The following is a 54,869-nucleotide window of genomic DNA, read 5'->3' as shown; positions in this document are numbered from 1 at the left end:
GTGAGATCATTTCGGAAGAAACCTTCAACTATCATCATGGCAAGCATCACAATGCCTATGTGGTGAAAGCAAATGAACTCATCCCACAGGCAGGGTTGGAAGGCGCCAAGCTCTCGCAAGCCATCAAAGCCAGCAAGGAAATGGGCAAAACCGGCCTGTTCAATCAGGTTGGGCAGATCTGGAATCACAGCTTCTACTGGCTTTGCCTCAGCCCCGAAAAGCAGCAGCCTTCGGGCAAGCTGCTCGACATGATCCAGCGGTCCTTCGGCAGCCTGAATGATATGCTGAACCAATTCAAGACCGAGGCGGTAGGGCATTTTGGCAGCGGCTGGGCTTGGCTGGTGCTGAATAAGGGAGAGCTGGAGATCGCCTCACTGCACGATGCCGACACTCCGGTAGCCTATGAGGGCATGAAGCCGCTGCTGACAATCGATGTGTGGGAGCATGCTTATTATATCGATTACAGGAATGCGCGGCCGGACTATGTGGATGCGTTACTTAGGAACTCCATAAATTGGGAGTTTGTGGCCCAGAACCTCGATGGTGAGGGTGTGAGGAGGGCCGACCAGCCGGGCTGATTCATGATCGAGGTTATGCTTTTATTCGTCGTTCCCGCCGAGGCGGGACCCATCTCCCAAGATCAGATCCCGTCACCCTCCACCAAGCAGTTGTTACCCTTGCGGCGGAGTGGTCTCGCCAATTTCCTCGCTGTCGATCTTTTGCCCCACATTCAGACCATTGCGCATCAGCATGGGGATGTTCGCCAACGCAAAGAGGAAGGAGAAGCCAGTGACGGCCCAGACTTTCAGCGTCAGCCAGGCGTCGAAAGTCAGGAACATTCGCATGGTTTCATTGAGCAGGGCCATGAAGACGAAGAATAAGGCCCAATTGCGGGAAAGTTTGAGCCACCCCTCTTCCGACAGGCCGTCATAAGCCGCCTGAAGCAGGTATTTGAGCAGCGGCTTACCCTTGAACAGGCCGCCAAACAGCATCAGCGCGAAGAAGGCGTAGATGACCGTTGGTTTGATCTGAATGAAGCGTTGATCATGAAAGTAGATGGTGAGGCTGCCAAATCCCACGACCAATATGGCCGATAGCCAGAGCATCGGTGACACCTTGCCAAGCTTTACCTTGGATATGACGACCGCCATGATGATCGCCAGCATGAAGGCGGCCGTTCCAGCGATGATGCCGCCGGCGAACTTGTAAACCAGGAAGAAGACCAGCAGCGGACCGAAGTCCAGCAACAGGCCCAAATTCCCGGGGTGCTTGGCGGGCGCTTGTTTTGTGTCAGTCATAGGCCGTTCCCGCTATCGCCGTCGCCAGTTCCCTTGCATCGAACGGGCGGAGGTCGTTTATTGTTTCCCCAACGCCGATGGCATGGATCGGCAGCTTATATTTCTCTGCTGCAGCGACCAGTACGCCGCCCCGGGCCGTGCCGTCGAGCTTCGTCATGACCAGGCCGGTTACCCCAGCCAGTTCCTGAAACACTTCGATCTGGGACAGCGCATTTTGTCCAGTGGTGGCGTCGAGCACCAGGACGACATCATGGGGTGCGGCGGGATTGAGGCGACCCAGAACACGGCGGATCTTCGCCAGCTCGTCCATCAATTCGCGCTTGTTCTGCAGGCGTCCGGCGGTGTCGACGATAAGGACATCAATGCCGGTGGCGGTAGCCTGCTTCACCGCCTCAAAAACAATGCCGGCAGCGTCGCCGCCTTCCTTCCCAGTGATGATCGGAACACCCAGCCGTTCGGCCCAGACCTTCAACTGGCCAATGGCTGCGGCGCGGAAAGTGTCGCCAGCGGCCAGCATCACGCCATAATCCTGTTCCTGGAACAGATGGGCGAGCTTGGCAATTGTGGTGGTCTTGCCCGAACCGTTGACGCCGATCACCAGAATCACCTGAGGACGGGGGAATGCCTCGATCTCCAGTGGGTGAGCCACGGGTTTCAAAACCTTGGTGACTTCGTCGGAAACGATTTCGCGCAGATAATCCTCAGTCAATTCCTTGTTGAACCGTCCTTCGGCCAACCGATCCCGAATACGTGCCGCCATGGCAGGGCCGAGGTCGGAGAGGATGAGCGCTTCCTCAATCTCATCCAACGTCTGATCGTCCAGCGCCGCTTTGGTAAAGAGGCCGGTGAGATTATCGCTCAGACGGTCGGAAGTGCGACGGAAGCCGCCAAACAGGCGGTCGTGCCAGCTTTTTTCGGTCATGGGGCCTCTTGGGCGATCAGGCGATTCTTCTCAAGCCCGATGATGGTGGCCTCGACGATTTCCCCTGCATTCACCGGCGAGGGCAAACGCACAGGCGCAAAGTTTCCGGCATGGCCCGATAGGCGGTCGCGTTCGATCAGGACCTTTTGCTGTGTACCGATAAGCGACCGCAGCCACTTGTGCTGCCTTGCTTCGCAGGCGGCGCGCAGTCTGGCGGCGCGGTCGCGGATCGTTGCGGGGGGCTGTTGTGGCATACGGGCCGCGGGCGTGCCCGCGCGGGGTGAATAGGGGAAGATATGTCCGTAAACCACGTCGCATTCCCCTACCAGGCGCAGGCTGTTGACGAACATCTCTTCGGTCTCGGTCGGGAAGCCCGCGATGATATCAGCGCCGATAGCGATTTCCGGCCGAGCGAGCTTGATGCGTTCCACAAGGGCAATGGCCTGCTCGCGGCTGTGGCGGCGCTTCATGCGCTTGAGGATCATATTGTCGCCTGCCTGCAGCGATAGGTGCAGATGCGGCATCACCCGTTCGTTCTCGGTAATCAGCGCAAACATGCGTTCGTCGATCTCGACCGAGTCCAGGGATGACAGCCGCAGGCGGGGCAGGCCGGGCACTTTGTCGAGTATGCGCTCGATAAGCAGGCCGAGAGTTGGGCTGCCGGGCAGGTCAGGACCGTAACTGGTCACATCCACGCCGGTCAGGACGACCTCCCTGTAGCCTGCGTCCACCAAAGTCTTCACCTTGTCGATCACCGCGCCGGCCGGAACCGATCGGCTATTTCCCCGGCCATATGGGATGATGCAAAATGTGCAGCGATGGTCGCAGCCGTTTTGCACCTCGACAAAGGCGCGGGCGTGATCGGCAAAGCCACTGATGAGATGCGGCGCGGTGTCCCGGACGGCCATGATGTCGGAGACATTGACTTTCGCTTCGCTACCAAGGCCGTTCGTGTCGAGCGAAGTCGAAATAGGCTGCGCAATGCTCACCTCAAGTCGCTCGACTTCGCTCGGGACGAACGGAAGAAAGCTATCGGCCTCGAACTTCTCCCGATTGCCGATGACCCGGTCCACTTCCGGCATGGCGGCGAACATTGCCGGGTCCGTCTGCGCCGCGCAGCCTGTTACCAGAATGCGAGCCTCAGGCCGGTCACGGCGGGCGCGGCGGATGGCCTGGCGGGTTTGCCGCACGGCTTCGTGGGTAACGGCGCAACTATTGACAATGACCAGATTATCCTGCTCACCGGCCATCGTCCGCATGGTTTCGCTTTCCGCGATATTGAGACGGCAGCCAAGTGTGATGATTTCAGGGCCGCTCATCCAAAGCGGCTCCAGTCGGCCTCACCTTCGAACACGGACGCAGCTGGTCCTGACATGCGGATATGTTCGCCCGGCGTCCAGGCGATGATCAGGTCGCCGCCCGGCAGGCTGACCGTGACGGGACCGGTCACGAGCTTGCGTCTGATGGCGGCGATGGCCGTGGCGCAGGCGCCGGTGCCGCAGGCCTGCGTGAGGCCAGCACCTCGTTCCCAGACAATCAGGCGGAGATGGTTTTCACCCACCACCTGCGCGAAATTGACGTTCACCCGCTTTGGAAAGATCGGATCATTCTCAATCATGGAACCCAGGCGGGCGCAGTCGACTGAAGCCAGATCCCGGCAAAAGAAGATTACATGCGGATTGCCCACATTGACCGCGGCCGGAGCGGGCAGGTCCTCCCAGCTTACCGGCATTTCCAGGGTGTCCATGGCGTAGGCGAGGGGAATTTCGTCCCAGCCCAAGCGCGGCGATCCCATGTCGACGCTTGCCCCGCCATCGTGAAGCTCCGCTTCCAGCAGGCCCGCATTGGTTTCAATCCGGCAGTCCCGGCCGAGGAACAAAGGAATGCAGCGGGTCGCATTTCCGCATGCGTCAACCTCGCTACCGTCCGCGTTGAAGATACGCATCCGGACATCGGCCTTCGTCGAAGGTTCGATCAAAATCAATTGGTCGCAGCCAATACCCAAATGCCGGTCCGCAATCGCGCGCGCCCGCGTCGGATTGATTTCCAGCGCTTGGTCGCGGGCGTCAATGACAACAAAGTCGTTGCCAAGGCCATGCATCTTTCTGAACCGTCCGGTCATGTCGCTCATTTAGGCGCGACGCAGGGAATAGTCCACCATGCGGGGAATGACCGATGAAGACAGCGGCCAAAGGTCAGACGGCTCTTCAAGCAGCCCTATTCCAATTTGGATCAAACCACCTTGCGCTCGTCGAAGAACTGCGCCCCGACCGCTTCGTCCTGATCCCGAGGCGGAAGGAGGTTCTGTTCGGCCAGCATCTTGCGAGCCTGTTCCACAGACATGGGCTTTCCGAAATGCCAGCCCTGACCCTTGGTGCAACCAAGGCGGCGCAGTTGGCGCTCGATCTGTTTGTCCTCGATCCCCTCAGCCGTCACAGGTAGGCCCAGGCTGTCGCCCAAGCGTGCAATGGCGCTCACGATCGCGGCGCTTTCGCTGTTCTTGTTGATCGATGAAACAAAGCTGCGATCGATCTTGATTCGGTCGAAGGGCAGCGCCCGCAAATGCGCAAGCGAGCTGTAACCGGTGCCAAAATCGTCAAGCGCGATGCGAATGCCCTGGTTCTTGAGCGATCCAACGATGGATTGCGCAAGGCTCAGATTTTCGAACAATGAGCTTTCCGTGATTTCCACTTCCAACCGATTGGCCGGAAAGCCGGTTTCTACCAGCAGTTTGAGTATCTTCTGGCTGAGCCACGGATCCTTGAGCTGCGCGGGGGATATATTGACTGAGAGGGAAAGTGAGGAGTCCCAGTTTTTTGCCTCGTCAAATGCCTTGCGCATCACCGCCAGCGACAGTTCTGCGATCAGCCCCGTTTCCTCGGCAATGGGAATGAAGATGTCGGGCGAAATCAGGCCTTCGGTCGGGTGTTCCCAACGCGCCAGCATTTCAAAGCCGTTCAGGCGTCCCGTGGAAAGGTCGACCTGCTGCTCATAATAAGGCACGAACTCACCGCGCGGAATACCCTCCCGCATGCCCGCTTCCAGGCTGTTGCGCGTGTTCAATTCGCGCTCCATGGATGCGTCGAACCAGGCAAAGCGGTTACGCCCCTGATTTTTCGCGCTGTACATGGCGATGTCCGCACGGCGCATCAGCGATTCCACGCTGTTGCAGTCATGGTCCGACCGAGCGATGCCGATTGAGGTGGTGATCGCCAGGTGCATTCCCTCCTGGTTAATCGGGCTGGTCATCGCGGAAACTAGTTCTTCCGCGATCCGGTCGACGATCTCGGGCGAATTGGGATCGAAAATGAAAGCGCAGGCGAATTCGTCGCCGCCAAGACGAGCGGTGAGAGCAGAAGGCGGCATCAGCGCTTCGATCCGCTGTGCGGCGGTGGTCAGAACGAGGTCGCCCGCTGCGTGGCCATGTACGTCATTGACGGTCTTGAAATTGTCCAGATCCAGCATCAGCAGCGCTACGCATTTCTGCTTGCGCTGCGCCCGGCCGAGCAAGGCCGCACCCTCCTCGGCAATCGAGCGGCGATTGAGGAAACCCGTCAGGTCGTCCGTTGCCGCCAGGAAACGGGCGCGTTCCTCCGCCTCCTTGCGCTGCTGGACCTCTACCTGCAGGTCGCGATATCGCCGCCAACCGAACAGGATCAGCGCGATGTTGAGCAGCAGGGCCGTCATCAAGATTTGTTCGACGCCCGCGCCGACGCCGGCAAGGTAACGGACCGCCTTCGACATGGCCGAGCCGCCCGTCCAAATGAACATGACGATGGAGGCAACCACAATGCTGCCAGTGATCATGTCACGTTGGGCAGATTGCATGTCGGGATTATTGGTTTGACCGGTCATCTTTGTATTTGCTGCCCCGAACCCCGCGGTTGACCCGCTCAATTTCTATCAATGTGCTCGAAAAGGATGCACAATTGGTTAACTCTAGGCAATCCCGCCGCTGCTTGCAAATCCTTTGAAGCTCGTATATTGGCCGTTTCCAATCGGGTCCTGCGGGTCCGGTAAGCTGAAATGGCATGGTCGATTGACTGTCCACGGATAGACGCTGGTCGGCGAGGCTTCGCCCACCGGCGTGTTTTGCGTTTCGGTGTGCCGCATCAGGATTCGCGAGGCAATGCGGGGCTGCATGTCCCGGGAAGGATGGGCAATGTTCGACTCTCTTAGCGAACGTCTTGGCGGCGTCTTTGACAAGCTGCGCGGCCGGGGTGCGCTGAACGAATCCGACGTTCGGGCCGCCATGCGCGAGGTTCGCATCGCGCTGCTGGAGGCCGACGTCGCCCTGCCGGTTGTCCGCGATTTCATCGACAAGGTTACTGAGAAGGCGGTGGGACAGAATGTTCTGAAGTCCGTCACGCCAGGCCAGCAAGTGGTGAAGATCGTCAATGACGCGCTCACCGAAATATTGGGTTCGGAAACGTCGGAACTGCTGATCGACGTGACCCCGCCTGCCATTGTGATGATGGTCGGCCTTCAGGGTTCGGGTAAGACCACGACCACAGCCAAGATCGCCAAGCGGCTGAAGGAAAAGGACCGCAAGAAAGTTTTGATGGCGTCGCTCGACGTCAACAGGCCGGCCGCGCAGGAGCAGTTGGCGACGCTTGGCACGCAGGCTGATGTAGCGACGCTTCCCATTGTTTCGGGGCAGCAGCCGGTGGACATCGCCCGGCGCGCGATGCAGGCAGCCAAGCTGCAGGGCTATGACGTGCTGATGCTCGACACGGCAGGACGTCTGCACGTCGATCAGGCGCTGATGGACGAGATGCAGGCGGTGGCGCAGGTCTCAAACCCGCAGGAAATCTTGCTGGTGGTGGACTCCCTGACCGGCCAGGATGCCGTCAATGTCGCAAAGAGCTTCACTGAGCAGGTACCGCTGACGGGCGTAGTGCTGACCAGGATGGATGGCGATGCGCGTGGCGGTGCGGCGCTGTCTATGCGAGCCGTCACTGGACAACCGATCAAGTTTGCGGGCGTGGGCGAAAAACTTGACGCTATCGAGCCTTTTCACCCTGGGCGTGTCGCCAGCCGCATTCTGGGGATGGGCGATGTCGTCAGTCTGGTCGAAAAGGCCGCGGAAACGATCCAGGCCGATGAGGCTGAAGCCTTGGCCAAGAAGATGGCCAAAGGTCAGTTCGACATGAATGACCTTCGTGCCCAGCTGAATCAGATGCGTCGCATGGGGGGTCTTGGCGCGCTTGCCGGTATGATGCCGGGATTGAAAAAGGCGCAAGCGGCGATGGCGAATAGCGGGGTGGGCGACAAGACGCTGGTCCATATGGATGCCATCATCGGATCGATGACCCCCAAGGAACGGGAAAAACCGGCGCTACTCAACGCAAAGCGCAAGATCCGCGTCGCGAAGGGATCCGGCACTACGGTGCAGGAAGTGAACCGTGTCCTGAAAATGCATCAGGAGATGGAAGGCGCGATGAAGAAGATCCGCAAGATGGGCGGGTTGAAGGGGCTGGGCGCTATGTTCGCCAAGGGTGGCATGAGCGGCTTGGGAGGCATGCTGGGCGGTGGCGCAGGGGGGATGCCCTCTGGTAGTCTGCCTGGCCTTCCATCGGGCGGAGACATGCCCAAGCTGCCGCCGGGTTTCGATAAGTTTTTGAAGAAGTGATTTGACCAGTAGATTTGTTTTTAGAAAGGTAAGTTAATGGCAACTGCAATTCGTTTGTCGCGCGGCGGCTCCAAAAAGCGTCCTTATTACAAGATCGTCGTTACGGACAGCCGTTCGCCCCGTGACGGCCGTTTTATTGAGCGTATCGGCAGCTACAATCCGTTGCTGGGTAAGGAAGACGAGAAGCGCGTCGTGCTCGATACAGAGCGCGCAAAGCACTGGATTTCCGTTGGTGCGCAGCCGACTGACCGCGTCGCCCGCTTCCTTGATGCGGCTGGCGTGAAGGAACGGGCCGTCCGAAACAACCCGAAGAAGGCTGAGCCCGGCGACAAGGCCAAGGAGCGCGCTGAAGACAAGGCTGCGAAGCTGGCCGAGGCTGAGGAAGCGAAGAAAGCCGCCGAGGAAGCCGCCAAGGCACCTGCGCCCGAGCCTGAAGTCGTGGCTGAAGAAGCTCCCGCCGCTGAGCAGGCACCAGCTGAAGCTGCTTCTGAAGAGCAGACTGAAAGCTGAGCGTGGCTCTCCCCTTTCAGGGGAGGGGCCGGGGGTGGGGCCTGTGCGTTGCAACATGGCTCCATCTCGCTCCCACCCCAACCGCTCCCCTGAAGGGGAGGGGCTAAATGTCTGACCGCACCGTCACCCTGGCCGTCATTATCGGCGCGCATGGCGTCACGGGTGAGGTGCGCCTGAAGCTGTTCAGCGACGATCCGGCGAACCTGAAGCGCTATTCCGCCTTCGCCGCCGCCGGTCGCACGCTTACGCTGAAGAATATCCGCCCCGGCAAGAACGGCGCTATCGCCCGCTTCACCGAGGTGACTGACCGCAACGCGGCCGAAGCGCTGCGGGGGGTGGAGCTCTCCGTCCCCCGCTCATCCCTGCCATCGCTAGGGGAAGGCGAATATTATCATGCCGACCTGATCGGCCTTCCCTGCATTTCTACCACGGGTGAGGAACTGGGCAGCGTTGTCGCGGTCGAGAATTTCGGTGCAGGCGACATCCTGGAAATAGAACGCCCCACCGGCAAACGCTTCATGGTCCCCATGCGGCCAGCAGCCGTGCCCAACTGGGGCGAGCGTGTGGTCGTTGACGCTGCGTTCGTGGAATAGTATATACATTATGTATATACGGAGGCCGTGATGGGCAGGGAATATAAGGTAAAAAGCTTCAAGTCCGGCAATAGCGTCGCCCTGCGCATGCCTGCGGCCCTCGGCCTTGAGCCTGGTCGCGAGTGGCGCGTGGTCGAGGAGGAGGGAAAGCTCGTTATTGAGCAGGTTTCAGAGCAACCCAGGAAAATCGATCTGACCGGCATCTGGGGCTCAATACCGGATCTCAAACTGCTTTCCCCCGAGGACCGGTTGATGGAGCCTCGTGATCTGGACTGGGAAGGGAAGCTGCTCAAGCGTGGCTGACCCAGTTTATTTGCTAGACTCCAATATCTGCATTTATGTGCTGGAAGGTGGGGGTAGTTCTCTCCGGGACCAAATCGAGCGCTGCACCCCAGGTGAAATCGTCATATCCAGCATCAGCTATGCCGAGGTCATGCGAGGCATTCCGGCTTTAGAGGCCGATAAGATTGAAAAAGCCGAGCGCTTCTTCGATTTTTTTGGCGTTCAGGAATTTAGCAGGGCTGCGGCGCTTTGCTATCGCGACATTCCATTCAAGCGGGGCAGTTTTGATCGCCTGATCGCTGCCCATGCGCTCTCGCTTGGTTTGGTGGTGGTGACGAACAACGAAGACGATTTTGCCGATGTGCCGGGGCTCAAGGTAGAGAACTGGACAAACTGATGGATCTTTTTCCGGTGGTTTTGGTGCTGGCGATGGGGCTTGCACCCATGGTGATAGCGTCCTTGGGATGGCGGTCTTCATGACCTTCACCGCCCAGATCCTCACCCTCTACCCGGAAATGTTCCCCGGTCCGCTCGGCCAATCCCTCGCCGGGCGTGCCCTCGCAGAGGGGACGTGGTCCTGCGATCCCATCCAAATTCGCGACTTCGCGACCGACAAGCACCGTTCCGTCGATGACACCCCCGCAGGCGGCGGGGCAGGCATGGTGATGCGCGCGGACGTGCTTGCTGCCGCCGTGGATCATGCCATAGCACGCCAGCCGCAAGCCCCCGTTCTTGCTATGACGCCGCGTGGCGCCCCCCTAACGCAGGAGCGCGTCCGGCAGCTCGCATCCGGTCCCGGCCTCACCATCCTGTGCGGCCGTTTCGAAGGTATCGACGAGCGGCTTTTCGAGGCTCGCGCCATCGAGCCCGTTTCCATCGGCGACTATATTCTTTCAGGCGGAGAAACCGCGGCAATCGTGCTGATTGACGCTTGCATTCGCTTGCTCCCCGGGGTAATGGGCGCGGCTTCTAGTGGGGATGAAGAGAGCTTCGAAGCGGGGCTTCTCGAATATCCGCATTATACCCGTCCTCAATTGTGGGAGGGGCGCGCGATCCCTGAAGTGTTGCGATCGGGGGATCACGCGAAAATCGCCGCCTGGCGGAAACAAAGGGCGGAGGATGATACACGGTTACGGCGGCCGGACCTTTGGGAGCGCTATGTCAGTGCTCGGGACCAGTCGCCCTCTGGCGCGCGACGAAAAAAGAAGGAAGATGGGTCATGAACCTCATCCAGACACTTGAGGCCGAGGCCATCGAGGCATTCAAGTCCAGCAAGTCCATTCCGGACTTCCGCGCGGGTGATACCCTGCGCGTCGGCGTGCGCGTCGTCGAAGGCGAGCGTACCCGCGTACAGAATTATGAAGGCGTCTGCATCGCTCGCTCCAACAAGGGCATGGGCAGCAATTTCACCGTTCGCAAGATCAGCTTTGGTGAAGGCGTAGAGCGCGTCTTTCCACTTTATTCGCCCAATATCGATTCGATTACCGTCGTCCGTCGCGGTGTCGTGCGGCGGGCGAAACTTTACTACCTCCGTGGCCGCACCGGTAAAAGTGCGCGTATTGCGGAGCGCAGGGACAACCGGCCGAAGGAAACCGGGGAATAAGGCGGAGATAGCTCCACCAAACCCCAAAACAGGTTTTAGAAAACAGCCGGTGCCCAGCAGGGAGCCGGCTGTTTTTTATATCAAATCAAGGCCATTAACCCGTCATTCCCGCGAAGGCGGGAACTCACTTCCGGAACCGGCCGCTTGGCGGAACGTCGGGAGATGGGGCCCGGCTTTCGCGGGGATGACATAAAGGGGTGTGGCGCTGTTGAACAATCGAAGGGAACACAGGAAATGGGTTATCGCGTAGTCGTCGTAGGCGCCACGGGCAATGTGGGCCGCGAAATGCTGAACATCCTTGCTGAGCGCGAATTTCCGGCTGACGAAATCGCCGCCGTGGCTTCGCCGCGCTCGACTGGCATGGAAATCGAATATGGCGAAACCGGCCGCAAGCTGAAGGTCAGGAATATCGAGCATTTCGATTTTGCAGGTTGGGACATGGCGCTTTTCGCCGCCGGTTCCGGGCCGACCAAAATCTATGCGCCCAAGGCGGCTGCGGCGGGTTGCGTCGTCATCGACAACAGCTCGCTTTACCGCATGGATCCGGACATTCCCCTCATCGTACCGGAAGTGAACCCCGAGGCTATTGACGATTATAAGAAGCGCAACATCATCGCCAATCCGAACTGCTCAACCGCACAGATGGTCGTGGCGCTTAAGCCGCTGCATGACTATGCGAAGATCAAGCGCGTCGTCGTATCGACTTATCAGTCCGTTTCCGGCGCGGGCAAGGCCGGCATGGACGAATTGTTCGAACAATCACGCAACATCTTCGTCGGCGACCCGGCGGAAGCAAAGAAGTTCACCAAGCAGATTGCCTTCAATGTCATTCCTCATATCGACGTTTTCCTGGACGACGGTTCGACCAAGGAAGAATGGAAAATGGTGGTCGAGACTAAGAAGATCCTCGACCCGGCGATCAAGCTGAACGCCACCTGCGTGCGCGTGCCGGTGTTCGTCGGTCATTCCGAAGCGATCAATATCGAATTTGAAAACGAGATTTCAGCGGCCAAGGCGCAGTCCATCCTGCGTGAGGCCCCTGGCATCATGCTTGTCGACAAGCGCGAGGACGGCGGCTATGTGACGCCCGTCGAATGCGTCGGCGACAGCGCCACTTATATCAGCCGCGTTCGCGAGGATCCCACGGTGGAAAACGGCCTGGCCCTCTGGTGCGTGTCGGACAATCTTCGCAAGGGCGCGGCGCTCAATGCCGTGCAGATTGCAGAGCTGCTTGGCCGACGGCATCTTAAAAAGGCTTGAAAGCTGAATGGAGGGCCGGTGCATTAGCATCGGCCTTCTTCGCTATTCCATGGCGAAATGCAGATCTTCCTCCTCTCCGCCTTGCTTCGGCTTGGGCGCGCGCAGCAGGAGGATGAGCGGAATAGCCGCAATGGAGGCCCACATCATGAACGAGAAATCATCCAAATAAGCGATCATTGCAGCTTGGCGGCCAATCTCCAGATCGATCATGGTCATCAACGCGTCCCCCGATTCCCCGCCGCGCAGAGCCATATTTGGATCGACCGGCAAGTTGAACTGGGTGACGTGGCTAGCAAGATCGGAATGGCTGATCTGCAAATTTCGGGCTAACAATGCGGTGACGATGGAGATGCCGATCGACGAGCCCATGTTTCGAGTGAGATTAAGCAGGCCCGCCGCCTCGGTCCTATATTGCGACGGAAGCGTCGCAAAGGCCATCACATTGATCGGCACGAAGAGAAAGCCCAAGCCGAGCCCCTGAATAATGCCGCTCGTCACAATCGGTTTCCAGTCCATGTTCAGCGACCAACCCGTCATTGAATAAAGCGAAACCGCCAGCAAAAGGAAGCCAATGAGCGCGAGTAGGCGTGTGTCCACTTTTCCAAGGACTCGCCCTGCGATCGCCATGGTGACGAAAACACCCAATCCCCGTGTCGCCAGCAACAGGCCCGTGTCCAGGACCGGGTAGTTGTAAATTCCCTGCAACATCGGGGGCAACAGCGCCATGCTCGCTAGCGCCACGAGACCAATGATAAACAAAAACAACGTTCCGGTTAAAAGATTACGATCGGCCAACATCGCTGGGCGGAAGATTGGATTACGCCCCGTCGCCAGGTGGATGATGAACATCCAAAAGGCTGCTGCGGCTATACCTGCCTCGATCCATACTTCCGTCGAATCGAACCAGCTTAGATGAACGCCGCGATCGAGCATGAGCTGAAGAGCGCCTAACGCCACGGCCAGCAAAGCAAAGCCAAACAGGTCGAAGCTTCGCTTGGTCACAGGCCGAGCGGGAAGAAGCGCCCAGAGCAGGATCAGACAAAGCAGACCCACCGGCAGGTTAACGTAGAAAACCCAGCGCCAGGAAAAATTTTCCGTCAGCCAGCCGCCCAATATCGGGCCCATGACGGGACCGATCATGATCCCCATGCCATAGATAGACATTGCCTTGCCGTGCTGCTCCGGCGGGTTGATGTCCAACATGATGGTTTGCGCCAGCGGAGCGATAAAGGCGCCAGCGATGCCTTGGAACAGGCGAAAGATCACCATCTCAGTTAGGCTGGTGGATATGCCGCATAGCATGGAGGCGACAACGAAAAGGCCGACTGAAAACAGAAATAGCCGCCGCAATCCGACGCGGTCGGCAAGCCAACCTGTAATGGGGATGGCCACTGCCGAGGCGATGATATAGCTGGTTAGCACCCAAGTAATGGTTTCCTGAGTGGCTCCCAATGAAGCCTGCATATGTGGTAGGGCGACGTTGGCTATGGTGGTGTCGAGGATCTGCATCACCGTACCGGCCATCACGGCCAGCGTGAGCAAACCCCTATGCCGGACCACGAGTGTGGCCTTGCCGCCTCCCCCAGTCTTTTCCTCAGTCCCCGTCGTTGCGGACATCGATTTTCACCTCGGCGCTCATGCCCGCAACCAGCCGGCGGCTGGCCTTGTCGTCAATAGCTACACGCACCGGAATGCGTTGGGTCACCTTAACCCAGTTGCCGTTGGCATTCTGCGCCGGGAGCACCGAGAACTCTGACCCAGTGCCGGCACCGATGCTTTGCACATGGCCTTTGAGCTTAAGCCCCGGATAAGCGTCCAGCTTTACCTCCGCAGGCTGGCCCGGCCGCATCTTGTCGAGCTGGGTTTCCTTGAAATTGGCTTCAACCCAACTGCGGTCGTCGGCTACGATGCTGACGGCAGGCAGAGCCGTTACCATCATCTGGCCAACCTGCAGCCGGTCCGCCTGACTGATGCGGCCGGAGACTGGCGCGCGCACTATGGTTCGTGAAAGATCCAGGGCGGCCTTGTCTCGCTGTGCCCGCGCTGCGGCGATGGCGGGATTCTCACCGGGAACCGCGGCGCCGGTGGCAAGCGCCGCACTGGCCTTGCTTGCTTCGGCTTGAGCGGTGCGCCATTCCTCGCGCGCCTGTTGTAGCGCATGTTCCGCATCCTGAAGACGGGCGCGTGTCGTAAAGCCTTGCGCCATCAGGGCCCGTTGCCGGGCAAATTCCTCCTGCGCATAGGCGATATCTTCTCGTGCACCGGAGATATCGACGCTCGTGGCGCTGAAATCGCTATGCAGCTTCTTCAGCTCAACCTGCGCTGAAGCAATGGCGGCATTGGCCTGTGCCAGGGCGACTTGATAGGGTTCTGGATCGATGCGGAACAATATATCGCCCGCCCTGATCTGCTGGTTTTCCTTCACATAGACGTTGACGATCCGCCCTGATACATCGCTGCTGATCGCCACCTTGTCCTGTTGAACATAGGCGTTGTCCGTGCTGACATAGCGGCCTGAAGTCAGCCAGAAATATCCTCCGACTAATACCAGAAGCAACGGCACTGAAAGGATCATAATCCGCGCGCGCCAGGGCGATGTCGCCGGCTTTTCCTCGACCATTTTGGGCGCAGGCAACGCTTCGGAGCGGCGAACACCGATCTGCCGATCCGCTTCAGCCATGGTTTGCCTCTCGTCTGTCGGTTGTGGAGGACAGATTGCTCCGGATGATCTGGAGATGAGCGTTCAAGGCATCAATGCTTTTCTGGTCAAGACCTTCCAGGGCACGCGCCTCAAGCTGATTGCCCCGTTCCTTTAGCCGATCAACCAGGGGAATCGCATTTTCGGTGAGAAAGAGTTGCCACGCTCGCCGGTCCTTGGGATCCGAACGCCGTTCCACCAACCCTGCCTGTTCAAGTCGATCAACCATACGGCAAGTGGTAATGGGTTCGACCTCAAGATGTTCCGCAAGCGCGCCTTGATTCACCCCGGGATTTCGGCCGACCGTTAACAAGACCCGCCACTGTGCGCTGGTCACTCCAAGATCACGCGACATCTCATCAAAACGGCGACGCATGAGCCGCCCGATGTCGCCGAACAAATATCCAAATCCTTCCTTCATACTCGGCATATAATAACTATACTCATTATATGCAATGGAAAAGGGCTTTCTTGAATTTCGGTATTATAAGGATGATTCTGGACTTCCGGCAGCGGAGTCGAGGAGGCGGTTATGGCCAAGAAAATGATGGGCGGGTGCCAATGCGGCCGCGTACGCTATGTTGCGGAGGTAGAGCATGAAGAGGCCTATCTTTGTCATTGCCGAATGTGTCAGCAGGCGACCGGCGCTGTCTCCATAGCGTTCAAGAATGTACCGCGATCCGCCGTCACATGGGAAGGCGAGGGGCCCGATTGGTATCAAAGCTCCCCCATCGCGCGGCGACCCTTTTGTTCACATTGCGGCACCCCGCTGGGCTTTGCTTTTCTGGAAGGACCCAATGTCGATCTGACAGTGGGCAGCTTCGATGAGCCGGGCTATTTCCGTCCGGTGCATCATTTCGGGGCTGAAAGTATGCATGAGGCATGGCTCGACACGACCAACCTCCCGCGCTACCGGTGTGATGAAAATGAGGCCCTTGTCGAACGGTGGATGAAGAGTGTCGGTAAACTTCCCGATTGAACCGCATAGTTATTCGTTCCGCTCCTTTGATGGAACGCAACTGCGCGTGCACGAAATGGGGAAGGGGCGTACGTTGCTTCTGCTGCATGGGTTGTTCTCCAGCGCCTATGTGAACTGGATCAAATATGGCACAGCCCACCATGTAGCCTCAGCTGGATTTCGGGTCATCATGCCCGATCTCCGTGCACATGGCGAAAGCGCGGCACCCCATGAAGCCGCGGCCTATCCGCAGGATGTGCTGATCAAGGACGTCAGGGCGCTGATCGCTTCTCTGAAGCTTGAAGATTTTGATATTGGCGGGTTCTCCCTTGGCGCTCGGACTACGGCAAAGCTTCTGTCGCAGGGTCTGCAACCTGGGCGGGCGATCTTGTCCGGAATGGGACTGGAGGGGCTTTCCGGCTGGGCCCAGCGCCGGGATTTCTTTTTGACCGCAATTGAGAGGCGCGCAAGTGTCGAACGCGGCGATCCGTACTGGATGGCGGTGCAGTTCATGAAGACGATGAAGATCGATCCCGTTGCGGCGGCGCTGCTGCTGGACACGTTCGGCGACGTGCAGCCTGTGGAAATAGCAAAGATCAAGACTGAGACGCTTGTGCTTTGTGGGCGCGAGGACAGGGACAATGGTTCTCCGGTGGCGCTGGCCGACTTGTTGCCTCATGGTCAGCTTAAGGAAATTCCCGGCAACCATATGAATTGCGTCACAATGCCGGAAATGGGCCAGGCAATAGTGGATTTCCTAGCCGCTTAACTGTCATTTCTGCCAAAGCGGCGAGCCCTTATGCTCGCTTGACCGCCTTGGCTGCGTTTGACACTAATCCTTCATGAACAATTCGGCTGAAAAGGACCGATAATCATGCAGTTCGTTGTTTCTTTGGCCGCCCTTGCCGCTGCTCTCCTTTCCGCACCCGTTGTGGCCGCTCCCGCGCCCGCCAAGCCCACAGCCGCTGAGGCCGAGGCCTTCGTCGCGACGGCGGAAAAGGCGCTGTTCGACTATTCGGTGGATGCTTCCCGAATGAGTTGGATCAACGCCACCTATATCACCGATGACACCGATGCGCTGGCGGCAAAATTTGGTGCGCAAGGAACCGAAATGGCGGTGCGCTTCGCTCTTGAGGCGGCGAAATATGAAAAGGTGGCGGGACTGTCCCCCGATGTGAAGCGAAAGCTGGACATTCTGCGCGGCGGGCTTGTCCTGCCGGCGCCCACGACTTCGGGCGCAGCGGCGGAACTGAATAAGATCGCTACCAAGCTGCAATCCTTCTATGGCAAGGGCAAAGGCACGCTTAATGGCAAGCCCATCAACGGCAGCGATATCGAAGCCGAAATGGGTACGAACCGCAATCCGGCGCAGCTTCAGGAAATGTGGGTAAGCTGGCACGACAATGTCGGCGCGCCGATGAAACAGGATTATGCGCGCCTGGTGGAGATCGCCAATAAGGGCGCTGTGGAACTTGGCTATAAAGATGTGGGCGCAATGTGGCGGTCGCAATATGACATGCCTGCCGATGAGTTCGCGGCGCTGACCGATAAGCTCTGGAAACAGGTCAAGCCGCTTTATGACGAATTGCACTGCTACACCCGCAGCAAGTTGAATGAAAAATATGGCGCGAAGGTGCAACCTGACACAGGACCCATCCGTGCAGACCTGCTCGGCAATATGTGGGCGCAGGAGTGGGGCAATGTCTATGACATCGTTGCCCCCAAGGGTGCAGGCGATCTGGGCTTCGATACCACGCAATTGCTGGTGGCCAAGGGCTATGATCCGGTCAGGATGGTGAAAACCGGAGAGGGCTTTTTCTCTTCGCTCGGCTTTGCTCCGTTGCCGGAGACCTTCTGGCAACGATCAATGATTGCGAAGCCTCAGGACCGCGAGGTTGTGTGTCACGCCAGCGCCTGGGATATCGATAATAAGGACGATCTGCGGATCAAGATGTGCACCAAGGTCAATGGTGACGACTTTGTCACCATTCATCACGAACTTGGACATAATTATTACCAGCGGGCCTATAATAAAAAGCCCTTCCTGTACCTCAACGGCGCGAACGACGGTTTTCATGAAGCGATCGGCGACATGGTCGCCTTGTCGATTACGCCCGATTATCTGGTGCAGATCGGCTTGCTGGATCGGGCGAAGGTTCCCAGTGAGGACAAGGATATCGGCCTTCTTTTGCGGCAGGCGATGGACAAGATCGCATTCCTGCCCTTCGGCTTGCTGGTCGATAAATGGCGCTGGGGCGTGTTCAGCGGTGCAATCAAGCCGCAAGGCTATAATGACGCATGGACTTCGCTTCGTCTTCAATATCAAGGAATCAAGCCGCCGGTGGATCGCCCGGAGTCGGCATTTGACCCCGGCGGGAAATATCACATTCCCGGCAATACGCCCTACACACGCTATTTCCTCGCCAGGCTGCTCCAGTTCCAATTCTACAAGGCCGCCTGCGATGCGGCGGGATGGAAGGGACCGCTCCACCGCTGCTCCTTCTATGGCAACAAGCAGGTCGGAAACCGGCTGAACGCAATGCTGGAAATGGGAGCCTCCAAACCCTGGCCAGATGCGCTGGAGGCATTTACGGGCAGCCGGGAAATGTCGGGGGAGGCCATGATAGAATATTTCGCGCCGCTGCAGGCTTGGTTGACGCAGCAGAACAAGGGGAAGCAGTGCGGCTGGTAAAGTTCCCCTCAACTATATCCGATCTGGAGAAAACGACGCAATTACAGCTATTTGGTTACTGATCCTTAACTGTTATGAACCGGTCAAAGATAAGGCGTCCGGTCGCAACAGTAATTTCGTTTTCAAACAGGGGATCATATATGAAGAAACTGCTTTTTGCGGCGGCCATGGCTGTGTCGGCGACGGTCGTATCGGCGCCCGCACATGCTGCGGCCGTTATTTCCTTCGACGGTACGACAGGCACGTTCGAGCATTTCAGCATTGCCGGCGGAGCGTTTAGCGATACGCTGAAATTCACCGTGCCTGGAATGGGCTCGGTCGGCGCCACGATTTCGTCCATTGCAGTCAGCTTTCTCAACGATGTGGACTTCACATCGGTTAAACTGAACGGCCAGGATTTTGACATCGCCAGCTTGGGATTGCTTGAATTCCGCTCTCTCAAGGTTCCGGTCTCAGCCGGAGAACAGACATTGGTGATCAACGGCACGTCGGGTGGCAACGGCTCTTATTCAGGGACCCTGGCGTTTGCAGTGCCGGAGCCGGAAAGCTGGGCCATGATGATCGCCGGCTTTGGATTGGCGGGCGTTGCGATCCGGACGCGCAAAAAGCGGGTACGGGTAAAGTTGCTGGCCGCCTAAGCGAATCCGCTCAATTGACTCCGCCGCATTTGCCGATGTGGCGGAGCACTTGCATTGAGAATGAATATCAATTACCATTTAATATTGCTGTACTGATCGCTTTAATCGATCAGTCATATTTAGAAATCCTTTTAGCGCTACCCTACCCGCTGGTCTAATCTTCCATGGCTTCGAAGGTCCGTCTCCTTTGGCGGCGCTTTCAAGTTCAAGGAGAAAAGCCATGGAACTTAATGGTTCAAAGACCGAGGATAATCTGAAGGCTGCCTTTGCAGGTGAAAGCCAAGCAAATCGCCGCTATCTTTATTTCGCGCAGCAGGCCGATATCGAAGGCTATAACGACGTCGCGGCCGTATTCCGTTCCACGGCCGAGGGCGAAACCGGCCACGCGCATGGCCATCTGGAATTCCTCCAATCCGGTGGCGGCGATCCGGCCACCAACATGCCGATCGGAGATACCTCATCCAATCTGAAATCGGCTATCGCGGGCGAGACCCACGAGTATACCGACATGTATCCCGGTATGGCCCGTACCGCTCGCGAGGAGGGCTTTGACGAAATTGCCGACTGGTTCGAAACGCTCGCCAAGGCGGAAAAGAGCCACGCCGGCAAATTCCAGAAAACCTTGGAAGGACTGGAAGCGCTCGCCTGATTTTCTTCCTTTTCCCTTGAGGGGAGAAGAGCAACGGAAGCTGAACCGGGTGAGGGGTGTCGCAATCGGGGCGAAGCTTTTTTGCATCCCTCCCTGACCTCTTGCCCAAAAGGAGAGAGGAGAAAAGGTCACGTCCATGAAAGAAGGCAGCCTTGAAGCGCCGACCCGTCACCCTATCGCGTGGCAGGATGAGGGTTTCTACGATGAAGATGCGCTGGACGCGGAACTGCGCCGCATCTTCGATATCTGCCATGGTTGCCGCCGGTGCTTCAACTTGTGCGACAGCTTTCCGACGCTCTTCGATCTGGTTGACGAAAGCCCCCATGAAGATGTCGAGCATCTGGACAGCAAGGAGTTCAAGAAGGTCGTAGACAACTGCACGCTGTGCGACATGTGCTTCATGGTGAAGTGTCCATATGTGCCACCGCATGAGTGGAATGTCGATTTTCCGCACCTCATGCTGCGCTATCGTGCGGTCGAGCACAAGAAGGGCATGACGGGCTTTGCGGATCGGGAGCTGGCAAAGACCGATCGCAACGGCAAGCTCGGCACTCTTTTCGACGGCCTGGCTAATATGGCGACCAAGGAAGACGGTCCTGCGCGCGGCGTCCTGCAAAAAATGCTGGGTGTCGATAAACGTGCCCATTTGCCCGCTTTCGCCGACACGCCATTTACGAAAAAGGCGGCGCCCCGCATTCCGGCGCCCAATGCTGACGCCCCCGGTTTTGGCAAAAGGGTGGTGCTTTATGCGACCTGCTACGGTAATTTCAACGACCAGACTCCCGGCGAGGCCGCCATGAAGGTACTGGCGCATAATGGCGTGGAGGTCCGGATAGAGCATCCCCAATGCTGCGGCATGCCGAAATTTGAAAATGGCGATCTCGCGGCAGTTTCCGGCGCGGCGGAGCGTATCGCAGAGCATTTCACGCCCTTTATCGAGCAAGGCTTTGACATAGTGCCGCTAACGACGAGCTGCTCGCTGATGCTGAAATTCGAATGGCCACTGCTCAACCCTGGCAATGAAGTCATCAGGAAACTCAGCGCCCACACCTACGACCTCAGCCAGTATATGGTCCTGTTGTCCAGGGAATGCGGCCTTGCTCCGATTGATGAAATGCCTGCCAGCATTGCGGTCCATTTCGCCTGCCATAGCCGGGCGCAGAATATGGGACCCAAGGCCTTGGAGATGCTGAGGCTGATCCCCGGCGCAAAGCCGTTGCTGACGGATCGTTGTTCCGGGCATGGCGGCAAATGGGGCATTTTTTCGAAGAATTTTGACAAGGCCGTAAAGATCGGCCGTCCCGCGGTGCGCAATATGGAAAAGAGCGCCCCCAATTACATGGTCAGTGAATGCCCGCTCGCTGGACAGCATCTGCGCCAGGTCATGGAACTGTCGGGCATGCCAAATGTGCCGGAGCGGATCGGCCATCCCATCGAAGTGATGGCGCGGGCCTATGGACTATAATTGGAGCTAAGAGATGCCCCGGAATCAGCGCATCATCACTGCCGAAGACATTATGGACCTTGGCGCCTATGAAACGATCCGCGCCGAAAAGCGGCAGGAAAATCTGGTCCGGAAACGTTTCCGGCGGCTTTCGGTCGGTCCCTATGTGACAGTGCATTTTGAAAATTGGGATACGATGTGGTGGCAGATCCATGAAATGCTGCGCATCGAAAAAGGCGGCGAGGAGCAGCTAAAGGACGAAATGGCCGCTTACAACCCGATGATCCCGAACGGCCGCGACCTGACTTGCACATTGATGTTCGAAATCGACGATCCGAAAATGCGCGCTCGTGTGCTGGGCCGGCTTGGCGGTATCGAAGATCATATTTATCTCAGCATCGATGGCGAGCGCGTAAACGCTCTGCCCGAGGGTGATGTCGAACGCAGCAACGTGGAAGGAAAGGCGTCGAGCGTACATTTCCTGCACTTCCCCTTCACCGACGCACAAATCGCGGCCTGGAAAAGCGAAAAGGGGCAGGCAATGTTCCACATCGATCATTCGAATTACGGGCATATCGCTATCATCGGACCGGAAATGCGCAGCGAATTGGCTCGGGATTTCTGAGGGAATCGTTGAACATCTCCCTCTTTCCCGTTCGGGTCGAGCGAATTCTGAAGGTTGCAGCCTGTTGAGTAATTGATAACTTTGTCAGACTAGGTCATGGTGGTCTTTGTATTGCGCTGCAATGCAAAGTCTTTTTGTATATGAGGAGCCTCTTGGGGGAGCAGGTCCGATGAATCAGATTGCATCCAGATCGCAGCTTCGCATGTCCTATCTGCGCTGGACTCTGTTCACCGTGCCATTGGTCCTGTTGCTGGGCATCGCTTTTGGCCGAATGTCGGGAAGCGGATATTTGAACCGTTGGTTCGCCGCGCTGGAAAAGCCGGATCTCATGCCTGCAGCCTGGGTTTTTGGCGTTGTTTGGCCGCTATTGTACCTGTTGCTTGGTCTTGCCCTGGCGATGCTGCTCCATGCCAGGGGCGCACGTTTTCGCTGGGGCGCAGTGGCTTCGTTCCTGCTTTTGCTGGCTCTCCTTTTCTCCTGGTCGCCCATATTCTTCGCCGCGCATCAAATTACTGCGGCACTATATTTGATCATCGCGATCTTCGGCCTTGGCATCGTGACAAGCCTGATCGTTCTTCGCGTCCGCCCTGCGGCGGCGGCGCTTATGGTGCCATTTCTTCTGTGGGTCGCCTTTGCCACCTACCTCAATTATGAGATTTGGCGGCTTAATCCTGATGCTGAAAGGCTTGTTGCACCGGCTGTGCATACCCAGATATAGGGCGCTTAGTTTCTCCAGCGCTTTGAGGCCGGACATGCAGACTGAAAATCGTTTTCTTGATGATCTTGCCAAGCTGATCAACGGCGCTGCCGGCACCTTGGCTGGAATGACCCGTGAGGCGGAAACGGCGGCGCGCGAGCGTGCGAAAGAGTGGATTGGCGGTCTCGATTTTGTGAGCCGCGACGAATTTGAAGCCGTCAAGGAAATGGCTGCCAAGGCAAGGGAAGAGGCGGATGCGCTGAAGGCGCGCCTTGACGCCCTTGAGGCGAAGGGCGGCCAGAAAAAATCTCCGTAAAAATAAGACTTAATAAACGCATCGCAGCAATGCCGCGTGAATGGCGGGACAAGTTGTCCACAGTCTTTCCACAGTTTCATTCACAGATCGCAGGGCTTGATCTGTGCACAGCCCCCCAAGACTGTTAATGTCGCCGATGGCGGGCAGGAAGAAAGATATGATGGAAGGCGATGAATTTGAGAGTGGGCGGGACGAAGCCGCACCGATTGACATGCTCGCCGCCTATTTCGAAGCCCATGGCTGGGCCTTCGAGCATGTAGGTGACGAAGAGATCGTCGCAACGACTCAAGGCAGTTGGGCGCAATATGAACTGCGGGCGATCTGGCGAGAACAGGATCAGGTGTTGCAGTTGCTCGCATTGCCCGACATTCGGGTGCCGGAAGAAAAGCGCGCAGCCATCTACGAAACGCTGGGTCTGATCAATGAGCAGCTTTGGCTGGGTCATTTCGAACTGTGGTCGAATAGCGGCCTGGTGCTGTTTCGCAATGGCGCGTTGCTCGGTTCCGGCGAAACGTTAAGCCTGGATCAGGCGCAAACGCTGGTGGAAACTGCTTTGGACGAGTGTGAGCGCTTCTATCCTGTGTTCCAATTTGTCCTTTGGGGCGGCAAGTCGCCACGCGACGCAATTTCGGCGTCTCTCATCGAAACCCGCGGCGAGGCCTGAACGGTTTGATGGCGGCGCAGATTTTTCCCGAAAGCCTGTTTCTTGTCGGCTGCGGCAACATGACGGGACAAATGCTTGCCCGATGGCTGGAATGCGGGCTCAATCCTGCCGACGTCGCGGTCTATCGGCCAAGCGGTCGAGCAGTGCCGGGAGGCGTCAGCGTAACGGACCGTTGGCCCGAAAAACTGCGCGATGGCACTGTGGTCTTACTGGGGATGAAGCCGTATCAGTTGGGCGAGGTGGCGTCCAAAATGGCCGCTATTGCTGGTAAAGATCTGCGACTGGTTTCCATCTTGGCTGGGGTCAAAACCAGCAGCCTGCGCAGCCATTTTTCCGCCTTTGCCGACGTGGTTCGGCTGATGCCCAACACGCCGGTGGGAGTGGGGCAGGGCGTTTGCGCCCTTTACGCCGACAGCCGCACCGGCCCGGCCGTCCGGAACCAGATCGAAGCGCTGATGCAGCCGCTGGGTTTGGCGGAGTGGATTGCCGATGAGGCGCAATTCAATCTGGTGACTGCGCTCACCGGCTGCGGCCCCGCTTATCTATTTCGTTTCATTGACGCTCTGGCGACGGCTGCCGCGCGGCTGGGTCTTTCCTCCGATCAGGCGGAGCGTCTGGCTTTGGCGACCGTCCGGGGCGGTGCCACACTCGCGGTTCAGGCCCACGAGACGCCTGCCATATTGGCGGACCGGGTGGCGAGCCCCGGCGGCATGACCCGTGAAGGCATGAACGTGCTGGACAGGGACGAACGGCTTTTGGCGTTGCTCACCGAAACGCTACGTGCAGCCCGCGACAGGGGTGAGGAGATGGCACGGGAGGCCGATGCCCGATAGGCGGCTTCCCCGCCTTCGCAGGAGCCCCGTTGTCCCTCAGCCTCCATCGGTATCTAGTGCATACCCCGCCGAACGCACCGTCCGGATAATGTCCCGCGCACCATCGACATTGATCGCTTTGCGCAGCCGCCGGATATGCACGTCCACCGTCCGCAGTTCGATATCGCTGTCCCGGCCCCAGACACTGTCCAGCAGCCGCTCGCGTGAGAATACCCAGCCGGGATGCTCCAGAAAATGCTTCAGCAGCCTGAATTCGGTGGGTCCGAGCGGAACCATGCTGCCGCCCCGGCGGACCTTATGCCCAACCGTATCCATTTCCAGGTCCGCAAAGCTTAACGTCTCACCCGCGAGCGCCGGGCGCACACGGCGCAGGACGGCCCCAACCCGCGCGACGAGTTCGCGCGGGGAGAAGGGCTTGGTGACATAATCGTCAGCGCCTGTTTCCAGGCCCCGGACCCGGTCCTCTTCCTCGCCGCGTGCCGTCAGCATGATGATGGGCACATTCGCCGTATCGTTCATCCGGCGCAGGCGGCGGCAAACCTCCAGGCCTGACAAGCTTTCCACCATCCAGTCGAGCAGCACGATATCCGGCGTGCTCTCTTGCGCCAGCAACAGGGCTTCTTCACCATCGACGGTATGGACGACCTCGAAGTCTTCCCTTTTGAAGTGCCATATCAACAGTTCCGCCAGCGCGGCGTCATCCTCGACCAGCAGCATTTTGGCCCGCGCCATATCGCTTATTCCTCGTGCGGTTCCGTTGGATGCTCGCCACGCTCGCGCTCTGGCAAATGCTGGCCGGTGGCGGCGAAATATACCATTTCGGCAATGTTTGTGGCGTGATCGCCTATGCGTTCGATATTCTTGGCGATGAAGAGGAGATGCGCGGATTGCGTGATGTGCCGCGGATTTTCCATCATATAGGTGACGAGTGTTCGGAAGATGCTGTTGTAAAAGTCATCGACCACCTTGTCCCGGCCGCAGACCGCCTCCGCCAAGCTGGCGTCGCGCGCGGCAAAGGCGTTCAGTACATCGTGCACCATCTCTCCTGCCACCTGCGCCATGGCAGGCAGCAATGTGCTGGGCTTGATGCTGCTGCTCTCGGCGATCAGCGGAACGCGCTTGGCGATGTTCTTGGCGTAGTCGCCGATCCGTTCGATCACGCCCACGATCTTCAGTGCGGCGACGACTTCGCGCAGATCGTCCGCCATCGGCGCGCGCAACGCGATCGTCTGCACCACCAGCTTCTCGATCTCGGCTTCCAGCTCGTCGATCTTATGATCATTTGCCACTACATGGGCGGCGAGTCCCAAATCCTTGCGGGTGAGCGCCGTTATCGACTCAGTGATCGCCGCCTCCGCCCTTCCGCCCATTTCGGAGATAAGGCCGCGAAGCCGATCGATATCTTCGTCAAAAGCCTTGAGCGTATGTTCGCTTCCAAGAGCCATGTGTCTTCCTCCTGTTAGCCTTAACCGTAACGGCCGGTGATATAATCCTTCGTCCGTTCCTGACGGGGATTGGTAAAAATGTCGGAGGTAACGCCATATTCCACCAGGGTTCCCAGGTGGAAGAAGGCGGTGCGCTGCGACACGCGGGCGGCCTGCTGCATATTGTGGGTCACGATCACGATGGCGTAGTTGCCCCGCAATTCGTGGATCAGCTCTTCGATTTTCGCCGTGGCGATGGGGTCGAGCGCCGAGCAGGGTTCGTCCATTAGAATGACTTCCGGCTCGACCGCGATGGCCCGGCCGATGCACAGCCGCTGCTGCTGGCCGCCGGAAAGTGCGGTGCCGCTGTCGTGCAGCCGGTCCTTCACCTCTTCCCACAGGCCCGCCCGGCGCAGCGAGCGTTCCACGATCACGTCCAGATCGGCCTTCGATCCCGCAAGTCCGTGAATACGCGGCCCGTAGGCTATATTCTCGTAGATCGATTTGGGGAAGGGATTGGGCTTTTGGAACACCATGCCGACGCGGGCGCGCAACTGTACCACGTCCATGCTGGAAGCGTAGATGTTCTCGCCGTCCAGAGTGATTTCGCCCTCCACCCGCGCATTGGCGACGGTGTCGTTCATGCGGTTGAGCGTCCGCAGGAAAGTCGACTTTCCGCAGCCCGACGGTCCGATGAAAGCGGTTACATTTTCCATGTCCACGTCAATGGACACGTTGTTGATCGCCTGTTTGTCGCCGTAAAAGACGTTTACGTCGCGGGCGGCCATTTTGGATGTCTGAAGCGTGGGCGCTTCCTTGGTTTGGATCATTGTGGTCATAGTTACCAGCGCTTCTCAAACTTGTTGCGGAGATAGATGGCGAGGCCGTTCATGGCGAGCAGGAAGGCCAGAAGGACGATGATGGCGGCCGATGTCTTTTCAACGAAACCTTTGCTGACCTCGTCCGACCAAAGGAAGATTTGGACCGGCAGGACCGTTGCCGGATCAGTTATTCCGCCCGGCGGAGTGGCGATGAAGGCGCGCATGCCGATCATCAAAAGCGGCGCGGTTTCGCCAAGCGCCCGGGCCATGCCGATAATCGTGCCGGTGAGAATGCCGGGCAGCGCCAGAGGCAGGACGTGGTGAAAGACCACCTGGACAGGCGAAGCGCCAATGCCTAGCGCCGCGTCGCGAATGGATGGCGGCACCGCCTTGATGGCATTGCGGCCAGCGATCACAATCACCGGCATGGTCATCAGCGCCAGCGTCAACCCGCCGACCAGCGCGGCAGAGCGCGGCAGGTGCATGATGTTGAGGAAAATGGCGAGGCCGAGCAAGCCAAAGATGATCGATGGCACCGCAGCCAGATTGTTGATCGACACTTCGATCAGATCGGTCCATCGGTTTCGCGGCGCATATTCTTCCAGATAAAGCGCCGACAGCACCCCGATCGGAAAGCTCAACACCAAGGTTACCACCATCGTCAACAAGGAGCCCTTAAATGCTCCCCATATGCCGACCTGCGTCGGATCGGTGGCATCGCTCTCTGTAAGAAAGCCGCCGTTGAAGCCCGTGGACACAAGTCCCTTGGCTTTCAGTTGGGCATAGGCGGCTTCAGCCTCTGAACTGGCTTCGCCCTTTGCGGCGAGATCGATCTGGGTGGATGCTGGGACGGAGATAGCGGTTTCCTGGGTCAATAAGGTCGGATCTGCCTTGATCGCGTCACGCAAAGTCAGCCAGCTATTGGGAGAAATGAGGTTTTCGCCGTCGGGACCCAGCGCTGCTTTCGCGGCCTCCGCGACCACGGCGGGAAGATTGGCGTTGGACAATATCATGTCCGCATTGCCGTCTTTCAGCATGGCGGGATCCACCATGACCGGCGCGGAGCGGAAATCGATTGGAAGGTCGACTGTCGTCTGCGTGAAGCCACGTGCGCCATTGCCGATCATGGTAATGAGCAGGAAAGCCAGGAAGCCTGCCGAGATCAAAATAGCCAGCAGGCCCAACAACTTGAACCGACGCTCCGCAGCATAGCGCTTGCCGATGCGCTGCTGCATCTGCTGCGTTTTCCAGTCGGTGGGAACGCGAGACGTCCCAACCAGGCCCAGGGAGGCGCGCTCCAATGCCATATCAGTCATAGGCCTCCCGGTATTTCTTGACGACGCGCAGAGCGACGATGTTGAGAAGCAAGGTGACGATGAACAGCACCAGGCCAAGCGCAAAGGCGGCGAGCGTCTTGGGGCTGTCGAATTCCTGATCGCCCGTCAGCAACTGCACGATCTGGGTCGTGACGGTGGTTACGCTGGCGAATGGGTTGGCGGTCATGTTGGCAGCAAGTCCTGCGGCCATGACCACGATCATGGTCTCTCCGATTGCACGGCTGACGGCCAGAAGCACGCCGCCAACGACGCCTGGAAGCGCGGCAGGAATCAGGACGCGTTTTATCGTCTCGCTGGTTGTCGCGCCCATGGCAAGGCTACCATCGCGCATCGATTGCGGTACAGCCGCGATACTGTCATCGGCCATGGAGCTGACGAAAGGAATGATCATCACGCCCATCACCAGGCCGGCAGCAAGCGCCGATTCCGACGAGGCGTTGCTGATGCCGATGGCGACGGCGAAGTCCCGTAGCGCTGGAGCCACGGTAAGAGCGGCGAAATAGCCGTAGACAACCGTAGGCACGCCGGCGAGTGTTTCGAGGATGGGCTTCATCCATTTTCGCACGGCAGGCTGGGCATATTGGGTGAGGTAAATGGCGCTCATCAGGCCCAGCGGAATGGCCACCAGCATCGCGATGATCGCGCCGATGAATATTGTGCCCCAGAAAAGCGGTATCGCTCCAAAGGCGTTCTCATGGCCAAAGCCTAGGGCAGCCGATTGCGGGCTCCAATTGGTGCCAAACAGAAAATTGAAAGGCGAAACCATGCTGAAGAAACGAGCGGATTCGAACAGCAGCGATGCGACAATGCCAACGGTCGTCACAATAGCAATCAGCGAAGCGAACAGCAGGGCCATCATGATCAGCCGCTCGACGCGGGTGCGTGCGCGGAAATCAGGGCGGATGCGCGTAAAGGAATAAGCTCCTCCCGCAAAAGCCAGTATCAGCGCCAAAAAAAGCCCTGCGGAATTATATCGAGTCTGGGTTTCGGCATAAAGCGGCACGAATTTCTGCGCGAGCGGATTGAAAGCAGCAGCCTGGCGGTTGTTGGCGATGTTGCGCGCTTCCGACAGGATTGCTCCCCTGGCGAAAGCATCTTCTGGTAGTTCAGCAGCAGTGGGACTGCTCAGCACTGCCTGCGTCACCAGGCCCGGCGACACATTGCTCCAGACGGCCAGAAACAGTAGAGCGGGCAGCGCGGTCCAAAGCGCCACATACCAGCCATGATAATTGGGTAAGCTGTGCAGTCTTTGGTTTCCGCCCGCGCGCAAGCGTGATGCCTTTGCGCGCGCGCTAAGCCAGGCGATGCCGCCAAGACCTACAATCAAGAACAAGATGGCAAGGCCATTCACGCCGCTTTACCCCTAGGCAAATACAAAACTCACTCTCGGTGCGCCTGCCCCTATGGGTGGGCAGGCGCACCGCGGGCGGATATTACTTCAGGTCCGCCCCTTCAAGGGTGGTCAGGTTTTTCGCAATTTCTGCATTAGCGCTCCGCACCGCGTCCGGCGCTGCAATAAGGCCGCGTTTCACCAGATAGCCGTCGGGCGCCCAGGCTTTGGCGAATTCTGCCATATATTCCTTTAGGCCTGGTATGGCAGTCACATGCGCTTTCTTCACATAGATATAAAGCGGCCGCGCACCCGGATATTTGCCGTCAGCGATGTTCTGGTAATTTGGCTCTATGTCGTTGAGCGGAATGCCGCGCACATTGTCGAGATTTTCTTCAAGGAAGCTGTAACCGAAGATGCCGACGGCATTGGGGTTCGCGCCAAGCTTCTGGACTATCAGATTGTCATTCTCACCCGAATCGACATATTTGCCGTCTTCGCGCACCTTGGTGCAGGTTTCCTTGTACTTGTCCTCATCGCTTTCCTTCAGTTTTTCCATGGCGGGGTCGCTCTTGCAGCCCTTTTCCATGATGAGCTCGGCAAAGGCGTCGCGGGTGCCGGAAGTGGAAGGGGGACCGAAGACCGAAATCGCGATCGCGGGCAGGGAGGGATCGACGTCGGACCATTTTTCGGCCTTCTGCTCCTTGCCATAGGGGGCGGCAGCCAGCGCTTCATAGATCTGCTTGGGCGTCAGTTTGAACTTGGGCCCTTTGGTGGCCTCCGCAAAGGCAAGCCCGTCAATTCCAACCTGAACCTCAATGATGTCCTTGACGCCGTTCTTCTGGCACATCTCGAACTCGGATGCCTTCATCCGGCGCGACGCATTTTCAATATCGGGATTACCCGCGCCGACGCCTGCGCAAAACAGCTTCATGCCTGCGCCCGTGCCGGTTGATTCGATGATCGGCGATTTCATGCCGGGATTATTGTTGACGAACTGTTCGGCAACCGCCGTCGCGAATGGAAAGACGGTCGACGAGCCTACGGCGCGGATCTGGTCGCGCGCCCCGCCGCCATTTCCCCCGCCTGCCTGATCCTGACAAGCCGCGAGCGCGAGCGCTGATACGGCCAGGAATGCGATGTTCTTGATCAATTATGCCTCCATGAAATCGGGCACCGCCCTTTATTTCGACGCCCGCTTCCCTGTGTAACGAACTTCAGATTCGGGTCACTAGTGGCGATTCATTGGGGCAATGTGACAATTGCGTTTCAGTTTGATGACAGTGCGCCGGTTTTAACGGCGCCGGCTGTTGGATCGGCCAGCGGCAAATGAATTGTTATGGTCGTTCCCTTGCCGAGCGTGCTGCTGATATCCATACGGCCGCGGTGGCGCTCAACGATGTGCTTGACGATAGCAAGGCCAAGGCCAGTGCCACCCAAGGCCCGGCTGCGCCCCGAATCCACGCGATAGAAACGCTCGGTAAGGCGCGGGATATGGTCCGGTTGAATGCCCTCGCCTTCATCGGTGACGGCCAAGGTGACCATAGCACCAGAGCCCCGGGCAAGAGCGATAATGATGGGCGTTTGTGGCCGGCCATATTTGGTCGAGTTGCTCACCAGATTGTGCAGCAATTGGGCAAGCTGCGCGCGATCGCCATTGATCAGTGGCAAACCGGACTCGATCTGGCTCTTTACATTCTGCCCGCGTTCGCCGCGATGTTCGTGGAAGAAGTTCTCCACCTCCTTGATGAGGCCCGCGAGGTCAACCGGGCTATCTGGCAGTTCATATTTTTCCGCTTCGATCCGGGACAGCGACATCAGGTCGTCGACCAGCCGTTGCATCCGTCTTGCCTCGTCGAACATGATCTTTAAAAAACGGTCTCTCGTTTCTTGATCGTTCCCGGCGTTGGGATCGCCTAAGGTCTCGATAAAACCCAATATCGTGGCCAGCGGCGTGCGCAGTTCATGGCTGGCGTTGGCGACGAAATCGACGCGCATGCGTTCGGCCGCGTGGCTGCCCGTCCGGTCGATAAGGTGCACCATGATCCGCCGTTTGGACAGGGGTACTGTGCGCATCTCCCAGCGCTGCTCCCGCTGACCCAGGCCCATCAGGCTTATTGGGCCGCCCGCAGCCGCGGCTTCGGCGTTGGTCAGCCGCTCGGCCGCCGCCGGATGTCGGATGGCGATACGCACGTCTTCACCCACGATATGCGAGCCCAGCAGCCGGAGCGCCGCCCGATTGGCCCTCGCAACCCTTTCGTTCGCCACAATCAACACCGGTTCTACAATGCCTTCTAGCGCTTCATCGAAGTCCGGATTGTTGAGCAGGTCGGTCGAACGCTCCGGTGGGGTGGGCGAAGGCACTGAGGCGTGTGGCTGTCGATCGATGACGATTGTCAGCGCGAAAATGCCGGCGACGACGGCGATCAACGCAGTCTGCCAGCTTCCCCCGAAGAGCAGCGATCCTGTCGCACCGATCAGGATGATGAACAGCGCAGCGGTGAATTGCAGGGTGGAAGTCCGATTCATGGTGCGGATTTAGAGGATTTCCGTTTCATCTGCGACATTTCTTGTTCAGCAATTTACCCTTCTGAAAGGCAAATCACGGAAAAGGCTTGCATGAAGGACATGGAAGCAAACCAATCTGAGCCGGAAAAGGCGTTTGAATTGGCCGCGCCTTCCCGTCGGCAGATGCTTGCCATGGGAGCTGTGGCGACTTCCGCGATCGTGTCGATCCGCCCGGCTCTTGCACAGACGGCCGCTTCAGTCATGAATTGCGAAATTCCAGTGCCTGACCTTGGACGGTCGGGGCAATATGTCGCGGCAGACGGCCAGCCTGTGTCTCCCGATACACCCGGCGCCTTTCCACCGGCAGGCCGCGCGTTCAAGGGTGAGGAGGTGAAGGCCGCGATGAATGGCGGCGCGCTTCCCGGCACCACCTATGAACAGAACCAGGCTTACATGAATTATATCCGCAGGCTGCAGACGGGGAATAGTGGTTTTACCTGCTATGCTTCTCTGCAGATGCCGCGCTGAACGCGCATGTCATGGAACATATCCGTTACAGGGCGAAAGATGCTGCGGACCTTGTCATCCGACCGCTCGATGAGCTGAGCCTTATTTATCATCGGCCGTCCGGCATCACGCATATAGTGGCTTCTCCCGTGCCTGAGATACTCGGCGCGATGAAGGATGATGACTTGGATCCGGGCGAACTGCTGGAGCGGCTATCGCAGCTTTATGAATTTGGAATGCACTCCGACCTCCCCGCAGTCATTCACGCAAGGCTGGAAGAATTGGCCAGCCTTGGGCTGATAGAGCGTTTGTGATGCATGGCTTTGCGATCCGCATCGGCCCGGCTTCCTTTCGCATCGGCTCTGAATGGAAACAGCCCATTGACCAGTTGCGCCAGCTTTATGCGGCTTATCCGCAGCCCGAGGACGGAATTGCTGATTTCACCGTTCGCCTTGAAGCGGCAAAGCTATGGCGTCGCTGGTTGCGGCCTGCAGTCAATATAGCAGGTGACTTCATGCTGCCCGATGCAGCGCCGCTGCCATTGGAGCAGGGGTTGTTGGCCGCTGAAATGGGAATGAACCTGCAGATGGCGCTGGGCTGGCGGCGGCATGTGCTGTTGCATGCCTCCTGCGCGGAGCGGGACGGACGGGCGCTGGTAATGACGGGCGCCTCGGGCTCGGGAAAATCGACATTGGCGGCAATGCTCGGCGAGCATGGCTGGCGGTTGATGGGCGATGAATTCGCGTTGCTCGATCTTGCAAGCGGCGAGATGTTCGCCTTCCCTCGATTGATCTCGCTGAAGAACGGCGCAATCCAGGTGATGCAGCAGATGGTGGTAGAGGAGCGCTTCGGCCCGCTTATGGCCGGTACGCCAAAGGGTGACATTCGGCATCTAAAGCCTCGTTCTGAGGCAGTCGAGCGGATGGGGGAGGGGACTGTTCCGGCCATGCTGCTCTTCCCGCGCTTTGGCCACGTTGCCGCGATCCGGCCAATGGCGAAAAGCGAAAGCTTCGTCCGTCTGACGCAGGCGTCGACCAACTATGTGGCGCTGGGTGAAGCTGGATTTGTTGCGCTGTCCCGCTTCGTCGACATGGTGCCCGCACATGCCATCGATTTTGCGTCGGGCAGCGACGCGCTGGATTTGGTGGAGCGGCTATGGACGGAAATCGCTTGAGCGCGCTTCTCCTTGTCCGCGCGCTTCGCGATCCGGCGTCTGTCCTTAGCCTTTCCGCTGGCGAGTGGAACGCAGTCATCGCTATAGCCAGAGCGGAACAGCTGATCGGGACGCTTGCCCATAGGCTTCAGGGGTTGGCGATGCCGCAGCCAGTCCAGCATATCATGGCCGATGCGCGGGAGCAGGCCGCATTGGGGAGGCGGCAAGCCCTGTGGGAAGCGGACCGTGCGCGCGTGGCGCTTGCCGGGCTGGACATACCCGTCATCTTGCTCAAAGGAACCGCCTATGTCGCCGCGGGGTTGGGAGCCGGTGTCGGACGTTCGATTGGCGATCTCGACATATTAGTACCCCGCGCGGCGCTTGGTGCGGTGGAAGAGGCGCTGCTGACCGCAGGCTGGGAGTGGGTGAAATCAAACACCTATGATCAGCAATATTATCGCCGATGGATGCACGAGCTTCCGCCCTTGATACACCGCGAACGCGACCGAATGATCGACGTGCATCACACGATTTTACCGATGACGGCGCGGCAGCGGCCCGATTTCATTGCGATGATAGCGGATCGGGTGGAATTGAATGATGGTCTTTGCGTCCTTTCGCCCGAAGATCGCGTGTTGCACTGCGTGGCCCATCTGCTCGCCGACGGAGATTTGGCGGGAGGCTTGAGAAACCTCTGGGACCTGCATTGTCTGCTTGAGGATTATGACGGCGATCAAGGCCGGCTGGGGACGAGAGCACAGTTGCATGGTCTTTCAGATCACCTTGCGCGCGGCCAGCGGCTGGTGAAGTTCCTGTTCGGTTCCGGCGCGCGGTTGGGATTTGCCGACCGCCTTTATGTTCGACGCCTGCTGGCGCGCGATGGCTGGGGACGGCAGAAACGCCCGCTGACCCTGCTTGCCTTCTATATTCGCTCTCACTGGTTGCGCATGCCGCCAATGATGCTGGCGCGTCATTTGTGGATCAAGTCTACCGCCGGGGCGTTGACCGGCCAGAGGAGATCGCGCGATGGCCATAAAGGATTCGGACCGAAGGAAGAAGCAGCGGCCTCAAAATAGGGAGGTCGAGAACGAAAATATGCGCAGGCCTGACAAGGAAGGGGAGCCTCCGCGGCCATCCACCGAACCTGCAGGCGCCAAAGAGTCGGCCCGCTCCGACGATTTGCTGAACGATGCAGGCTCCGGCGAACCGCTCCGTTAGTCTAATTGGGCAAATTACAGAGCTTTCATCACCACTTGCGCGCTCGCCATTCCGTTGGCGAGCGCGCCGGGTTTTTCGACCTGGACCTCGACCTCCAGCACCGGCGGATGATCGAGGCAGGCGAGGGCCAGGCGCTGTGCGAATGTCTCGATCAGGTCGATACGCTGCGTAGCAAGGGCTGAGGCATGCGCCACAATCACATTATAGTCTATCGTGTCTGCCAGCCGATCCGATTTCTGAGCCAGCACCTGCAGTGCCACATGGACGGTCAGCGCCTGCAGCCGGCCTATCTCATGGGCATAGACGCCGATATCCGCGGCAAGACGGATGTCCCGCACGATGATCTTTTGCGTCATTTCAATCCGCCGCGGCTCGACCGCTGCCGCTGGGCGGCGGTCGGCTGCTGCCTTCAATTGCAGGGGCAAGGCGGCTTAGTCCTTGAACACGACCGTGGTGCTGCCGTTCAGCAGCACCCGGTCCTGGGTGTGGAAATGAACGGCGGTGGCCAGTACGCGGCGTTCAATATCGCGGCCTTTCCTCACCAGATCGTCAGGGGAGTCGGCATGGCTGATTGGCTCCACATCCTGATGGATGATTGGGCCCTCGTCGAGATCACCCGTCACATAGTGCGCCGTGGCGCCAATCATCTTCACGCCCCGCGCATGCGCCTGATGATAGGGTTTTGCGCCCTTGAAGCCCGGCAGGAAGCTGTGGTGAATGTTGATGCATCGGCCTGACAGGAATGCGGCCAGGTCATCTGACAGGATTTGCATGTAGCGGGCAAGGATCACCAAATCCGCATCCGTCTCGTTCACCAACGCCTTGATCTGAGCTTCCTGCTGCGCCTTGGTTTCCTTGGTGATTGGCAGATAATGGTAAGGAATGTCGCCCATCAGTGACACGCTTAAGACCTCGCGCGGGTGATTGGATGCGATGCCGACGACGTCCATCTTCAATTCCCCGATCCGCACGCGGTAGAGCAGATCGCCCAAGCAGTGGTCGAATTTCGAAACCATCAGCAACACCTTCATGCGTTCATCAGTGCCCCGCATCTTCCACGTCATGTCGGCAGCATCTGCAATGGACGCAAACCGGTCCTTCAACGCCTCAAGATCCATGTCCGGCGCGATGACCTCAAATTGAATACGCATGAAGAACTTGTTGGTGTGGATGTCGTCGAATTGCTGCGAGTCCAGAATGTTGCATCCGTTTCGGGCCAGGAATCCTGCCACCTCCGCAACCAGACCGGGACGGTCCTCGCACGACAAAGTCAAAATGTGAGTTCTACGCATAGGGTGACCCCTTTCTTCCGTCATCTACCCAAAAAAAAGCGCGCGCTGATTCGGCGGCCCATATTTCGTTTGCCTAACATACAAATATCAGTATGCTTTGCATACACATTTTGCGCCGACCAGATTCGGCGCGGGTTCGTAACGTTCAAGTTTAAAATTGAAATGAGGTCGTATGGCAAATTCCAATCTAGAGCAGGTAATTGAAGCGGCGGGCAATCCTGTGGACATGCTGCGTAATTCGCAAATCGGAGCCTATGTATATCCGGTTGTCGCTCCGGAATTTCATAATTGGCGTTCTGAGCAGTGGGCATGGCAGCATAGCGCGGTCTTGTTCGATCAGTCGCACCATATGGTCGACCTCTATATTCGGGGTAAGGACGCGCTCAAGCTCATCTCTGACACTGCCATCAATTCGATGAAGGGCTTTGCGGTCAACAAGGCGAAGCAATATGTGCCGACCACACCCTACGGACATGTGATTGGTGATGGAATTCTATTTTACCTGGCAGAGCAGGAGTTCGTCTATGTCGGCCGCGCCCCGGCCGCGAATTGGCTGATGTTCCATGCCGAAACCGGCGGCTATGACGTGGAGATCGTCAAGGACGATCGTTCGCCCTCCCGCCCGATGGGCAAGCCAGTGCAGCGTATCAGCTGGCGCTTTCAAATTCAGGGGCCCAACGCTTGGGCGATCATTGAAAAGCTGAACGGCGGTCCGGTCGAACAGCTTAAATTCTTCAACATGGGCGAAATGAACATCGCTGGTCGTAAGGTCCGCACGTTGCGGCATGGCATGTCAGGCGCGCCTGGCCTTGAGATTTGGGGACCCTATGAGGAGCAGGATGAAATTCGTGCTGCCATCCTGGACGCCGGCAAGGAATTCGGCATCGTGCCTTGCGGCAGCCGGGCCTATCCTTCCAATACGCTGGAGTCCGGCTGGATACCTTCGCCATTGCCTGCGATTTACACCGGCGAAAAGCTGAAGAGCTACCGCGAATGGTTGGGTGCCGACAGCTATGAAGCGACGGGAGCTATTGGCGGCAGCTTCGTTTCCGGCAATATCGAGGACTATTATCTCAATCCTTGGGAATTGGGTTATGGACCGTTTGTCAAATTCGACCATGATTTTCACGGTCGCGATGTTCTGGAAGCCCTGAAGCCCGAAGAGCAGCGCAAGAAGGTGACGCTCGCCTGGAACGGTGAGGATATGGCGAAGATCTACGCATCTCTGTTCGATCCGGATGGCGAGAATTACAAGTTCTTCGACCTGCCGCTAGCGAACTATGCGTCCTCCAATTATGACAAGGTGGTGGATGCTGGCGGTCGCACCGTCGGCCTCTCGATGTTCACAGGCTACAGCTATAATGAAAAGACAGCGCTTTCGCTTGCCACGATAGACCATGAAATTCCGGTCGGCACCGAGTTGCGCGTTGTCTGGGGCGAACCTGATGGCGGTACCAGGAAGACCACCGTCGAACCGCATAAGCAGCTTGAGGTTCGCGCGGTGGTGAGCTCCGTGCCCTATTCCCGGGTTGCCCGCGAAACCTACCAACAAGGCTGGCGTACCGAACGCGCCGCCTGACCCAATGGAACCGGGCGCGCCGATGCTCGCCCGGTTCGGATCATGCTCGTCTAAACGAAAATCAATCTTGCGTGAAATGGACGGAGGAGCGCTAACGCAGCGCTTCTTCCGCTCCCTGCTGGGTGGAGGTAATTGTGAGCACATCTGTAGTGACGATCGTACCGGAAAATGCCTCCGCGATGCGGCTGATGGATGATTACTCCATCGAAATTACGGTCAAGGATGGGTCGGAGCTTGCAAAGGCCGCGCCGCTGATGGCGCCGAATACGCGCATTTCGGTGACCTTCCTCCCGAAGGAGGATTATCAGAAGCGCTTGGCGGCCGTGGCTGAGGTGCTGCGCCTTGGCCTGCGTCCTGTACCGCACATTTCGGCCCGGCGGATCAAATCGGAAGTCGAGCTGGAAACATATCTCTCTGAACTCGCCAAATTGGGAGCTAGTGAGGAACTCTTCATCGTGGCCGGTGATCCCGATGTACCGGACGGCCCTTTTGAGGACGCGCTCACGGTTATCCGCAGCGGCCTGTTACAGAAATACGGAGTCCGCCGGATTGGCATTGGCGGTTATCCCGAAGGTCATAGCAAGATCGGTGACGATCAGTTGTGGCAGGCGCTTCGCGACAAACATGCCGCGCTGACGGAGCAGGGCATTGGGGTTTCCATCCTGACGCAATTCGGTTTTAACACCGAACCGGTTTTCGCATGGCTGAAGCAGTTGCGCTCCGAAGGTATCGACGCCCCGGTCCGGCTTGGCGTGCCTGGTCCTGCAAGCGCGACCACCTTGCTGCGTTTCGCCGCCCGCTGTGGGGTTTCCGCCTCTAGCTCGGTATTGTCAAAATATGGTCTGTCGCTGACGAAGCTGATGCAACCGACCGGCCCCGACAAATATGTTCTGGCGTTGGCCAAAGGCATGCGCAGCGACATCTACGGCGATGTCGGCCTGCATTTTTATCCGTTCGGCGGCCTGATCGCGACTGCCGCCTGGATCAGAGCGTTTTCGGCCATCGGAGAGCTCTGATCAATCTCCATGATTGAGGGGCGAGATAATGGATCTCGCCATTGGCCTTCAGCTGAAAACCGGCGATAGCTTGCCGCGCCGGACGCGCTTTGCCTTGCCATTTGAGTTTGCGGCGCTGACCAGTGGTTTGCCGGCGGCTTCGGAAGGGGGTTTGATTGCCGCGGGTTTCCGCGTGGCTGTCGGTTTTTGGCTGTCGGCTGCTGATCTTTGTGCGGGTGCCGCAGACTTCGGTTTCGCGATTTTGGTTGCGTCCATGGGCTTGGACTTTGCCTTGCCGCGGCCGGGGGCGGATGCCTTAGACTTGGCGGCGGCGAGAGCCTGAATTTCGGGCCGCACCGGAACAGCGGTTTCAGGCATCTCGGCTTTGGCGGGCGCAGAACCGTTCCTGCGGCCCAGACCCATATTGTGGGCCACGTTGCGCCGGGTTTGCGAATAGGAAGGCGCGACCAGCGGATAATCGCCAGGAAGATTAAAGCGTTGGCGATACTCAGCCTCGGAAAGACCATGGGCCCGCAAGTGGCGTTTCAACGTCTTGAACTTCTGGCCGGTAATAAGCGAAAGGATGAAATCCGGATCGCGAATGGACTCCTCAATGCCGATCGCCGCCATCGGAACCAAGGGAGGCGGGGGCGCAAGCTCGACCGACAAGGCTTGGATCGTTTTTGCTGAGACCGGCGCTGGCACTTGGCTCGTGAGAGGCGCTGCGGGAGTGAGATCTGCTGCAAGCCCATTCTTTGCGCCGAAGCCGGAAACGGCGTTAAATACCTCTGTGAGCAGCGTCGGCAGTTCAGCTGCGGTGAGCTGGTGATTGTTCACAAAGGCTGTGACGAGTTCCATGGCAGCTCGCCGGGCGTCGAATTGTTCCATCCAGGTCGTTCCTTATGTTCCCTGCAGAATTGGAATGGGATGATCGAGCTGAATATTTCCCGCTCTACATGGCACCACCGATAACTAACAATTTCAATCATGAGTCAAGATGTGGCTCTTTCGGAGTCAGCAAGATTCGTAATTAAGTGCAGGGCGCCACAGGATCAGGGTGAATGCGCTGGCTCCTGGATATCTGGAAAAGGAACTCGACAGCTATTTTCTGGCGGAGTGATGCAGACAAGGCCATGATGCAGCGAATATCGCAGAGGCGGTTTGGATTTGACGGCGAAAGCTGGACTAAGCCGGGCGTTTGGGCGCGGGAAGACAGTTTGGTGTTGTCTCCCATCCCAGGGGTGAATAGCTCGGGAATAGGTTGCCCCAAATCATCATGTTATGGACGTGACTCAACTCGGGCCACTGCAGACCAAAGTCGACAATCCGTCGCAGATTATCCCATGAACTTTGCTGTTCCGCCATCTGCTATGCTTGGTAAATTCAGGCCGCGGTGGTCAAATCCTTGTAGCTGGCTTCGGTCTTTGCCTGGACTTCCTCGGCCGTCACGCCTGGCGCGAGATCGATTAGGCAAAAAGGCGACTGCCGGTTCTCGCGCTGGAAAATGGCCAAGTCGGTGATGATCATGTCGACGACATTGGCTCCGGTCAGCGGCAATGTGCATTTGCTGCGGAACTTAGGCGTCCCGTTCTTGTCGACATGGTCCATCAGTACGATAATGCGCCGGACACCGGCGACCAGATCCATCGCGCCCCCCGGTCCCTTCACCAGCTTGCCGGGCACCATCCAATTTGCCAGGTCGCCATTCTCCGCGACTTCCATCGCACCTAGAACCGACAAATGAATATGACCGCCCCTGATCATGCCGAAGCTGTCCGATGAGGAGAAGTAGCTGGTGCGGTCCAGTTCAGTAATGGTCTGCTTGCCGGCATTGATAATGTCGGCGTCCACTTCCGCCTCGGTCGGGAAGGGGCCCAGACCCAATATTCCGTTCTCGGATTGCAAGGTCACGTCAACGCCTGGCGGAATATGATTGGCGACCAAGGTCGGAATGCCGATCCCAAGGTTCACATAAAAGCCGTCCTGAAGCTCGTGCGCCGCGCGGGCCGCCATTTCGTCACGCGTCCAAGGCATTAAGCGGCCTCCTTCCGAATGGTACGTTGTTCAATGCGCTTTTCATTGTGGGTCGCGACGATCAGCCGCTGGACGAAAACGCCCGGTGTATGGATGTGATCGGGTTCCAACTCGCCGGGTTCGACGATCTGTTCGACTTCGGCTACCGTCACGCGTCCACAGGTCGCGACCATAGGATTGAAATTGCGGGCCGACTTGCGAAAGACCAGATTACCATAAGGATCGCCTTTCCACGCCTTGACGATCGCGAGGTCGGCAATGATGCCCCTTTCGAGCACATAGGTCTCTCCGTCGAAAACCTTCGTTTCCTTGCCCTCGGCAATGTTCGTTCCCACGCCGGTGCGCGTGTAGAAGCCCGGAATGCCCGCGCCGCCCGCCCGCATGCGTTCCGCCAGCGTGCCTTGAGGACAGAATTCGATTTCCAATTCACCCGAAAGATATTGGCGTTCGAACTCCTTGTTCTCACCGACATAAGAGGAGATCATCTTTCGTATCTGCTTTGCGCGCAACAGCTTGCCAAGTCCGACATCATCGATGCCGGCATTGTTCGAGACCGCAGTAATACCGGTTATGCCGCTGGCGACCAGAGCGTCGATCAGGGTTTCGGGAATGCCGCACAGGCCAAATCCGCCCGCCGCGACCACCATGCCGTCACTCAACAGGCCATCGAGAGCGGAAGCGGCGTCCTCATAAATCTTTTGTACCATGATCAGCGCACCTTGCTTTCTCATCAAAGCCGCGGACGCCGTATGCGCCGCAACTTACCCGCGAGCAGTTATAGTTCGGCGTGCAAGCCGAAGTCTCTACCCACAGCAATCGCCCTTCACACATCGTGAAAAAAAATAAAAGGACGAATCTTCGCCCGAAGGCATCACCGGTGCCGATAGAGAGATCAAGGTGCTGGGACCATTTCGGATAAGCTGGACAATTTAACTGGGCGTTCTTCTCGTTTCGCCTTCCATTGAAGGAAATACGCCTTCAAAAGCGAAGGTGTCGATCGGGTTGCGACCGTTGGGGTGTTCCTTCGCCTGCTGTGAGGGGGATAAGGTGGACTTGTCTCCCATGCGTCCAACGGCCACCGCCGCTTCAACTCGATAACGGTCCGGCACCTTGAGGCGAATACGGGCTTTGTCCATATCGACGCCGGTCATGCCATGGGCGCAAAGTCCCATTCGGGTTGCTTGAAGGGCTAATATCGCCCAGGCCGCGCCGGTGTCGAAACTATGACTGTGAGACGGGGTAAGCTTATCCGATCCTGGCGCACTCATGAGCGTGTCGGAGAGGACGAAAATAAGTGCGGACGCATTCTGCACCCAGGCCGCGTTGAACGGCATGAGTATGTCCAGGAAATCTTGCCAGACCGCGCTGTCTCTATGGGTGTATACGAACCGCCAGGGTTGGTAATTGAAAGCTGATGGAGCCCAGCGAGCGGCATCGAAAAGCGTCAAAAGGTCGGTATCGTCTATCGCCGATCCATCGAATGCGCGGCGTGACCAGCGTTGCAGAAATAAGGGGTCGACGGGATATTGCGTGTCACGCGAGATATCAGTCACGGCTCAATCTCCAAAAAGGGCTGTCTTAGCGGCACTAGACCACTCCTCGTTCCGCTTAACATCGCTCATATACGGCGTCGACGTCATAAATCCCGCGATCTGGTGAACCCGGCGCTGAGTTGTGCGTCGGCGCACGGGCGGTTACGAGCTTGGTATCTTCCGCCAGTTTTTACGCTAAGGTGGGAAGAGTCATCAGGAAGCCTCACGTGACGATCAATCTTCCTATCGAACTGTTGCGCAGCCTCGTCGCTGTTGCGGATGCCGGAACGATGTCGCGTGCGGCACGTCAGATTTCCCTGACGCAGTCCGCGCTTAGCCTGCAAATGAAACGCCTTTGCGAGTTGACTCAGTTGCAAGTGTTCAACCGCCATTCGCGCGGCGTGACGCTCACGCCGGAAGGCAAGCAACTGCTTGCCTATGCCCGCGCCATCTTGGCTCTTAACGATCAAGCCGTTGCATCCTTCGCCGGGGAGACGCTAGCCGTGCCAGCGCGGATCGGCATGGTTCAGGATTTCGCGGATCAGTTGCTGGAAGGTGTCCTGACCCGCTTTGCCAGACTGCACCGGACGCCGCAGCTACAGGTGCGGATCGGTTATACATCCGAACTGCTGACCCTGCTGTCGGGCGGCGTGCTCGATATCGTAATCGGCCTTTCAGAGCCAGGCGATCCGGCGGCGGTCATCACGCCTAGAATGACTTGGCTGGGCCACGCCCGCCTGCTTGATGAACCGCGGCTGCCTTTGGCGCTGATGGAAGGGCCCTGCATGTTCAGGGATGCGGCATTACGAGCACTCGATGAAGGAGGCGTGCCATATGACATCATCCTTGAAACCGCCAGTATTTCAGTCCTTCGCGCCGCTCTGAATGCGGGACTGGCGATTTCCTGCCGAGCCGAAAATTTTGCCACAAGAGGCCTTCCCCTGCTCGAAATCGCAGGCGTGAGCTTGCCGCATGTCGCGGTCACCGTGCGGACTGCGACCGCCCTCGCGCAGCCCTTGCAACGGCTTGCAAGCTTTATGCGCGATGCGATATTGGCGGGGACCGAACCGATGTGGAAGTTGGAAGACGCGGCGTTCGCATCAGGATAGTGCGGGCTACGGCGATGCGCGAAGGTGCGTGATTGCCCCAGGACCTATGCTAAGGACGACCTTTTCGTTCAGATCACACGGAATCCGTGCGTGTCGTCAAGGCGAAGTTGCCTCACAAGGCCATATTCCCATTCTAGATAGGCCTCCATTGCGGCCCGAGGATTGTCAGTCCCTTCATATGGCCGACGATAACGTCCCTCCGGCCCACGCGCCGGCAGCGCAGGGCCAACGCCGGTTTCCAACTGTTCGGCGGGCCAGCCGTCCAAAACGAAAACCTCCCAGCCCATCTGCGCCAGCCAGGAAGCGCTCATATCCGCGCGCGGGCCAATATTATCGGCAAGGACGATACGGGCGCCACGCACTGGCGCGCTATGATCGGTTTCCTGCACTAATTGCCCGCCGGGTGCGTTGGCAAAGCCGGCAAGATGGCCTTGCGCAAATTCCTGCGGCGAACGGACGTCCAGGCAGTAGAGGGTTCGCGTCCCGTCAGCGCGCAATTGATCGAGTGCCTTCCCGTCGATATGCGGCACGCCGGCGCGATAGGCGACATCGCGCGCGCGCTTCCGCGCCTCCGCGATCCGGGCTGGATCAGGTTCGGTGAACATGCGTGTCTGACCATGTTCCAGCGTTTGGCCTGCAAGCGTCCAACCGATTGTGCCATTGCGCAGGGCGCATACTGGGTTGGGTATTCCCGCATTGATCAGGGATTGGGCTCCGATAAGGCTGCGCGTCCGCCCCGCGCAATTCACGACAATTTGCGTTGTGGGGTCGGGCGCCAGCGCTGAAGCTCTCAAGACCAGTTCTGCGCCCGGGACGCTGGTCGCGCCGGGAATGCTCATCGTATTGAACTCGTCGAAACGCCGCGCGTCAAGAATGACCATATTGGCTTCATTGGCGATCAGTTCTCCCACCTTCTCGGCGGGCAGGCTAGGCGTTTCGCGATAATGCTCCACAAGTTCGCCGAACGCCTTGCAATAGGAATTGACGTCCTCGAAGAGCTGATATCCCGCGTCCTTCCATCTTTTGAGGCCGCCGGCCAGAACATGGACATTGCTATAGCCAAGCCCTTCGAACATTTGCGCCGCCGGCTCTGTCCGCGTTCCATCCTCATCATAAAGTACGACAAGCGTAGCCAGCCGTGGGATGCGCGCTCTCGCCTCGATCTCGATCCGGTGCGGCGGCATCTGAGCCGCGAACAAGGGGTGCCCGGTAGCGAAGTCACATTCATCGCGCAGGTCTATGAGCGCTATTTCCTGCTTTAGAAGCAAATGCCGGCGGACATCTTCGGCTGAAATGGAATGTGTCATATGTCTTTCCAGATATTGGGCAGCATCGTGTTGGCATAGCCGGAGATGAAAGGCTTCTTGCGTCCCTCGCTATCAACCGCAAAGCGTGTCAGCCGCCCTATGTTCGCGCCATAGACGTGAATACTTATCGATGTCCGATCGGAGAAAGCGTTGCTCACCTTATGGATATCGCCGGCGGTAGAGGAAATGGGCTCTACGGCGCCGGGCACAAGACACCGGGGGGGACCCGAGATCTTGAAACCGCTGTTGCCGAAGACATAATCCTGAACGATTTCGGCTCCCCGCAGCATGCCTACCATGCCCCATACTCCGTGGTTGTGAATAGGCGTGGTCTGCCCGGGACCCCAAACGAACGCGACGACGGAAAAGCGTTCGGCGCTGTCGCAATGAAGCAGATATTGTTGATAACCGTCGACCGCCGGTTGTGCGTACGCATCGGGCAGCCAGCTGTCATTGTCGACGAGGGCGCTGAGCAAGGGCAAGGCAGCTGAGAGCAGGGCATCTTCTTCCGGCTGCTCCTCGATCAGCTTCGCCATGCTACTGACGAAGTCCCGCAATGGCCGAAGCCTGGCGCTTTCCTGGGCATCGGGCGTCATTATTTCGTGGTCCAATGCGGATGACGGCGCTGTGCGCCATGCTGTTGGTAGAGATGATCCATTTCAGTCCTAATCTGCAATTTGGGAACCGGCCGGTGTCGATCAATAGCTTCATCCGAAACTTTGCGGTGGGGTCGTGCGATCGTCGGCCAGTCGCCTATATTGTTTAAGTCCCCGAGATGAAATTGGCCGATGCAACCGCTATATAGCGCGCAGGGCATGGTTGTTCTTCGGCCCTAAACGAACTGCCACCAAGATTGAATTGAGTTTTCGTGGAAGTGTGAGTGGCGCAAATCTCGGTCGAACAAGCGATCTTCGCTTAATCATGCTCCGCTTTTCGGGCATTTCCAGATATCTAGGAGGTGGGCCAATGTTATTGTCACGGCGGGCGGCCTGGCCGCGACAGATTACTGGAAGGATTGGAAATTGGGAGATCGAATGAATGCGGAGTTGCTGCCAAGACCGCTAGGCGAGGCGGCGGATGAAGCGATTGCCGAACTTCGGGGCATATTCGGCACGCGCATTTCCTTTGCAGAGACAGTATGTGAGCAACATTCCGGCCTGGAGGGGCATCATCAAGGTGCCTGGCCCGAGGCGGTGGTATATGCTGAAACTACGCAGGATGTCGCGAAGCTCGCGGCTTGGTGCCATCAACGTCGGATTCCGCTGATCGCCCATGGGGCGGGGACCTCGCTGGAAGGCAACCTCGCTGCGGTCCGCGGCGGCATTGCGCTAGACTTGAGCGCGATGGCCAACATCGTCGAGGTGAACGCGGACAGCCTCTTTTGCACCGTGGAGGCTGGCGTGACGCGGGAAGCCCTGAATCAGGAGCTGCGTCATTCCGGGCTGTTTTTCCCCATTGATCCTGGAGCAAATGCAACGCTTGGCGGCATGTCGGCCACCCGCGCATCGGGGACGAACGCCGTGCGATATGGCACGATGCGCAACAATGTCCTGTCTTTGAAAGTCGTGCTAGCGGACGGAACGATCATCGACACCGGCACGCGTGCGCCCAAATCATCGGCCGGCTATGACCTGACTGCGCTGTTCGTCGGATCGGAAGGGACGCTCGGCATCATTACCGAGGTTACGGTGCGTCTCCATGGCTTGCCTGACATGGTGGTCGCCGGGACGTGCGCGTTTGAAAGCCTGGAGGGCGCAGTGCGCGCGGTCATAGCAGGCCTTCAGTGCGGCATTCCTTTTGCGCGTATCGAACTGCTCGATTCACGCCAGATCGCGGCTTGCAATGCCTATAGCGGACTTGATCTGGTTGAGCTGCCGACATTATTCTTCGAATTTCACGGGACCCAGCAAAGCATCTCCGAACAGGTGGAACTGTTTAAAGCCATAGGCGAAGAACATGGCGTTAGCAGCCTGGATGTCGCGGACCGTGCAGAGGACCGTTCCAAGCTATGGAAAGCGCGCCACACCGCCTATTTCGCTACCAAGGCGATGGTGCCCAATGCCAAGATGTGGTCAACCGATGTGTGTGTACCGATTGGCAAACTGGCCGAAAGCATATTGGAAACTCAGGCGGATCTGGCCCGATTGGGAGTGCTGGCGACCATTGTCGGACATGTCGGAGACGGCAATTATCATGTGCTGTTTCCGATCGACGAGGCCGATCCAGAGGCCTTTGGCAAGGCCAGGACTGTCAATGACCGGATGGTGGAACGGGCGATCGCTCTGGGCGGCACCTGCACGGGTGAGCATGGTATCGGCCTTGGCAAGCGCACAGCGCTCGTGCTCGAACATGGGTCGGCGGCCGTCAGCCTGATGGCCTCGATCAAAAAGGTGATGGATCCCCATTCCGTTCTCAACCCCGGCAAAATCTTTCCCGACTGACTTCCTTCGAAGATCGTTTCACGACGCTCAAAAAAATTCGTCAGCGAATTTTCTCATGGCATCGAGCCCTTCTTCGACGGAATGGAATTTTGGGCTATAAATGAGTTCATCAATGCCCAGTGCCTCGTATTCGGAAAGTCTTTCTTTTTCTGCTTGAACCAGTCCAATATCCGTGGCCCCAAGCTGCTTGTACAGGCTCGACATTTCGCGATGATTGTCTGTCATATGCTGGGAGAGGACTTCCAAAATGTGACTTAACTCAGCTAAATTCTTCCAGTTGATGTAAAACCCGTCGCCATATTTGGCAACGCGCCTGAGAGCGGGCGGCGTTTCTCCTCCGATAATGATCGGGGGGTGGGGCCTTTGCGCTGGAAGCGGATTGAGGCGTCCGCCCGCAAAGTCGACAAATTCGCCGCGATAGGCTTCGCCGCTCCCAGAAAACAGGAGCTTCATGACTTCGAGATACTCGTCGGCGCGCTGAGCACGCTCACCGAACGGAACACCGATCGCTTCAAATTCTTCGCGCATCCAGCCGATCCCCGCGCCGTAGAAAAAGCGGCCGTTGCTCATGAAATCGAGGGTGGCGATAGCCTGTGCCTGTTGAATGGGCGGGCGGTAAGCAACGACCGCGATACCAGTGCCTAACCGGATATTCTTCGTCGCACCTGCAAGGGCTGCTAGCAATACGAATGGATCATACCAAGGCATTCCAGAGTCGAATATGCCCGCCGGATATTTAGAATCATCTAAGTATGTCGGTATGAATATATGGTCACCCACCAGGATCGAATGATAACCGATTTTTTCGGCCTCTTGCGCAAAACCAACAACTTCATTGGCGCTGGGCGAGCGACCGAGCAGTGAACTGCAACTGATACCAAACTTCATCCGATATACCTCAGCAATTATACTTTCCGCAGCGAAGCAGCGCGCCAGCTTCTAACCGGTATTTGTACTATCTCTCATGCCAACAATGAATTCTTTGACATAAGGAGCTAGATCATCGCCGGCGAAGGTGCAGTAATATGTTCCGTATCCATCTCTTTCGACAACCTTCGCGTGCGGCAACGCCTTCTTTGCCCTCTCATGCCAGAAGAAGACAAGATCGCGCCGGCCACATATGAGAAGAATTGGACAAGACACCTTGCTGAGAACATCGGGCATATTGTGCCGGAACACGGCGCGATAGCCCCAGTGCCACTCGGTGCCGGCGGTCAATGTATCGATCAACTCACGATGATAGATCTCGGCCGGCACCGGATAGAAAGGTTCATCCGGTTCGACCGGAGCGGAGGTGTCGCAATCCTTCACCACTCGGGTCCATGCCGTTATGGCTTGTGACCCCCGTATGTCTGGCGGGTTGTCATATATATATTTGCTGTTGCGCTCACTCTCTTCCATGGTGGGATAGGTGACGCCCGCGAGCATGATACTGGCAACCCTTTGCGGGTAAGTTGCCGCGAGTTGCGCAGAAACATTCGTGCCGCCATGATGTCCGAAGCAGTGGAATTTTTCGATGCCCAGATTGTCGATCGCTTCGATCAGAACGTCCGCGACATACTCGTAGGACGGCTCGGCGGTAGGCATGAAGCTCTGTCCATAATGGGGAAGGTCGAAGGCATACATTGGGCAAAAGCCGTCGAGATGGGTCATCAGGCTTTCGAATGATGCCGATGAGCTGGCGGTCATGTGAAAGAAAAGGATTGGAAGTCCTTGTCCTCCTGGGCAGTATCGATAGTGTATCTGCCCATCTTTGGTGTCGACATAACCTTTCTTGATAGACAATTTATCCTCCCTGCACCTCGTTATACCTTGTTACCCGTTGTCCGTAATCCCGTCTGTACATTAAGCTTAATGGTTCCGCCGATCAGCGGCAAAGCGGCGCTATGATGCGGTGGAGAGAATCTCAGGTGGGAAAGATGTCCGCAGCATTCTTTTGTGGATCAGCCAACGGCCGTCCTCCCGTCTGAATTCGTCCTCATATTTCACCTGATATCGAGCGCGATCTCCGGCTTTGGACATTGATTCGACAATTGCGAAAGACGTGCTGCGAGCCGAATCGCCATTGATTTCCCAAATGATCTGATTGCTCATGAGATGGACGAGGTGAAGCACCCGCTCAGAGATTGCCTGGCCATAAGCGTGGATCGCGTCATGACCAGCATAGCATCCCTTTCCAAATTCGCTTTCATCAAGCGTTCCATCAGCTGTGAACAACGCTACCCACTCGGGAATCTCGAAATTATCCACGAAGTACGCGTAACGATGGACCACTTCCTGGATCTCGAGGCGATCTTCCAAATTCATAGTATTTCTCCTTTGTTCTGGCGTCAGGTCCTTCGAAAGCGGACACTAGGAAATGAAGTCAGCTGCCATTGCCTTTTCATCGCGAAACTCATCACCAATGATTTTCCACGCCGCGAAAATGCGCGGTTCATGGCCGGAGGCGATCAGCGTTTGAACTAACCAAACAGCGCATTAAGCCGGATTCACCTAGAAGTGAGCATCGCCAGTAGCTATTAGCATTTAGATACTAATGAACGAGTTGGTGTCAAGCGCCAGATGCCGTGTGGAACCGCCGTCAGGTGAGCGCCAGGTGCGTTTCGTCTCGATAAAAAAGGGCCTTCCGGTCGAGTTGACAAGAGGGTGTGGTCCAGCTTAGCTGAGTAGTAGAAGAATACTAGATATGTACGATCAAGTGCGGCTGCACGATGCGTGATTCCATCATGGTTATTTTGTGGCGCGTGCGTAAGCGTTGGTGCTCGCTCGCAGAGGGAAGAGGATAAACGGGATGCGGGATCTAGAGGGCAAATCCGTCCTGGTGACCGGCGGAACCCGCGGTATTGGCAAGGCAGTGGCGCTTGCCTTGGCTGCCAGCGGCGCAAATGTCGCTATCAGCTATCGGGCATCTGCTGCGGCAGCCAGTGATGTCGTTGATCAGATTGAAAAACATGGGGTGCGGGGCATAGCGCTCCAGTCCGACCAGGCAGATGTCAATGCGGCCTCGATCCTGGTCCAGGCCGTGGTAGAAGCGTTCGGCAAGCTGGACATCCTGGTCAATAATGCGGGCATCGCTCATCTCCAGCGTCTCGGTGAAGGCGGTGACTGGGTCGAGGCGGACAGACTGTGGGCAGTGAACACCCTGGGCGTTGTCGCCACGATCCGCGCAGCGGCAAATGTGATGGCTGATGAGGGGCGCATCATCACGATCGGCTCCGTCAGCGGCAGTAAAGCGGGCATGGCGGGAGCGGCGGATTATTGCGGTTCCAAGGCGGCGGTTGCTGGCTACACCCGGGCAGCCGCGCATGATCTTGCTCCAAAAAAGATCACCGTCAACGTGATCGAATCCGGCATGATGAGCAGCGATATGGCTTTGGGCATGCCGGAAGCCGATAAGATCAGGATCAGTTCGGGAATTCCGCTGCGTCGCTTTGGCGATCTTGACGAGATCGCAGCACTCGTTCGTTTCCTGGCGAGTCCGGCTGCGGCCTACATTTCGGGCGCAACGCTGACGATCGATGGGGGTTTCTCCGCGTGATGGCTCTTTTTCGAGCAGCACGTCACTCCACGGCGGGACGCCAACTCTCCCCGTTTTGTACAAGCGGCGGTTGGAGAAGGCCACATTGCGGGCGCAAAAACCTAAATCCGCTTGTTCGGTGCCTATGATCGGGCGGCTCGTTCAAAGGAAAGCTATATGATGGCGCCTATTGCCCGAGGTTCCTGTTATTATAGCGGTGTGGTTGAAGCTAATATCGACGCGCTCTGGGATGTATTCATGGACTGGGGCGATATCTCCTGGATCGATAATGAGAAAATCGGTGGGCCGGTTCTCGCCAAGTCGACGCTGGAGGGCGAGGTTGATGCGATCCCACGGACGCACAACTTTCATGGAGCGGCCACCGGCCGCTTTGCACGCCGCGACTTGCCAACAACTGGTGAGAGGACAACGCCTGCCAAATTGAGGACGTCCCGCATTTATCATTATAAGGCGGGGCAACATGCATCATGGACGAATGTAAAGGAAATTATATGAATGCCTATATCGTGTCCGCTGTTCGGACTGCTGGCGGCCGGCGTAACGGACGTCTTTCGGGCCGACATCCTGTTGAACTTGCCGCGGAGGTCCTGAACGCCGTCGTTGCCAAATCTGCGGTGCCGGCAGAAGCGGTCGATGACGTCATCATGGGCTGCGTCAGCCAGGTGGGGGAGCAGTCACGCCAGATCGCGCGCTTCGCGGTACTCGCCTCCAATTTGCCCGAATCGGTGCCCTCGGTCACTATCGACCGGCAATGCGGATCATCCCAACAAGCCGTTCAGTTCGCCGCGCAGGCGATCATGTCCGGCACGCAGGACATAGTGATTGCGGCGGGCGTCGAGAGCATGAGCCGTGTCCCGCTTGGCTCTGCGACCACGCAGGGCGCGACGCCGATGATCCAGTCCATTCGCGATCGTTATGGCGTTAAGGACTTCAGTCAGTTTGCCGGCGCAGAGATGATCGCGAAGAAGTGGGGCTTCACCCGCGACGATCTGGATGCTTTCGGGCTTGAAAGCCATCGCCGCGCAATCGCTGCGACCAACGCCGGCGCGTTCGATGCCGAAATCGTGCCGATCGCCATCGCCCTTGCTGATGGGACGACCGACATTCACGTGAAGGATGAAGGGATCCGCTGGGATGCTTCGCCAGAGGGCATGGCAGGGGTCAAGCCCGTCATGGAAGGCGGGCTCATCACCGCAGCTACTTCCTCCCAGATCACGGACGGCGCAGCAGCCGTCATGATCGTGTCGGAAAAGGCGTTGAAGGAATATGGGTTGACACCGATCGCTCGGATCGCGAGCTTCACCGTCACCGCAGGCGATCCCATCCTGATGCTGGAGGAACCGCTCTATGCCACGGACAAGGCGCTGAAGCGGGCGGGCATGACGATCGGGGACATCGATTTGTTCGAAGTGAACGAGGCGTTTGCCCCGGTTCCGCTGGCTTGGCTGAAACATACCGGTGCCGATCCGCTCAAGATGAACGTCAACGGCGGCGCGATCTCGCTCGGCCATCCGGTCGGTGCTTCAGGCGCAAAATTGATGGCTACTTTGGTGCATGCACTGCGCGCGCGTGGGGCCAAATACGGCCTCCAGACGATGTGCGAGGGCGGCGGTCAGGCGAACGTCACCATTGTCGAGGCGTTGTAAAAATAGGGCTGATGCTCACGGTGCCGATAGGACACCGTGAGCATGGCCAGTTCAACGCGAACTGAAGGAAAGATCCCTAAAAGACATATTCCAGGCGGAGTCCATAGGTGCGAGCCCTTGCCGCATTATGGTTGATGCAAATGAGGGAGCCTATATGCTGATGGGCGAGGAGGTGGCGGCCCCCACCTCCTCGCCACGCCAGCGCCAATCCTTCCGCCATCAAGTAGCTATCGCAACTGCCTCGGCAATGCATCTCGCTCCTCAAGCGGAGCCGGCCCGGTTGCGTGCGACCATGTCGTCATGCGTAGCTTGGCCCGAAGCTTCTCAGCCCTCATGCCGTTCGATCTGCACCGGCACTGAGCTTTGCCTGGGCATGAAGTTGATTGTTTCCAGATCGGCATCCAATGAGACCAGGCGACCGGAGAACGCATCGGGGTCCTGTTCGCCAGGCAGATTTGGATCTCCCCAGCCGTGGCACATGGAGATCACCCCTGGCTGCAGCCCTGAATCCTTGCGTGCGCGGCCGATAACGGCGGCTCCCGTCCGCGACGTCAACTTGACCATGCCGCCTTCCGTCAGATCGAGCTGCGCCATATCCTCCTCGTTCATAAAGACAGGATTGGTCGGATAGCGGCGGCGTGTCTGCGCCGCATTGGTATAGGCGCTGTTCATTACCTCGATCAGCCGCCGCGGGATCAGGCGATAGGGGTAGCCGGGGACGATGTCCTCCGTCTGCCGGAGGCTCCTGATTTCCTCGTCTACGTCTGGCGGGCACAGATCGAGTCTGGCGCCATCGTCTTCACGCGACGGCTCGATGATCGCCTCGACATTTTTGAAATTAATACCCCCGGGATGTGCTCTGAGCTCGTCGTAATTGCTTCGTCCGGAATCGGCCAGCCAGCGGACGAGATCCTCGCTCCTCATATCATTCGTGATGGCCAGCTCCGGGCCTGGAATATCGCGGTGGGCAACGCCGAACATGGGCCGCCGCATGTGAAGCGACTTGTTCATTCTGCGCGCCATGCCTTGGAAGAACTCCCAATCCTCGATCACGCCCTCCGGTCGCGCCATGAAGGGCTCGGCGATCTGGGCGAAGGTCGTTGGCAACATGTAATCGAGCGCCAGATTGAAGTCGTGATGCTCGTAATGGCCGCTGGTGGCTATTTGATAATCGGCAAGGCGGCCAGTTGCCGTTTCCCGCACATCCACCGACACAAGGAGATCAAGCTCTTGCAGGATCGGAATCGTTCGGTTGGGTTCTGGCAGCGCCTTTACCAGATTACCGCCGACATGAATGAGCGCGCGGATTTTGCCTTTGGCATTCCCCTTGATTTCTGAAGGCAGCAGCGACGTGGGATATTCACCGCCTATGGGACCGGTATTCACAGTGCGAAGCTTGGGTCCCAAGTCCCAGCTCCGACGCGGCGGCATAACCGCTTCCCGCACCTCCGAACCTTTGGCGGCACCCACAGCAGGCGGGGCCCCATAATAACCCATATTGCGGATTCGGTCTCCGGCGGACCGGTAGCCGCCACATATTGCTGTGAACGCTTCGATCAGATGTTCTGAGAGATTGGAGTTGAGCGCCATGTTCGGACCGGTTCCGGACATTGCAGATTTCTTGCTTGCGCTCGCAAACATGCGGGCGGCCTGATGGAGCGTGTCGGCATCGATGCCGGTTCGTTGGGCCACATGGTCGGGGGTGAACGCATCAACGGCGGCGCGCAGCCGATCGAGCGAGGTCGTGAACCGCGCACAAAATCCACTGTCCGCTAACCCTTCCTCAAGTACAATGCGGATAAGGCCCGCGAACAGCGCGGCGTCCTGTCCGGGGCGCACCGGTAAATAGAGATCCGCCAACCGTGCCAGTTCGGTCCTACGCGGATCCACGACGATAAATTTGGTCCCGGATTTCTGCGCCTCACGTAAATGTTTGATGGGGTTGGGAGAGGGCAGGCCATAGCAGGCATGGGACGCTGCCGGATTGGAGCCGATAACCATCATCACGTCGGCCTCGGGCACCTTGTGCTTGCCGGTTAGGAACACTCCCATGCGGCCTGCGGTCACCCACTTGGCGGATTGGTCCACCGTCATGCTGGAAAAGATATAGGGCGATCCGAGCGCATCCATCCATGCCTTCGCCGCGGGTACGCTCAGTACGTTGCAATTTGCTCCGGTGCCATAATAGAGCGCGACCGACTCGACACCATGCTCTGCGATGATCTTGCCGAGCTTCTCATGGATCTCGTCCATTGCGGTTTCAGCATCAATGGCATCGAATGTCCCGTCCGCATTTCGTCGCAGGCTGCTCAGCAGGCGGTCCTCGCCATTATGGAAGTCGCGGGTGGCCATGCCCTTGATGCAGAAATAGCCCTCGGAGACTGGATGATTCCGGTCGCCCCGGATGTTGGTGATGCGCCCATCCTCTTTCGTGACCTCAAGGCCGCACATTGCCGCGCAATTTCGGCAGTAGGTGATATGAGTCGTCATCTCGGCTTCTCCTATTTTCCAGGATGGCGCGGAATCGTCCCCCGGACTTTGTTAATCATATCAGAACGGACTTTGGCAGGGTTCCACGAACAGGGCGCGTGCCTCTGCGCACAGGCGATCGCCATCGTGCAGCGTGCCGTTAACATAGGCCTTGCGGCCATCGACTCCGTTTTCTGCGGCGCGCTGTCGGATTTCCGCCGTATCGATGCTGGCGCTCATTGTCTAATCTCTAAATTGTTAGGCATCGCTTAGAATTCCCTTGGGCCTGCGGTTGTTGAGACGCCATCACCTTAA

59 protein-coding genes (1 of these 59 running past the window's edge) are annotated in these 54,869 nt (G+C 58.0%); 31 read left to right on the top strand and 28 right to left on the bottom strand.

Annotated features, from left to right (window positions below; all coding sequences use genetic code 11):
* On the top strand, positions 1 to 578 hold the 3' portion of the coding sequence (locus HNQ99_RS09985; RefSeq protein ID WP_184475512.1) for a superoxide dismutase. It extends 46 nt beyond the left edge of the window; 578 of the gene's 624 nt are visible here — the last part of the coding sequence; its start codon lies beyond the left edge, outside the window; its stop codon occupies positions 576 to 578.
* Positions 579 to 671: 93 nt separating this feature from the next.
* Here the strand turns inward: HNQ99_RS09985 and ispZ are convergent, their stop codons facing one another.
* The 5 genes from ispZ to HNQ99_RS09960 form a co-directional block, all read right to left on the bottom strand.
* Positions 672 to 1,298 carry a septation protein IspZ gene (gene ispZ / locus HNQ99_RS09980; protein WP_184475511.1) on the bottom strand — a complete coding sequence of 209 codons (627 nt, stop codon included), beginning with the start codon at positions 1,296 to 1,298 and terminating at the stop codon, positions 672 to 674.
* Positions 1,291 to 2,220 (bottom strand): signal recognition particle-docking protein FtsY, encoded by a 930-nt coding sequence (gene ftsY / locus HNQ99_RS09975; protein WP_184475510.1) that lies wholly within the window; start codon positions 2,218 to 2,220, stop codon positions 1,291 to 1,293. Before ftsY ends, ispZ begins: the two co-directional genes overlap by 8 nt.
* On the bottom strand, positions 2,217 to 3,539 hold the full coding sequence (gene mtaB / locus HNQ99_RS09970; RefSeq protein WP_184475509.1) for a tRNA (N(6)-L-threonylcarbamoyladenosine(37)-C(2))-methylthiotransferase MtaB: 1,323 nt from the start codon (positions 3,537 to 3,539) through the stop codon (positions 2,217 to 2,219). The genes ftsY and mtaB overlap by 4 nt, the downstream gene beginning before the upstream one ends.
* The gene (gene dapF, locus HNQ99_RS09965) at positions 3,536 to 4,342 is read right to left on the bottom strand and encodes a diaminopimelate epimerase (RefSeq protein ID WP_184475649.1); all 807 of its coding nucleotides are present in this window, start codon (positions 4,340 to 4,342) and stop codon (positions 3,536 to 3,538) included. The genes mtaB and dapF overlap by 4 nt, the downstream gene beginning before the upstream one ends.
* Before the next feature lie 110 nt (positions 4,343 to 4,452).
* A complete protein-coding gene (locus HNQ99_RS09960) occupies positions 4,453 to 6,075 on the bottom strand; it encodes a putative bifunctional diguanylate cyclase/phosphodiesterase (RefSeq protein ID WP_184475508.1) in 1,623 nt (540 codons plus the stop codon).
* Positions 6,076 to 6,382: 307 nt separating this feature from the next.
* On the opposite strand from HNQ99_RS09960, the gene ffh reads away from it, so the two are divergent.
* The 8 genes from ffh to HNQ99_RS09920 all read left to right on the top strand — a co-directional run bounded on the left by ffh (position 6,383) and on the right by HNQ99_RS09920 (position 12,100).
* On the top strand, positions 6,383 to 7,852 hold the full coding sequence (gene ffh, locus HNQ99_RS09955; RefSeq protein WP_184475507.1) for a signal recognition particle protein: 1,470 nt from the start codon (positions 6,383 to 6,385) through the stop codon (positions 7,850 to 7,852).
* A 36-nt stretch (positions 7,853 to 7,888) separates the two neighbouring features.
* Positions 7,889 to 8,362 (top strand): 30S ribosomal protein S16, encoded by a 474-nt coding sequence (gene rpsP / locus HNQ99_RS09950; protein ID WP_184475506.1) that lies wholly within the window; start codon positions 7,889 to 7,891, stop codon positions 8,360 to 8,362.
* Positions 8,363 to 8,469: 107 nt separating this feature from the next.
* Positions 8,470 to 8,955, top strand: coding sequence for a ribosome maturation factor RimM (gene rimM / locus HNQ99_RS09945; RefSeq protein WP_184475505.1), 486 nt, complete (start codon positions 8,470 to 8,472; stop codon positions 8,953 to 8,955).
* Between the two features lie 30 nt (positions 8,956 to 8,985).
* Positions 8,986 to 9,258, top strand: a complete 273-nt coding sequence (locus HNQ99_RS09940) for an AbrB/MazE/SpoVT family DNA-binding domain-containing protein (RefSeq protein ID WP_184475504.1) — start codon at positions 8,986 to 8,988, stop codon at positions 9,256 to 9,258.
* Positions 9,251 to 9,634: a type II toxin-antitoxin system VapC family toxin gene (locus HNQ99_RS09935; RefSeq protein WP_184475503.1), complete on the top strand. Its 384-nt coding sequence runs from the start codon at positions 9,251 to 9,253 to the stop codon at positions 9,632 to 9,634. Before HNQ99_RS09940 ends, HNQ99_RS09935 begins: the two co-directional genes overlap by 8 nt.
* Before the next feature lie 79 nt (positions 9,635 to 9,713).
* Positions 9,714 to 10,460 (top strand): tRNA (guanosine(37)-N1)-methyltransferase TrmD, encoded by a 747-nt coding sequence (gene trmD, locus HNQ99_RS09930; protein ID WP_184475502.1) that lies wholly within the window; start codon positions 9,714 to 9,716, stop codon positions 10,458 to 10,460.
* A complete protein-coding gene (gene rplS, locus HNQ99_RS09925) occupies positions 10,457 to 10,840 on the top strand; it encodes a 50S ribosomal protein L19 (RefSeq protein ID WP_184475501.1) in 384 nt (127 codons plus the stop codon). Before trmD ends, rplS begins: the two co-directional genes overlap by 4 nt.
* A gap of 234 nt (positions 10,841 to 11,074) precedes the next feature.
* Complete coding sequence (locus HNQ99_RS09920; protein WP_184475500.1) at positions 11,075 to 12,100, top strand: aspartate-semialdehyde dehydrogenase; 1,026 nt, start codon at positions 11,075 to 11,077, stop codon at positions 12,098 to 12,100.
* A gap of 42 nt (positions 12,101 to 12,142) precedes the next feature.
* Here HNQ99_RS09920 and HNQ99_RS09915 read toward each other — a convergent pair whose 3' ends face one another.
* The 3 genes from HNQ99_RS09915 to HNQ99_RS09905 are packed head-to-tail and all read right to left on the bottom strand — an operon-like array spanning position 12,143 to position 15,228.
* Positions 12,143 to 13,717, bottom strand: coding sequence for a DHA2 family efflux MFS transporter permease subunit (locus tag HNQ99_RS09915; RefSeq protein WP_184475499.1), 1,575 nt, complete (start codon positions 13,715 to 13,717; stop codon positions 12,143 to 12,145).
* A complete protein-coding gene (locus HNQ99_RS09910) occupies positions 13,695 to 14,780 on the bottom strand; it encodes an HlyD family secretion protein (protein WP_184475498.1) in 1,086 nt (361 codons plus the stop codon). The genes HNQ99_RS09915 and HNQ99_RS09910 overlap by 23 nt, the downstream gene beginning before the upstream one ends.
* Complete coding sequence (locus HNQ99_RS09905; protein ID WP_246414889.1) at positions 14,773 to 15,228, bottom strand: MarR family winged helix-turn-helix transcriptional regulator; 456 nt, start codon at positions 15,226 to 15,228, stop codon at positions 14,773 to 14,775. Before HNQ99_RS09905 ends, HNQ99_RS09910 begins: the two co-directional genes overlap by 8 nt.
* Positions 15,229 to 15,330: 102 nt before the next feature.
* Between HNQ99_RS09905 and HNQ99_RS09900 the strand changes: the two genes are divergently transcribed.
* The 11 genes from HNQ99_RS09900 to HNQ99_RS09850 all read left to right on the top strand — a co-directional run bounded on the left by HNQ99_RS09900 (position 15,331) and on the right by HNQ99_RS09850 (position 24,314).
* The gene (locus HNQ99_RS09900) at positions 15,331 to 15,777 is read left to right on the top strand and encodes a GFA family protein (RefSeq protein WP_184475497.1); all 447 of its coding nucleotides are present in this window, start codon (positions 15,331 to 15,333) and stop codon (positions 15,775 to 15,777) included.
* 55 nt (positions 15,778 to 15,832) lie between these two features.
* Positions 15,833 to 16,525, top strand: coding sequence for an alpha/beta fold hydrolase (locus tag HNQ99_RS09895; RefSeq protein ID WP_184475647.1), 693 nt, complete (start codon positions 15,833 to 15,835; stop codon positions 16,523 to 16,525).
* Positions 16,526 to 16,630: 105 nt separating this feature from the next.
* On the top strand, positions 16,631 to 18,448 hold the full coding sequence (locus tag HNQ99_RS09890) for a M2 family metallopeptidase (protein WP_184475496.1): 1,818 nt from the start codon (positions 16,631 to 16,633) through the stop codon (positions 18,446 to 18,448).
* A gap of 140 nt (positions 18,449 to 18,588) precedes the next feature.
* Entirely contained in the window at positions 18,589 to 19,086 is a 498-nt protein-coding gene (locus tag HNQ99_RS09885) for an FxDxF family PEP-CTERM protein (protein ID WP_184475495.1), read from the top strand.
* 220 nt (positions 19,087 to 19,306) lie between these two features.
* A complete protein-coding gene (locus HNQ99_RS09880) occupies positions 19,307 to 19,735 on the top strand; it encodes a rubrerythrin family protein (protein ID WP_184475494.1) in 429 nt (142 codons plus the stop codon).
* Positions 19,736 to 19,871: 136 nt separating this feature from the next.
* Positions 19,872 to 21,200, top strand: coding sequence for a heterodisulfide reductase-related iron-sulfur binding cluster (locus tag HNQ99_RS09875; RefSeq protein ID WP_184475493.1), 1,329 nt, complete (start codon positions 19,872 to 19,874; stop codon positions 21,198 to 21,200).
* Positions 21,201 to 21,213: 13 nt separating this feature from the next.
* Positions 21,214 to 21,804 carry a DUF3501 family protein gene (locus HNQ99_RS09870; protein ID WP_184475492.1) on the top strand — a complete coding sequence of 197 codons (591 nt, stop codon included), beginning with the start codon at positions 21,214 to 21,216 and terminating at the stop codon, positions 21,802 to 21,804.
* A 169-nt stretch (positions 21,805 to 21,973) separates the two neighbouring features.
* Positions 21,974 to 22,522, top strand: a complete 549-nt coding sequence (locus HNQ99_RS09865) for a TspO/MBR family protein (RefSeq protein WP_184475491.1) — start codon at positions 21,974 to 21,976, stop codon at positions 22,520 to 22,522.
* Positions 22,523 to 22,556: 34 nt separating this feature from the next.
* Entirely contained in the window at positions 22,557 to 22,817 is a 261-nt protein-coding gene (locus HNQ99_RS09860) for an accessory factor UbiK family protein (RefSeq protein WP_184475490.1), read from the top strand.
* 157 nt (positions 22,818 to 22,974) lie between these two features.
* Positions 22,975 to 23,481 carry a type III secretion system chaperone family protein gene (locus HNQ99_RS09855; RefSeq protein WP_184475489.1) on the top strand — a complete coding sequence of 169 codons (507 nt, stop codon included), beginning with the start codon at positions 22,975 to 22,977 and terminating at the stop codon, positions 23,479 to 23,481.
* A gap of 8 nt (positions 23,482 to 23,489) precedes the next feature.
* Positions 23,490 to 24,314: a pyrroline-5-carboxylate reductase family protein gene (locus HNQ99_RS09850; RefSeq protein ID WP_184475488.1), complete on the top strand. Its 825-nt coding sequence runs from the start codon at positions 23,490 to 23,492 to the stop codon at positions 24,312 to 24,314.
* Positions 24,315 to 24,350: 36 nt separating this feature from the next.
* Here HNQ99_RS09850 and phoB read toward each other — a convergent pair whose 3' ends face one another.
* The 7 genes from phoB to HNQ99_RS09815 all read right to left on the bottom strand — a co-directional run bounded on the left by phoB (position 24,351) and on the right by HNQ99_RS09815 (position 31,755).
* Positions 24,351 to 25,046: a phosphate regulon transcriptional regulator PhoB gene (gene phoB / locus HNQ99_RS09845; RefSeq protein ID WP_184475487.1), complete on the bottom strand. Its 696-nt coding sequence runs from the start codon at positions 25,044 to 25,046 to the stop codon at positions 24,351 to 24,353.
* Positions 25,047 to 25,051: 5 nt separating this feature from the next.
* The gene (gene phoU / locus HNQ99_RS09840) at positions 25,052 to 25,759 is read right to left on the bottom strand and encodes a phosphate signaling complex protein PhoU (RefSeq protein WP_184475486.1); all 708 of its coding nucleotides are present in this window, start codon (positions 25,757 to 25,759) and stop codon (positions 25,052 to 25,054) included.
* A 20-nt stretch (positions 25,760 to 25,779) separates the two neighbouring features.
* A complete protein-coding gene (pstB, locus tag HNQ99_RS09835) occupies positions 25,780 to 26,577 on the bottom strand; it encodes a phosphate ABC transporter ATP-binding protein PstB (RefSeq protein WP_407692315.1) in 798 nt (265 codons plus the stop codon).
* Positions 26,578 to 26,579: 2 nt separating this feature from the next.
* A complete protein-coding gene (pstA, locus tag HNQ99_RS09830) occupies positions 26,580 to 27,875 on the bottom strand; it encodes a phosphate ABC transporter permease PstA (protein ID WP_246414888.1) in 1,296 nt (431 codons plus the stop codon).
* Positions 27,868 to 29,247: a phosphate ABC transporter permease subunit PstC gene (gene pstC, locus HNQ99_RS09825; RefSeq protein WP_184475485.1), complete on the bottom strand. Its 1,380-nt coding sequence runs from the start codon at positions 29,245 to 29,247 to the stop codon at positions 27,868 to 27,870. Before pstC ends, pstA begins: the two co-directional genes overlap by 8 nt.
* An 82-nt stretch (positions 29,248 to 29,329) precedes the next feature.
* Positions 29,330 to 30,376 carry a substrate-binding domain-containing protein gene (locus tag HNQ99_RS09820; protein ID WP_184475644.1) on the bottom strand — a complete coding sequence of 349 codons (1,047 nt, stop codon included), beginning with the start codon at positions 30,374 to 30,376 and terminating at the stop codon, positions 29,330 to 29,332.
* A gap of 119 nt (positions 30,377 to 30,495) precedes the next feature.
* The gene (locus HNQ99_RS09815; protein WP_184475484.1) at positions 30,496 to 31,755 is read right to left on the bottom strand and encodes an ATP-binding protein; all 1,260 of its coding nucleotides are present in this window, start codon (positions 31,753 to 31,755) and stop codon (positions 30,496 to 30,498) included.
* Positions 31,756 to 31,845: 90 nt separating this feature from the next.
* Here HNQ99_RS09815 and HNQ99_RS09810 point away from each other — a divergent pair, with 90 nt between their 5' ends.
* From HNQ99_RS09810 to HNQ99_RS09795, 4 genes are read left to right on the top strand one after another with little or no spacing between them, the layout of a single operon-like run.
* On the top strand, positions 31,846 to 32,262 hold the full coding sequence (locus HNQ99_RS09810; RefSeq protein ID WP_184475483.1) for a hypothetical protein: 417 nt from the start codon (positions 31,846 to 31,848) through the stop codon (positions 32,260 to 32,262).
* 11 nt (positions 32,263 to 32,273) lie between these two features.
* Positions 32,274 to 32,555, top strand: a complete 282-nt coding sequence (locus HNQ99_RS09805) for an HPr-rel-A system PqqD family peptide chaperone (protein WP_184475482.1) — start codon at positions 32,274 to 32,276, stop codon at positions 32,553 to 32,555.
* Positions 32,552 to 33,415, top strand: coding sequence for an HprK-related kinase A (locus HNQ99_RS09800; protein WP_407692314.1), 864 nt, complete (start codon positions 32,552 to 32,554; stop codon positions 33,413 to 33,415). Before HNQ99_RS09805 ends, HNQ99_RS09800 begins: the two co-directional genes overlap by 4 nt.
* Entirely contained in the window at positions 33,412 to 34,470 is a 1,059-nt protein-coding gene (locus tag HNQ99_RS09795) for a nucleotidyltransferase domain-containing protein (RefSeq protein ID WP_184475480.1), read from the top strand. Before HNQ99_RS09800 ends, HNQ99_RS09795 begins: the two co-directional genes overlap by 4 nt.
* A gap of 156 nt (positions 34,471 to 34,626) precedes the next feature.
* Here the strand turns inward: HNQ99_RS09795 and HNQ99_RS09790 are convergent, their stop codons facing one another.
* Together HNQ99_RS09790 and purU are read right to left on the bottom strand one after the other, a co-directional pair.
* On the bottom strand, positions 34,627 to 35,037 hold the full coding sequence (locus HNQ99_RS09790) for a dihydroneopterin aldolase (RefSeq protein WP_246414887.1): 411 nt from the start codon (positions 35,035 to 35,037) through the stop codon (positions 34,627 to 34,629).
* A 6-nt stretch (positions 35,038 to 35,043) separates the two neighbouring features.
* A complete protein-coding gene (purU, locus tag HNQ99_RS09785) occupies positions 35,044 to 35,904 on the bottom strand; it encodes a formyltetrahydrofolate deformylase (RefSeq protein ID WP_184475479.1) in 861 nt (286 codons plus the stop codon).
* Between the two features lie 172 nt (positions 35,905 to 36,076).
* Between purU and ligM the strand changes: the two genes are divergently transcribed.
* Positions 36,077 to 37,483, top strand: a complete 1,407-nt coding sequence (ligM, locus tag HNQ99_RS09780; RefSeq protein ID WP_184475478.1) for a vanillate/3-O-methylgallate O-demethylase — start codon at positions 36,077 to 36,079, stop codon at positions 37,481 to 37,483.
* 134 nt (positions 37,484 to 37,617) lie between these two features.
* The gene (locus HNQ99_RS09775) at positions 37,618 to 38,499 is read left to right on the top strand and encodes a methylenetetrahydrofolate reductase (RefSeq protein WP_322790355.1); all 882 of its coding nucleotides are present in this window, start codon (positions 37,618 to 37,620) and stop codon (positions 38,497 to 38,499) included.
* A gap of 48 nt (positions 38,500 to 38,547) precedes the next feature.
* Here HNQ99_RS09775 and HNQ99_RS09770 read toward each other — a convergent pair whose 3' ends face one another.
* The 4 genes from HNQ99_RS09770 to HNQ99_RS09755 form a co-directional block, all read right to left on the bottom strand.
* Complete coding sequence (locus HNQ99_RS09770) at positions 38,548 to 39,366, bottom strand: MucR family transcriptional regulator (protein WP_184475477.1); 819 nt, start codon at positions 39,364 to 39,366, stop codon at positions 38,548 to 38,550.
* 495 nt (positions 39,367 to 39,861) lie between these two features.
* On the bottom strand, positions 39,862 to 40,512 hold the full coding sequence (locus tag HNQ99_RS09765; protein WP_184475476.1) for a 3-oxoacid CoA-transferase subunit B: 651 nt from the start codon (positions 40,510 to 40,512) through the stop codon (positions 39,862 to 39,864).
* Complete coding sequence (locus tag HNQ99_RS09760; protein ID WP_184475475.1) at positions 40,512 to 41,219, bottom strand: CoA transferase subunit A; 708 nt, start codon at positions 41,217 to 41,219, stop codon at positions 40,512 to 40,514. Before HNQ99_RS09760 ends, HNQ99_RS09765 begins: the two co-directional genes overlap by 1 nt.
* Before the next feature lie 222 nt (positions 41,220 to 41,441).
* Positions 41,442 to 42,065, bottom strand: coding sequence for a nitroreductase family protein (locus tag HNQ99_RS09755; RefSeq protein WP_184475474.1), 624 nt, complete (start codon positions 42,063 to 42,065; stop codon positions 41,442 to 41,444).
* 206 nt (positions 42,066 to 42,271) lie between these two features.
* On the opposite strand from HNQ99_RS09755, the gene HNQ99_RS09750 reads away from it, so the two are divergent.
* Positions 42,272 to 43,153, top strand: a complete 882-nt coding sequence (locus HNQ99_RS09750; protein ID WP_184475473.1) for a LysR family transcriptional regulator — start codon at positions 42,272 to 42,274, stop codon at positions 43,151 to 43,153.
* 68 nt (positions 43,154 to 43,221) lie between these two features.
* On the opposite strand, the gene HNQ99_RS09745 is transcribed toward HNQ99_RS09750, so the two are convergent.
* Together HNQ99_RS09745 and HNQ99_RS09740 are read right to left on the bottom strand one after the other, a co-directional pair.
* Positions 43,222 to 44,460: a rhodanese-like domain-containing protein gene (locus tag HNQ99_RS09745; protein ID WP_184475472.1), complete on the bottom strand. Its 1,239-nt coding sequence runs from the start codon at positions 44,458 to 44,460 to the stop codon at positions 43,222 to 43,224.
* Positions 44,457 to 45,056, bottom strand: coding sequence for a cysteine dioxygenase family protein (locus HNQ99_RS09740; RefSeq protein ID WP_184475471.1), 600 nt, complete (start codon positions 45,054 to 45,056; stop codon positions 44,457 to 44,459). The genes HNQ99_RS09745 and HNQ99_RS09740 overlap by 4 nt, the downstream gene beginning before the upstream one ends.
* A 438-nt stretch (positions 45,057 to 45,494) precedes the next feature.
* On the opposite strand from HNQ99_RS09740, the gene HNQ99_RS09735 reads away from it, so the two are divergent.
* Positions 45,495 to 46,901 carry an FAD-binding oxidoreductase gene (locus HNQ99_RS09735; protein WP_184475470.1) on the top strand — a complete coding sequence of 469 codons (1,407 nt, stop codon included), beginning with the start codon at positions 45,495 to 45,497 and terminating at the stop codon, positions 46,899 to 46,901.
* 27 nt (positions 46,902 to 46,928) lie between these two features.
* Here the strand turns inward: HNQ99_RS09735 and HNQ99_RS09730 are convergent, their stop codons facing one another.
* The 3 genes from HNQ99_RS09730 to HNQ99_RS09720 form a co-directional block, all read right to left on the bottom strand.
* Complete coding sequence (locus tag HNQ99_RS09730; protein ID WP_184475469.1) at positions 46,929 to 47,789, bottom strand: TIGR03619 family F420-dependent LLM class oxidoreductase; 861 nt, start codon at positions 47,787 to 47,789, stop codon at positions 46,929 to 46,931.
* 51 nt (positions 47,790 to 47,840) lie between these two features.
* Positions 47,841 to 48,686, bottom strand: coding sequence for an alpha/beta fold hydrolase (locus HNQ99_RS09725; protein WP_184475468.1), 846 nt, complete (start codon positions 48,684 to 48,686; stop codon positions 47,841 to 47,843).
* Positions 48,687 to 48,785: 99 nt separating this feature from the next.
* Positions 48,786 to 49,208 (bottom strand): nuclear transport factor 2 family protein, encoded by a 423-nt coding sequence (locus tag HNQ99_RS09720; RefSeq protein WP_184475467.1) that lies wholly within the window; start codon positions 49,206 to 49,208, stop codon positions 48,786 to 48,788.
* Between the two features lie 484 nt (positions 49,209 to 49,692).
* On the opposite strand from HNQ99_RS09720, the gene HNQ99_RS09715 reads away from it, so the two are divergent.
* The 3 genes from HNQ99_RS09715 (at position 49,693) to HNQ99_RS09705 (ending at position 52,085) form a co-directional block, all read left to right on the top strand.
* The gene (locus HNQ99_RS09715; protein ID WP_184475466.1) at positions 49,693 to 50,439 is read left to right on the top strand and encodes an SDR family NAD(P)-dependent oxidoreductase; all 747 of its coding nucleotides are present in this window, start codon (positions 49,693 to 49,695) and stop codon (positions 50,437 to 50,439) included.
* Between the two features lie 156 nt (positions 50,440 to 50,595).
* Positions 50,596 to 50,934, top strand: coding sequence for a hypothetical protein (locus tag HNQ99_RS09710; RefSeq protein ID WP_184475465.1), 339 nt, complete (start codon positions 50,596 to 50,598; stop codon positions 50,932 to 50,934).
* Entirely contained in the window at positions 50,931 to 52,085 is a 1,155-nt protein-coding gene (locus HNQ99_RS09705; RefSeq protein ID WP_184475464.1) for an acetyl-CoA C-acetyltransferase, read from the top strand. The genes HNQ99_RS09710 and HNQ99_RS09705 overlap by 4 nt, the downstream gene beginning before the upstream one ends.
* Positions 52,086 to 52,409: 324 nt before the next feature.
* Here HNQ99_RS09705 and HNQ99_RS09700 read toward each other — a convergent pair whose 3' ends face one another.
* Positions 52,410 to 54,575, bottom strand: coding sequence for a molybdopterin-containing oxidoreductase family protein (locus HNQ99_RS09700; protein WP_184475463.1), 2,166 nt, complete (start codon positions 54,573 to 54,575; stop codon positions 52,410 to 52,412).
* A gap of 60 nt (positions 54,576 to 54,635) precedes the next feature.
* A complete protein-coding gene (locus HNQ99_RS09695) occupies positions 54,636 to 54,794 on the bottom strand; it encodes a hypothetical protein (RefSeq protein WP_184475661.1) in 159 nt (52 codons plus the stop codon).
* Between the last annotated feature and the right edge of the window lie 75 nt (positions 54,795 to 54,869).

The sequence above is a fragment of the Rhizorhapis suberifaciens genome (assembly GCF_014200045.1).
Classification (GTDB): domain Bacteria; phylum Pseudomonadota; class Alphaproteobacteria; order Sphingomonadales; family Sphingomonadaceae; genus Rhizorhapis; species Rhizorhapis suberifaciens.
The sequence above is the reverse complement of the archived record's forward strand: the minus strand, read 5'-3'. Positions and strand labels throughout refer to the sequence as shown.

Excerpts from the sequence above, each read along its gene's own strand:
- HNQ99_RS09720 (WP_184475467.1), bottom strand. The coding sequence starts at position 49,208 with ATGAATTTGGAAGATCGCCTCGAGATCCAGGAAGTGGTCCATCGTTAC.
- mtaB (WP_184475509.1), bottom strand. The coding sequence starts at position 3,539 with ATGAGCGGCCCTGAAATCATCACACTTGGCTGCCGTCTCAATATCGCG.
- HNQ99_RS09920 (WP_184475500.1), top strand. The coding sequence starts at position 11,075 with ATGGGTTATCGCGTAGTCGTCGTAGGCGCCACGGGCAATGTGGGCCGC.
- HNQ99_RS09850 (WP_184475488.1), top strand. The coding sequence starts at position 23,490 with ATGGCGGCGCAGATTTTTCCCGAAAGCCTGTTTCTTGTCGGCTGCGGC.
- HNQ99_RS09705 (WP_184475464.1), top strand. The coding sequence starts at position 50,931 with ATGAATGCCTATATCGTGTCCGCTGTTCGGACTGCTGGCGGCCGGCGT.
- HNQ99_RS09810 (WP_184475483.1), top strand. The coding sequence starts at position 31,846 with ATGAAGGACATGGAAGCAAACCAATCTGAGCCGGAAAAGGCGTTTGAA.
- HNQ99_RS09730 (WP_184475469.1), bottom strand. The coding sequence starts at position 47,789 with ATGAAGTTTGGTATCAGTTGCAGTTCACTGCTCGGTCGCTCGCCCAGC.
- dapF (WP_184475649.1), bottom strand. The coding sequence starts at position 4,342 with ATGACCGGACGGTTCAGAAAGATGCATGGCCTTGGCAACGACTTTGTT.
- HNQ99_RS09715 (WP_184475466.1), top strand. The coding sequence starts at position 49,693 with ATGCGGGATCTAGAGGGCAAATCCGTCCTGGTGACCGGCGGAACCCGC.
- purU (WP_184475479.1), bottom strand. The coding sequence starts at position 35,904 with ATGCGTAGAACTCACATTTTGACTTTGTCGTGCGAGGACCGTCCCGGT.
- HNQ99_RS09860 (WP_184475490.1), top strand. The coding sequence starts at position 22,557 with ATGCAGACTGAAAATCGTTTTCTTGATGATCTTGCCAAGCTGATCAAC.
- HNQ99_RS09905 (WP_246414889.1), bottom strand. The coding sequence starts at position 15,228 with ATGCCGAGTATGAAGGAAGGATTTGGATATTTGTTCGGCGACATCGGG.
- HNQ99_RS09895 (WP_184475647.1), top strand. The coding sequence starts at position 15,833 with ATGGGGAAGGGGCGTACGTTGCTTCTGCTGCATGGGTTGTTCTCCAGC.
- rplS (WP_184475501.1), top strand. The coding sequence starts at position 10,457 with ATGAACCTCATCCAGACACTTGAGGCCGAGGCCATCGAGGCATTCAAG.
- HNQ99_RS09885 (WP_184475495.1), top strand. The coding sequence starts at position 18,589 with ATGAAGAAACTGCTTTTTGCGGCGGCCATGGCTGTGTCGGCGACGGTC.
- HNQ99_RS09695 (WP_184475661.1), bottom strand. The coding sequence starts at position 54,794 with ATGAGCGCCAGCATCGATACGGCGGAAATCCGACAGCGCGCCGCAGAA.
- HNQ99_RS09915 (WP_184475499.1), bottom strand. The coding sequence starts at position 13,717 with ATGTCCGCAACGACGGGGACTGAGGAAAAGACTGGGGGAGGCGGCAAG.
- HNQ99_RS09880 (WP_184475494.1), top strand. The coding sequence starts at position 19,307 with ATGGAACTTAATGGTTCAAAGACCGAGGATAATCTGAAGGCTGCCTTT.
- rimM (WP_184475505.1), top strand. The coding sequence starts at position 8,470 with ATGTCTGACCGCACCGTCACCCTGGCCGTCATTATCGGCGCGCATGGC.
- HNQ99_RS09740 (WP_184475471.1), bottom strand. The coding sequence starts at position 45,056 with ATGACGCCCGATGCCCAGGAAAGCGCCAGGCTTCGGCCATTGCGGGAC.
- HNQ99_RS09700 (WP_184475463.1), bottom strand. The coding sequence starts at position 54,575 with ATGACGACTCATATCACCTACTGCCGAAATTGCGCGGCAATGTGCGGC.
- HNQ99_RS09855 (WP_184475489.1), top strand. The coding sequence starts at position 22,975 with ATGATGGAAGGCGATGAATTTGAGAGTGGGCGGGACGAAGCCGCACCG.
- pstA (WP_246414888.1), bottom strand. The coding sequence starts at position 27,875 with ATGACTGATATGGCATTGGAGCGCGCCTCCCTGGGCCTGGTTGGGACG.
- HNQ99_RS09910 (WP_184475498.1), bottom strand. The coding sequence starts at position 14,780 with ATGGCTGAAGCGGATCGGCAGATCGGTGTTCGCCGCTCCGAAGCGTTG.
- HNQ99_RS09765 (WP_184475476.1), bottom strand. The coding sequence starts at position 40,512 with ATGCCTTGGACGCGTGACGAAATGGCGGCCCGCGCGGCGCACGAGCTT.
- HNQ99_RS09900 (WP_184475497.1), top strand. The coding sequence starts at position 15,331 with ATGGCCAAGAAAATGATGGGCGGGTGCCAATGCGGCCGCGTACGCTAT.
- phoB (WP_184475487.1), bottom strand. The coding sequence starts at position 25,046 with ATGGCGCGGGCCAAAATGCTGCTGGTCGAGGATGACGCCGCGCTGGCG.
- HNQ99_RS09770 (WP_184475477.1), bottom strand. The coding sequence starts at position 39,366 with ATGGAACAATTCGACGCCCGGCGAGCTGCCATGGAACTCGTCACAGCC.
- HNQ99_RS09735 (WP_184475470.1), top strand. The coding sequence starts at position 45,495 with ATGAATGCGGAGTTGCTGCCAAGACCGCTAGGCGAGGCGGCGGATGAA.
- HNQ99_RS09865 (WP_184475491.1), top strand. The coding sequence starts at position 21,974 with ATGAATCAGATTGCATCCAGATCGCAGCTTCGCATGTCCTATCTGCGC.
- HNQ99_RS09960 (WP_184475508.1), bottom strand. The coding sequence starts at position 6,075 with ATGACCGGTCAAACCAATAATCCCGACATGCAATCTGCCCAACGTGAC.
- HNQ99_RS09890 (WP_184475496.1), top strand. The coding sequence starts at position 16,631 with ATGCAGTTCGTTGTTTCTTTGGCCGCCCTTGCCGCTGCTCTCCTTTCC.
- trmD (WP_184475502.1), top strand. The coding sequence starts at position 9,714 with ATGACCTTCACCGCCCAGATCCTCACCCTCTACCCGGAAATGTTCCCC.
- ffh (WP_184475507.1), top strand. The coding sequence starts at position 6,383 with ATGTTCGACTCTCTTAGCGAACGTCTTGGCGGCGTCTTTGACAAGCTG.
- HNQ99_RS09760 (WP_184475475.1), bottom strand. The coding sequence starts at position 41,219 with ATGGTACAAAAGATTTATGAGGACGCCGCTTCCGCTCTCGATGGCCTG.
- HNQ99_RS09745 (WP_184475472.1), bottom strand. The coding sequence starts at position 44,460 with ATGACACATTCCATTTCAGCCGAAGATGTCCGCCGGCATTTGCTTCTA.
- HNQ99_RS09710 (WP_184475465.1), top strand. The coding sequence starts at position 50,596 with ATGATGGCGCCTATTGCCCGAGGTTCCTGTTATTATAGCGGTGTGGTT.
- phoU (WP_184475486.1), bottom strand. The coding sequence starts at position 25,759 with ATGGCTCTTGGAAGCGAACATACGCTCAAGGCTTTTGACGAAGATATC.
- ftsY (WP_184475510.1), bottom strand. The coding sequence starts at position 2,220 with ATGACCGAAAAAAGCTGGCACGACCGCCTGTTTGGCGGCTTCCGTCGC.
- ligM (WP_184475478.1), top strand. The coding sequence starts at position 36,077 with ATGGCAAATTCCAATCTAGAGCAGGTAATTGAAGCGGCGGGCAATCCT.
- ispZ (WP_184475511.1), bottom strand. The coding sequence starts at position 1,298 with ATGACTGACACAAAACAAGCGCCCGCCAAGCACCCCGGGAATTTGGGC.
- HNQ99_RS09875 (WP_184475493.1), top strand. The coding sequence starts at position 19,872 with ATGAAAGAAGGCAGCCTTGAAGCGCCGACCCGTCACCCTATCGCGTGG.
- pstB (WP_407692315.1), bottom strand. The coding sequence starts at position 26,577 with ATGACCACAATGATCCAAACCAAGGAAGCGCCCACGCTTCAGACATCC.
- HNQ99_RS09805 (WP_184475482.1), top strand. The coding sequence starts at position 32,274 with ATGGAACATATCCGTTACAGGGCGAAAGATGCTGCGGACCTTGTCATC.
- HNQ99_RS09940 (WP_184475504.1), top strand. The coding sequence starts at position 8,986 with ATGGGCAGGGAATATAAGGTAAAAAGCTTCAAGTCCGGCAATAGCGTC.
- rpsP (WP_184475506.1), top strand. The coding sequence starts at position 7,889 with ATGGCAACTGCAATTCGTTTGTCGCGCGGCGGCTCCAAAAAGCGTCCT.
- HNQ99_RS09870 (WP_184475492.1), top strand. The coding sequence starts at position 21,214 with ATGCCCCGGAATCAGCGCATCATCACTGCCGAAGACATTATGGACCTT.
- HNQ99_RS09815 (WP_184475484.1), bottom strand. The coding sequence starts at position 31,755 with ATGAATCGGACTTCCACCCTGCAATTCACCGCTGCGCTGTTCATCATC.